The sequence below is a fragment of the Aquamicrobium zhengzhouense genome (assembly GCF_016124105.1).
Taxonomy (GTDB): Bacteria; Pseudomonadota; Alphaproteobacteria; order Rhizobiales; family Rhizobiaceae; genus Aerobium; species Aerobium zhengzhouense.
Genome location: NZ_JADGMQ010000012.1, coordinates 1 through 55,596, shown reverse-complemented (window position 1 = coordinate 55,596; position 55,596 = coordinate 1). Strand labels below are relative to the sequence as shown.

The 55,596-nt window shown below is 60.0% G+C and carries 60 protein-coding genes and 1 pseudogene (1 of these 61 only partly in view); 18 read left to right on the top strand and 43 right to left on the bottom strand.

Going from position 1 to position 55,596, the window contains the following annotated elements; genetic code table 11:
- A protein-coding gene (gene coxB, locus IOD40_RS15095; protein ID WP_198477587.1) for a cytochrome c oxidase subunit II crosses the window boundary here: on the bottom strand, positions 1-732 show its 5' portion. It extends 141 nt beyond the left edge of the window; only the first 732 of its 873 coding nucleotides appear in the window; it begins with the start codon at positions 730-732; its stop codon lies off the left edge, out of view.
- 343 nt (positions 733-1,075) lie between these two features.
- On the opposite strand from coxB, the gene IOD40_RS15090 reads away from it, so the two are divergent.
- The 3 genes from IOD40_RS15090 (at position 1,076) to IOD40_RS15080 (ending at position 3,790) form a co-directional block, all read left to right on the top strand.
- Positions 1,076-1,549, top strand: coding sequence for an invasion associated locus B family protein (locus IOD40_RS15090; protein WP_233714018.1), 474 nt, complete (start codon positions 1,076-1,078; stop codon positions 1,547-1,549).
- A gap of 97 nt (positions 1,550-1,646) precedes the next feature.
- On the top strand, positions 1,647-3,062 hold the full coding sequence (gene tldD / locus IOD40_RS15085; RefSeq protein ID WP_198477523.1) for a metalloprotease TldD: 1,416 nt from the start codon (positions 1,647-1,649) through the stop codon (positions 3,060-3,062).
- Between the two features lie 17 nt (positions 3,063-3,079).
- Positions 3,080-3,790 carry an NAD-dependent deacylase gene (locus IOD40_RS15080; RefSeq protein ID WP_198477522.1) on the top strand — a complete coding sequence of 237 codons (711 nt, stop codon included), beginning with the start codon at positions 3,080-3,082 and terminating at the stop codon, positions 3,788-3,790.
- On the opposite strand, the gene IOD40_RS15075 is transcribed toward IOD40_RS15080, so the two are convergent.
- From IOD40_RS15075 to aroC, 10 genes are all read right to left on the bottom strand, one after another.
- Entirely contained in the window at positions 3,754-4,782 is a 1,029-nt protein-coding gene (locus tag IOD40_RS15075) for a glycosyltransferase family 4 protein (protein ID WP_198477521.1), read from the bottom strand. The genes IOD40_RS15080 and IOD40_RS15075 overlap by 37 nt on opposite strands.
- Before the next feature lie 10 nt (positions 4,783-4,792).
- The gene (locus IOD40_RS15070) at positions 4,793-5,632 is read right to left on the bottom strand and encodes a UDP-2,3-diacylglucosamine diphosphatase (RefSeq protein ID WP_198477520.1); all 840 of its coding nucleotides are present in this window, start codon (positions 5,630-5,632) and stop codon (positions 4,793-4,795) included.
- An 86-nt stretch (positions 5,633-5,718) separates the two neighbouring features.
- A complete protein-coding gene (locus tag IOD40_RS15065; protein ID WP_198477519.1) occupies positions 5,719-6,963 on the bottom strand; it encodes a class I SAM-dependent RNA methyltransferase in 1,245 nt (414 codons plus the stop codon).
- On the bottom strand, positions 6,960-7,721 hold the full coding sequence (locus tag IOD40_RS15060) for a TlyA family RNA methyltransferase (protein WP_198477518.1): 762 nt from the start codon (positions 7,719-7,721) through the stop codon (positions 6,960-6,962). The genes IOD40_RS15065 and IOD40_RS15060 overlap by 4 nt, the downstream gene beginning before the upstream one ends.
- 12 nt (positions 7,722-7,733) lie before the next feature.
- Complete coding sequence (gene dxs, locus IOD40_RS15055) at positions 7,734-9,647, bottom strand: 1-deoxy-D-xylulose-5-phosphate synthase (RefSeq protein WP_198477517.1); 1,914 nt, start codon at positions 9,645-9,647, stop codon at positions 7,734-7,736.
- A 90-nt stretch (positions 9,648-9,737) separates the two neighbouring features.
- A complete protein-coding gene (locus IOD40_RS15050) occupies positions 9,738-10,658 on the bottom strand; it encodes a pirin family protein (RefSeq protein ID WP_198477516.1) in 921 nt (306 codons plus the stop codon).
- A 101-nt stretch (positions 10,659-10,759) separates the two neighbouring features.
- Positions 10,760-11,014, bottom strand: a complete 255-nt coding sequence (locus IOD40_RS15045; protein WP_198477515.1) for an exodeoxyribonuclease VII small subunit — start codon at positions 11,012-11,014, stop codon at positions 10,760-10,762.
- Positions 11,015-11,017: 3 nt separating this feature from the next.
- Complete coding sequence (locus IOD40_RS15040; RefSeq protein ID WP_198477514.1) at positions 11,018-11,944, bottom strand: histone deacetylase family protein; 927 nt, start codon at positions 11,942-11,944, stop codon at positions 11,018-11,020.
- 130 nt (positions 11,945-12,074) lie between these two features.
- Positions 12,075-13,181, bottom strand: coding sequence for a 3,4-dihydroxy-2-butanone-4-phosphate synthase (ribB, locus tag IOD40_RS15035; protein WP_198477513.1), 1,107 nt, complete (start codon positions 13,179-13,181; stop codon positions 12,075-12,077).
- A gap of 24 nt (positions 13,182-13,205) precedes the next feature.
- Entirely contained in the window at positions 13,206-14,303 is a 1,098-nt protein-coding gene (gene aroC, locus IOD40_RS15030; RefSeq protein WP_198477512.1) for a chorismate synthase, read from the bottom strand.
- A 190-nt stretch (positions 14,304-14,493) separates the two neighbouring features.
- Between aroC and IOD40_RS15025 the strand changes: the two genes are divergently transcribed.
- The gene (locus tag IOD40_RS15025) at positions 14,494-14,760 is read left to right on the top strand and encodes a DUF1344 domain-containing protein (RefSeq protein WP_233714013.1); all 267 of its coding nucleotides are present in this window, start codon (positions 14,494-14,496) and stop codon (positions 14,758-14,760) included.
- 1 nt (position 14,761) lies between these two features.
- Here IOD40_RS15025 and IOD40_RS15020 read toward each other — a convergent pair whose 3' ends face one another.
- The 4 genes from IOD40_RS15020 to IOD40_RS15005 form a co-directional block, all read right to left on the bottom strand.
- Positions 14,762-15,352 carry a histidine phosphatase family protein gene (locus IOD40_RS15020; protein WP_198477511.1) on the bottom strand — a complete coding sequence of 197 codons (591 nt, stop codon included), beginning with the start codon at positions 15,350-15,352 and terminating at the stop codon, positions 14,762-14,764.
- Entirely contained in the window at positions 15,349-16,167 is an 819-nt protein-coding gene (gene fabI, locus IOD40_RS15015) for an enoyl-ACP reductase FabI (RefSeq protein WP_198477510.1), read from the bottom strand. The genes IOD40_RS15020 and fabI overlap by 4 nt, the downstream gene beginning before the upstream one ends.
- A gap of 63 nt (positions 16,168-16,230) precedes the next feature.
- Positions 16,231-17,169 (bottom strand): DnaJ C-terminal domain-containing protein, encoded by a 939-nt coding sequence (locus IOD40_RS15010; RefSeq protein ID WP_198477509.1) that lies wholly within the window; start codon positions 17,167-17,169, stop codon positions 16,231-16,233.
- Positions 17,170-17,245: 76 nt separating this feature from the next.
- Positions 17,246-17,680 carry an RT0821/Lpp0805 family surface protein gene (locus tag IOD40_RS15005; RefSeq protein ID WP_233714012.1) on the bottom strand — a complete coding sequence of 145 codons (435 nt, stop codon included), beginning with the start codon at positions 17,678-17,680 and terminating at the stop codon, positions 17,246-17,248.
- Positions 17,681-17,722: 42 nt separating this feature from the next.
- On the opposite strand from IOD40_RS15005, the gene pdxH reads away from it, so the two are divergent.
- Positions 17,723-18,337: a pyridoxamine 5'-phosphate oxidase gene (gene pdxH, locus IOD40_RS15000; protein WP_198477507.1), complete on the top strand. Its 615-nt coding sequence runs from the start codon at positions 17,723-17,725 to the stop codon at positions 18,335-18,337.
- Positions 18,338-18,436: 99 nt separating this feature from the next.
- Positions 18,437-19,792, top strand: coding sequence for an esterase-like activity of phytase family protein (locus IOD40_RS14995; protein WP_198477506.1), 1,356 nt, complete (start codon positions 18,437-18,439; stop codon positions 19,790-19,792).
- A 47-nt stretch (positions 19,793-19,839) separates the two neighbouring features.
- Here the strand turns inward: IOD40_RS14995 and IOD40_RS14990 are convergent, their stop codons facing one another.
- From IOD40_RS14990 to purD, 3 genes are all read right to left on the bottom strand, one after another.
- Entirely contained in the window at positions 19,840-20,592 is a 753-nt protein-coding gene (locus IOD40_RS14990) for a crotonase/enoyl-CoA hydratase family protein (protein ID WP_198477505.1), read from the bottom strand.
- Positions 20,593-20,615: 23 nt separating this feature from the next.
- A complete protein-coding gene (locus IOD40_RS14985; RefSeq protein ID WP_198477504.1) occupies positions 20,616-22,391 on the bottom strand; it encodes an acyl-CoA dehydrogenase in 1,776 nt (591 codons plus the stop codon).
- Positions 22,392-22,641: 250 nt separating this feature from the next.
- Positions 22,642-23,919 carry a phosphoribosylamine--glycine ligase gene (gene purD / locus IOD40_RS14980; protein WP_198477503.1) on the bottom strand — a complete coding sequence of 426 codons (1,278 nt, stop codon included), beginning with the start codon at positions 23,917-23,919 and terminating at the stop codon, positions 22,642-22,644.
- Between the two features lie 115 nt (positions 23,920-24,034).
- Between purD and ubiA the strand changes: the two genes are divergently transcribed.
- Positions 24,035-25,018: a 4-hydroxybenzoate octaprenyltransferase gene (gene ubiA / locus IOD40_RS14975; RefSeq protein ID WP_198477585.1), complete on the top strand. Its 984-nt coding sequence runs from the start codon at positions 24,035-24,037 to the stop codon at positions 25,016-25,018.
- A 37-nt stretch (positions 25,019-25,055) separates the two neighbouring features.
- On the opposite strand, the gene IOD40_RS14970 is transcribed toward ubiA, so the two are convergent.
- The 3 genes from IOD40_RS14970 to IOD40_RS14960 form a co-directional block, all read right to left on the bottom strand.
- Positions 25,056-25,622, bottom strand: coding sequence for a DUF6101 family protein (locus tag IOD40_RS14970; protein WP_325099749.1), 567 nt, complete (start codon positions 25,620-25,622; stop codon positions 25,056-25,058).
- A gap of 201 nt (positions 25,623-25,823) precedes the next feature.
- Positions 25,824-27,233: an FAD-binding oxidoreductase gene (locus IOD40_RS14965; RefSeq protein ID WP_198477501.1), complete on the bottom strand. Its 1,410-nt coding sequence runs from the start codon at positions 27,231-27,233 to the stop codon at positions 25,824-25,826.
- A complete protein-coding gene (locus IOD40_RS14960) occupies positions 27,233-28,210 on the bottom strand; it encodes an L-threonylcarbamoyladenylate synthase (RefSeq protein WP_198477500.1) in 978 nt (325 codons plus the stop codon). The genes IOD40_RS14965 and IOD40_RS14960 overlap by 1 nt, the downstream gene beginning before the upstream one ends.
- Before the next feature lie 123 nt (positions 28,211-28,333).
- On the opposite strand from IOD40_RS14960, the gene IOD40_RS14955 reads away from it, so the two are divergent.
- Positions 28,334-28,705, top strand: a complete 372-nt coding sequence (locus IOD40_RS14955; RefSeq protein ID WP_198477499.1) for a hypothetical protein — start codon at positions 28,334-28,336, stop codon at positions 28,703-28,705.
- Positions 28,706-28,771: 66 nt separating this feature from the next.
- A complete protein-coding gene (locus IOD40_RS14950) occupies positions 28,772-29,194 on the top strand; it encodes a hypothetical protein (protein WP_198477498.1) in 423 nt (140 codons plus the stop codon).
- 456 nt (positions 29,195-29,650) lie between these two features.
- Here the strand turns inward: IOD40_RS14950 and glyS are convergent, their stop codons facing one another.
- From glyS to IOD40_RS14930, 4 genes are all read right to left on the bottom strand, one after another.
- Positions 29,651-31,879, bottom strand: a complete 2,229-nt coding sequence (gene glyS, locus IOD40_RS14945; RefSeq protein WP_198477497.1) for a glycine--tRNA ligase subunit beta — start codon at positions 31,877-31,879, stop codon at positions 29,651-29,653.
- Position 31,880: 1 nt separating this feature from the next.
- Positions 31,881-32,810, bottom strand: a complete 930-nt coding sequence (locus tag IOD40_RS14940) for a glycine--tRNA ligase subunit alpha (protein WP_210336935.1) — start codon at positions 32,808-32,810, stop codon at positions 31,881-31,883.
- 102 nt (positions 32,811-32,912) lie between these two features.
- Positions 32,913-34,922 (bottom strand): tetratricopeptide repeat protein, encoded by a 2,010-nt coding sequence (locus IOD40_RS14935; RefSeq protein ID WP_198477495.1) that lies wholly within the window; start codon positions 34,920-34,922, stop codon positions 32,913-32,915.
- Positions 34,923-35,050: 128 nt separating this feature from the next.
- A complete protein-coding gene (locus IOD40_RS14930; protein ID WP_198477584.1) occupies positions 35,051-36,067 on the bottom strand; it encodes a polyprenyl synthetase family protein in 1,017 nt (338 codons plus the stop codon).
- Between the two features lie 153 nt (positions 36,068-36,220).
- Between IOD40_RS14930 and IOD40_RS14925 the strand changes: the two genes are divergently transcribed.
- From IOD40_RS14925 to moaB, 6 genes are all read left to right on the top strand, one after another.
- Complete coding sequence (locus IOD40_RS14925) at positions 36,221-36,445, top strand: putative signal transducing protein (RefSeq protein ID WP_198477494.1); 225 nt, start codon at positions 36,221-36,223, stop codon at positions 36,443-36,445.
- Positions 36,442-37,245, top strand: a complete 804-nt coding sequence (locus tag IOD40_RS14920) for a tRNA1(Val) (adenine(37)-N6)-methyltransferase (RefSeq protein WP_198477493.1) — start codon at positions 36,442-36,444, stop codon at positions 37,243-37,245. The genes IOD40_RS14925 and IOD40_RS14920 overlap by 4 nt, the downstream gene beginning before the upstream one ends.
- A gap of 98 nt (positions 37,246-37,343) precedes the next feature.
- Positions 37,344-38,201 carry a S49 family peptidase gene (locus IOD40_RS14915; RefSeq protein WP_198477492.1) on the top strand — a complete coding sequence of 286 codons (858 nt, stop codon included), beginning with the start codon at positions 37,344-37,346 and terminating at the stop codon, positions 38,199-38,201.
- Between the two features lie 73 nt (positions 38,202-38,274).
- Positions 38,275-38,460 carry a hypothetical protein gene (locus IOD40_RS14910; protein WP_198477491.1) on the top strand — a complete coding sequence of 62 codons (186 nt, stop codon included), beginning with the start codon at positions 38,275-38,277 and terminating at the stop codon, positions 38,458-38,460.
- Between the two features lie 12 nt (positions 38,461-38,472).
- On the top strand, positions 38,473-39,357 hold the full coding sequence (locus tag IOD40_RS14905) for a 4-(cytidine 5'-diphospho)-2-C-methyl-D-erythritol kinase (protein ID WP_198477490.1): 885 nt from the start codon (positions 38,473-38,475) through the stop codon (positions 39,355-39,357).
- Complete coding sequence (moaB, locus tag IOD40_RS14900; protein WP_198477489.1) at positions 39,341-39,898, top strand: molybdenum cofactor biosynthesis protein B; 558 nt, start codon at positions 39,341-39,343, stop codon at positions 39,896-39,898. Before IOD40_RS14905 ends, moaB begins: the two co-directional genes overlap by 17 nt.
- Here moaB and IOD40_RS14895 read toward each other — a convergent pair.
- Positions 39,895-40,392 carry a glycosyltransferase gene (locus IOD40_RS14895; protein ID WP_407649210.1) on the bottom strand — a complete coding sequence of 166 codons (498 nt, stop codon included), beginning with the start codon at positions 40,390-40,392 and terminating at the stop codon, positions 39,895-39,897. The two genes, moaB and IOD40_RS14895, sit on opposite strands and share 4 nt — an antisense overlap.
- Before the next feature lie 127 nt (positions 40,393-40,519).
- Here IOD40_RS14895 and IOD40_RS14890 point away from each other — a divergent pair, with 127 nt between their 5' ends.
- The gene (locus IOD40_RS14890) at positions 40,520-41,674 is read left to right on the top strand and encodes a PA0069 family radical SAM protein (protein ID WP_198477487.1); all 1,155 of its coding nucleotides are present in this window, start codon (positions 40,520-40,522) and stop codon (positions 41,672-41,674) included.
- A gap of 146 nt (positions 41,675-41,820) precedes the next feature.
- The gene (locus IOD40_RS14885) at positions 41,821-42,495 is read left to right on the top strand and encodes a ribonuclease HII (protein WP_198477486.1); all 675 of its coding nucleotides are present in this window, start codon (positions 41,821-41,823) and stop codon (positions 42,493-42,495) included.
- A 205-nt stretch (positions 42,496-42,700) separates the two neighbouring features.
- On the opposite strand, the gene IOD40_RS20365 is transcribed toward IOD40_RS14885, so the two are convergent.
- The 14 genes and pseudogenes from IOD40_RS20365 to IOD40_RS14825 all read right to left on the bottom strand — a co-directional run bounded on the left by IOD40_RS20365 (position 42,701) and on the right by IOD40_RS14825 (position 52,342).
- A complete protein-coding gene (locus IOD40_RS20365; protein ID WP_407649209.1) occupies positions 42,701-42,889 on the bottom strand; it encodes a transposase in 189 nt (62 codons plus the stop codon).
- Positions 42,890-42,935: 46 nt separating this feature from the next.
- Positions 42,936-43,229 (bottom strand): annotated as a pseudogene (locus IOD40_RS20360) (transposase); the annotation flags it as partial.
- A gap of 135 nt (positions 43,230-43,364) precedes the next feature.
- The gene (locus IOD40_RS14875) at positions 43,365-43,844 is read right to left on the bottom strand and encodes a F0F1 ATP synthase subunit B (protein ID WP_198477485.1); all 480 of its coding nucleotides are present in this window, start codon (positions 43,842-43,844) and stop codon (positions 43,365-43,367) included.
- Between the two features lie 4 nt (positions 43,845-43,848).
- Positions 43,849-44,421: a F0F1 ATP synthase subunit B gene (locus IOD40_RS14870; RefSeq protein WP_198477484.1), complete on the bottom strand. Its 573-nt coding sequence runs from the start codon at positions 44,419-44,421 to the stop codon at positions 43,849-43,851.
- A 67-nt stretch (positions 44,422-44,488) separates the two neighbouring features.
- Complete coding sequence (locus IOD40_RS14865; protein WP_198477483.1) at positions 44,489-44,716, bottom strand: F0F1 ATP synthase subunit C; 228 nt, start codon at positions 44,714-44,716, stop codon at positions 44,489-44,491.
- A 67-nt stretch (positions 44,717-44,783) separates the two neighbouring features.
- Entirely contained in the window at positions 44,784-45,533 is a 750-nt protein-coding gene (locus tag IOD40_RS14860) for a F0F1 ATP synthase subunit A (RefSeq protein ID WP_198477482.1), read from the bottom strand.
- A 36-nt stretch (positions 45,534-45,569) separates the two neighbouring features.
- Complete coding sequence (locus IOD40_RS14855) at positions 45,570-45,971, bottom strand: AtpZ/AtpI family protein (protein WP_198477481.1); 402 nt, start codon at positions 45,969-45,971, stop codon at positions 45,570-45,572.
- A 203-nt stretch (positions 45,972-46,174) separates the two neighbouring features.
- Complete coding sequence (locus tag IOD40_RS14850) at positions 46,175-47,353, bottom strand: cell wall hydrolase (protein ID WP_325099748.1); 1,179 nt, start codon at positions 47,351-47,353, stop codon at positions 46,175-46,177.
- 214 nt (positions 47,354-47,567) lie between these two features.
- Entirely contained in the window at positions 47,568-49,004 is a 1,437-nt protein-coding gene (der, locus tag IOD40_RS14845) for a ribosome biogenesis GTPase Der (RefSeq protein ID WP_198477480.1), read from the bottom strand.
- Between the two features lie 20 nt (positions 49,005-49,024).
- Positions 49,025-49,690: a tetratricopeptide repeat protein gene (locus IOD40_RS14840; RefSeq protein ID WP_198477479.1), complete on the bottom strand. Its 666-nt coding sequence runs from the start codon at positions 49,688-49,690 to the stop codon at positions 49,025-49,027.
- A 116-nt stretch (positions 49,691-49,806) separates the two neighbouring features.
- Positions 49,807-50,718 (bottom strand): YbfB/YjiJ family MFS transporter, encoded by a 912-nt coding sequence (locus IOD40_RS14835; RefSeq protein ID WP_325099747.1) that lies wholly within the window; start codon positions 50,716-50,718, stop codon positions 49,807-49,809.
- A complete protein-coding gene (locus IOD40_RS20325; RefSeq protein ID WP_325099746.1) occupies positions 50,718-50,954 on the bottom strand; it encodes a YbfB/YjiJ family MFS transporter in 237 nt (78 codons plus the stop codon). Before IOD40_RS20325 ends, IOD40_RS14835 begins: the two co-directional genes overlap by 1 nt.
- A gap of 71 nt (positions 50,955-51,025) precedes the next feature.
- Complete coding sequence (locus tag IOD40_RS14830; protein ID WP_198477478.1) at positions 51,026-51,376, bottom strand: ArsC family reductase; 351 nt, start codon at positions 51,374-51,376, stop codon at positions 51,026-51,028.
- A 111-nt stretch (positions 51,377-51,487) separates the two neighbouring features.
- Entirely contained in the window at positions 51,488-52,342 is an 855-nt protein-coding gene (locus IOD40_RS14825) for a pirin family protein (protein WP_198477477.1), read from the bottom strand.
- Between the two features lie 101 nt (positions 52,343-52,443).
- On the opposite strand from IOD40_RS14825, the gene IOD40_RS14820 reads away from it, so the two are divergent.
- Entirely contained in the window at positions 52,444-53,346 is a 903-nt protein-coding gene (locus IOD40_RS14820) for a LysR substrate-binding domain-containing protein (protein ID WP_198477476.1), read from the top strand.
- 141 nt (positions 53,347-53,487) lie between these two features.
- On the opposite strand, the gene IOD40_RS14815 is transcribed toward IOD40_RS14820, so the two are convergent.
- The 3 genes from IOD40_RS14815 to intI1 all read right to left on the bottom strand — a co-directional run.
- Positions 53,488-53,712 (bottom strand): hypothetical protein, encoded by a 225-nt coding sequence (locus IOD40_RS14815; protein WP_000743213.1) that lies wholly within the window; start codon positions 53,710-53,712, stop codon positions 53,488-53,490.
- The gene (locus IOD40_RS14810) at positions 53,709-54,446 is read right to left on the bottom strand and encodes a recombinase family protein (protein ID WP_001366550.1); all 738 of its coding nucleotides are present in this window, start codon (positions 54,444-54,446) and stop codon (positions 53,709-53,711) included. Before IOD40_RS14810 ends, IOD40_RS14815 begins: the two co-directional genes overlap by 4 nt.
- 338 nt (positions 54,447-54,784) lie before the next feature.
- A partial coding sequence (gene intI1, locus IOD40_RS14805) for a class 1 integron integrase IntI1 (RefSeq protein WP_040221566.1) occupies positions 54,785-55,596 on the bottom strand: 812 nt, incomplete at its 5' end.

Sequence of the window (55,596 nt, the reverse complement as noted above, 5' to 3'; positions counted from 1 at the left end):
CATGAAGGCATGATCCTTGCCACAAAGCTCAGAGCACTGGCCGTAGAAGATGCCTTCGCGCTCAGCCTTGAACCAGGTCTCATTGAGACGACCCGGAACTGCATCGACCTTGATACCGAAGGACGGCACTGCAAAGGCGTGAATAACGTCGTTTGCCGTAACCAGAACGCGTACGGTGGTGTTCACCGGCACGACGACTTCATTGTCAACCGCGAGAAGACGCGGATACTCGGCGCGGTCTTCCTTACCAACGGCCGCGCGATCGCCATCATTCAGGAGAAACGAGGAGAAGGTCAGCGGATCTTCGTCCTGGTATTCGTACTCCCAGTACCACTGGACGCCAGTAGCCTTGATCGTCATCGCCGGCTCATCTTCCGGCGTGTACTGCGCGGTCAGCAACTGGAACGAAGGCACTGCAATAAAGATCAGCGCGATGACCGGCCCGAGGGTCCAGATCACTTCAATCACGGTATTGTGGCTCGTGCGCGATGGCGTCTTGTTGACGCTCTCGCGGTACCTGACAAGGCACCAGCCCAACAGAACCAGAACAAGGAGCGTGGTCGGCACAATGAACGCAAGCGTATATTGCTCGAACCAGGCAATCTCCTCCATGATCCGGGTCGCAGGCTCCTGGAAGCTCAACTGCCAGGGGGCCGGCTGCCCAGCGTAAGCGCCAGTAGCTGCCAGGACCGGCGATATGGCGCCCAGGCCCGCAAAGATCTTCTTCATCACCCTCTTCATCTCCCGGTCGATCCTCTCGACGAATTCTGTGCGCACCTGCCATCCTGAAAAGCCAGACGGTCGGCGGCTATCGCGCGTTCAAACCACACTCTTATATCAACCGCAAGAAACCCATGGGTGGATATGTGCGGCATTTTTGCGCGCGCTGTCCTAAGTTTTGCCTTCGCGCCTTGATTTCGCTCAACTCTTAACAAATCAGAACCGGTTAGTCGCGCATGCGGTCGATGTAGGTTGCGCGCAGGCTCGGGCAAGTTAAATTGGCGTGATTCGCTGAGACAGGATTGATCGAATGACGTTTCGCACGTTCGCGCACATTACTGCCGTAGCTGGTGCCATGATGCTGGCAATGCCGGCTTCGGCGCAGCAACAGCAGCAACAGCAAGGCGTCGTCCGTTCGACGCATGGCAGTTGGTCGATCATTTGCGACACTCCCGGCGGCGCGAGCTCCGAGCAGTGCGCCATGATGCAGAACGTCGTGGCCGAGGATCGTCCTGAGGTCGGGCTTTCGGTCGTCGTCCTGCGGACCGCAGACAAGAGCGCGGAGATCTTGCGCGTGCTTGCTCCCCTTGGCGTCCTCCTGCCAAACGGGCTCGGGCTGAACGTTGATGGCAAGGATATCGGCCGCGCCTACTTCGTTCGCTGCTTCCAGGACGGCTGCTATGCAGAGGTGATTCTTGAAGAACCACTTCTTGGCTTGCTCAAGACCGGTACTGCGGCGACATTCATTGTCTTCCAGACGCCTGAAGAGGGAATCGGCATTCCGGTCGACCTCGATGGCTTCTCTGCTGGCTTCGCCGCCCTACCCTAAGCAGCCGAGCGCGCTCTGGCAGAAATTCCCGACGTGCGGTTTGGCTCGTGGCTGACTATATAGCGGCCTAGAGCCTTTCAGAATTCGGAGCGATGCGGTGACAGCCAGACTTCTCGAACAATTTGATGTGTCAGAAGAGACCCTGCGTCGGATCGTGGCAGACACGGTCGCAGGAGCTGATGATGGCGAACTTTTCATCGAGCATCGCGAAGGCGAGTCTCTTGTCTTTGACAATGGCCGCCTGAAGACTGCCAACTTCAACACCGAACAGGGGTTTGGCCTTCGTGCGGTCGCCGGAGAAGCCGCTGGTTATGCGCATGCCGGCGAGTTGACCCAAGCCGCACTTCTGCGGGCCTCTTCGGCAGTTTCAGCAGTCAAGGACGGCTATTCGGGCACCCTTGCGGACGCCCCGGCGGGAACAAATGTAAAGCTCTACGGCGAAGAGAACCCTATCGTTCAGCCAGCCTTTAGCGACAAGGCGAAGCTTCTGCAGGACGTGGACGCGTATCTGCGCGACAAGGACCCGCGGGTTCGGCAGGTGACGGCGTCGTTGGCTGCCTCCTGGCAACACGTTGAAATTTTGCGGGCTGACGGACGCGTTGCTCGCGACATCCGTCCGCTCGTGCGCTTCAACGTTTCGGTTGTTGTCGGCGACGGAGACCGTCAGGAAACGGGATCCTATGGCATGGGCGGTCGAAAAGGTTTTGGCGATTTCCTCGCCGAAGGCTCATGGCAACACGCGTGCGAAGAAGCGCTCAGGCAAGCTCTCGTCAATCTCGATGCGGTTCCTGCGCCAGCCGGCACCTTCGACATTGTCTTGTCCTCGGGCTGGCCGGGCGTAATGCTGCACGAAGCTGTCGGTCATGGCCTTGAAGGTGACTTCAACCGTAAGAAGACGTCTGCCTTTGCGGATCTGCTGGGCCAACAGGTGGCTGCGAAAGGCGTGACGGTGGTGGATGACGGCACGATCACCGAACGCCGCGGCTCGCTCACCATCGATGACGAGGGAACGCCGACCAACCGCACGGTCCTGATCGAAGACGGAAAACTGGTCGGTTACATGCAAGACCGCCAGAACGCGCGGCTTATGGGCATGAAGGCAACCGGCAACGGTCGCCGCGAGTCCTACGCCCACGCTCCGATGCCACGGATGACCAACACCTACATGACCAGCGGCTCACACACGCCGGATGAGATCATCTCGTCGGTCAAGAATGGCATTTATGCTGTCTCCTTCGGCGGCGGTCAGGTGGACATCACCAGCGGCAAGTTCGTCTTCGGCTGCACCGAGGCGTACATGATCGAGAACGGCAAGGTGACCCATCCGATCAAGGGCGCCATGCTCATCGGCAACGGCCCTGATGCGATGCACCGCATCACCATGATCGGCAACGACATGAAACTCGACAACGGCATCGGCATGTGTGGCAAGGCCGGCCAGGGCGTTCCGGTCGGCGTCGGCCAGCCGCATCTGCGCATGAATGCCATGACGATCGGCGGCACTCGCACCTGATCTAAACGGGGGGCGACATGCAGCCGTCATCGATCGTCATCCTCACCGGAGCAGGCATCTCGGTTGAATCCGGGATCGCCAGCTTCCGGGACAGCGACGGCATCTGGGCCAGGCTCGATTGGCGCGACTATGCAACGCCGGACGCCTTCGCTGCGCACCCTGCCCGTGTCTACGGCTTCTACAACAAGCGCCGTCGCCAGCTCCATGACGTAGGACCAAATGCGGCCCACTATGCGCTGGCGCGGCTCGAGCGGGAGTGTGCGGGATCCGTCACGCTGATCACGCAGAACGTCGATGACCTGCACGAGAGCGCCGGCAGCCAGAACCTGATCCATATGCACGGCGAGTTGCGCTCCGCACTCTGCCGTTCCTGCCATTCAAGGAACCCGTGGCTGGGCGATATGAGCATCGACTCGCGCTGCCCTTCATGCGAAGCGGCAGGACGCCTGCGCCCCGACATCGTCTGGTTTGGCGAAATGCCTTACCACATGGACCGCATCTATCAGGCGCTTGCATCGGCAGATCTATTCATTGCCATCGGAACGTCTGGCGCAGTCTATCCCGCGGCAGACTTCGTCGAGGAAGCTCGACTGAATGGCGCGCACACCGTGATGCTCAATCTTGAAGCGCCGGAGAACTCTCACGCCTTCGATGAGATCATTCACGGCAATGCGACGGAGATTGTCCCGGCCTATGTCGACAAGCTGATTGGCTCAGTGCCTCTTTGAGGTAGAGCGAGCGCGTCGAGAAACTGGCGACCGCATTCATTCCAATCGAACATTTCCGCTTTCGCCCTCGCCTCGTGCCTGGAAACACCAAGGGCGGCCAAAGACGCTTCGCTAAGGTCGTGTGATACGAAGCCCCCGATTCCATCACCGATGATATCGACGGGTCCGGTAACGGGGAATGCCGCCACTGGCGTTCCTGAGGCGAGCGCCTCCAAGATCACATTGCCGAAAGTATCGGTGCGACTCGGAAACACGAAGACATCGGCTGAAGCATAGATTCGGGCGAGCTCTTCGCCACCCTTGGCTCCGAGAAAGTGAACATCCGGATAGCGATCCTTCAGCTTCACCAGTTCCGGACCGTCGCCGACAACTACCTTGCTTCCCGGCAGATTGATATCGAGAAACGCTTCGAGGTTCTTTTCGACCGCGACGCGGCCGACATTGAGGAAGATCGGCCCCGGCAATCCGAGGTCACGGCGCTTCGAGGGATGAAACAATTTGGAATCCACCCCGCGGGACCACATTCTGATGTTCTGGAAGCCCCGTTCCCGCAGCTCCGTAGCCAGCGATGAGGTCGCGACAAGCATTCCTGAACCGGCTTTGTGGAAGCGTCGCAGCCAGGCGTAGGTCCAGTTCGTTGGGAATGGCACGCGGGCCCGCACGAATTCAGGAAACCTCGTGTGGTAGCTGGTCGTAAACGGCAGTCCATGGCGCAGGCAGTAACGGCGTGCCTGGTGCCCCAGAATCCCTTCCGTGGCAATGTGGATCGCGTCCGGGCCGCTGCGCTCGATCCGCTCCGCGATCTGCGAGGCTGTAGCCAGCGCAAGCCTTATCTCTCGGTAGGTGGGCATCGGCAGGCTTGGAAACTGATCTGGCGTGAGAAACTCAACCTCATGTCCGCAATCTACGAGGACCTCGGCCACCTTTTCCAAAGTCCGGACGACGCCATTGATCTGGGGTTTCCATGCGTCGGATACGATCAGAACCTTCATCTGCCTCACCTCAGGCTGCTTCGTTCCTGCCCTGCAATACTGGTGTCACCGGTCGCCCTGCATTCAGTGCGCGGCTCTGCATCGACCAGTCGATGACCTCCATCGTCCCGTCGTCATGTTCGACGACAGCTGTGCAGCTTTCGACCCAATCACCGGTATTGATATAGATGCAGTCGCCAATCACCCGCTTGGCTGCATGGTGAATGTGGCCACAGATGACGCCATCGACGCCTCTGCGTTCCGCCTCGCTCGCAAGCGCCTCTTCGAAGCTACCGATGAAATTGACGGCGTTCTTGACCTTGAGTTTTGCCCAGGCTGACAGCGACCAATAGGTCAGCCCCATTTTGCGCCGGATCAGGTTGAGATAGGTCGAGATTCCCAGTGCGGTCACATATGCCCAGTCGCCAAGAAGCGCGAGCCACCTTGCGTGGCGGACCACGACGTCAAAAACGTCGCCGTGGATGACCAGATATTTCTTGCCGTCCGACGATTCGTGAATTGCCGTCTCACAGACCTCGATGCCGCCGAGATGGGTGCCATAGAAGTCGCGCAGGAATTCGTCGTGGTTCCCGGGAACATAGATTATTCGCGCGCCCTTGCGCCCCTTGCGCAGCAATTTCTGGACGACGTCATTGTGGCTTTGCGGCCAGTACCAGCCCTGTCGCAAACGCCAGCCGTCAACGATATCGCCGACGAGATAGATGATCTCGGCATCGTGAAACCGCAGAAACTCTATCAGCGCGTCTGCCTGAGCGCCTCTCGTTCCAAGGTGAACGTCTGAGAGGAACAGTGCTCTGTAACGGCGGGCCTTCGGTTCAGAACCAGTGTCGGTGTAGTAGCGCTGTTTCATGCCCGCGTTTGAGCAGGCGTGCGTTACAGTGGCATGACAGGTCTGATGCCAGCTCTACACCTTCACCAATCCAATTGGGCGAACAGTCAGCGCCGCTTTTTCGGCTTTTCCAGCAGTGCCACTGTCTCCAGATGCGATGACCAGAGGAACTGATCCACCGGAACGACCCGCTTCAGGACGTAACCGCCCTCGATGAGGATGCTGAGGTCACGCGCCAGGGTGATCGGATTGCAGGACACTGCCGCAACACGCTGAACCGTGCTGCGCGCGATTTGCCGGGCTTGATCTTCTGCCCCTGCCCGCGGCGGATCGAAGACAAGACCATCGAACTTCAGGTCGAGTTCCTTGTAAGTCAGTGGCCTGCGGAACAGGTCGCGTTTTTCGATCGTCACCCGTTTCAGCCCGTCGCCGTAGCGAAAACCACGATCAAGCGCGGCAAGTGCTGGAGCATCGCCCTCGGCGGCATGCACCTCACTTTGGCGTGCAAGGCGCAACGCAAACGTGCCGATGCCTGAAAACAGGTCCGCGACCCGCTTGGCTTTGCGCAGATGCTCCACGACCAGCTTTGCCATCACGTGCTCAGCATTCTCCACCGCCTGCAAAAACGCTCCCGGCGGTGGGATGACAGCCACGCCATCGATCATGATGACAGGCTTCTTTGGCTCGACGATGATTTCGCCATCGACGGAAAGGCGCGCGATGCCGTTGGCGATGCAATATTCGACGGCTGCCTGACGCGCGGGGCCTTCCAGGGCGCCGCTATCATCGGTCGCCACATCTAGACCAGAAGCCGACTGGGTGACCGCCATACGGAATGGCTCTTTCGTCTGCGCAACCAGAAGCCCAAGCCCGCGCAACATGTCGAGCTGTTCGACAATCGAAGGCAGCATCACCGGGCATTCTTCCAGATCCACAATCCGGTGTGACAATGCGGCGTTGAAGCCGAGGAGCAGCCCCTTCTCCGTCTTGCGCGCGGTCAGCGCCGCACGGCGGCGCGAGTGCGGCGGGCACTCCACCAGCGCATCCACCTCGATCTCAATACCGCGAGCGCGTAACGCATCGATGAGATTTTGGCGCTTCCAGTCGCGATAGGCTTGCTGCTCAAGGTGCTGGATCGAGCATCCCCCGCAGTCGCCGAAGTGACGGCAAGGTGGCGTGACGCGAAGCGGCGATGGATCCAGCAGCGCGACAATGTCCGCCTTCTTGCCGCTAACTGCGACATTGACCCTTTCGCCCGGAAGCGTGAACGGCACGAAAATCTGGCCGCCCGGTGCGTCGGCGATCCCGTCTGCCTGCGCGCCAAGGCGAGCGATTGTGACTATGCTGGTCATCTGTCCTTTAGCCCGCCAAGCAGGAATTCAATATTTCCATCACCGCCCTCGATCGGGGACGGTGTCGTGCCAATGCTGCGCCATCCGGGCTGTTGATCCAGCCACGCCGCCAAATCCGCAGCAATCACCGGGCCCGCAGCGGGATCCCGCAAAATACCGCCCTTCCCGATCGCTTCCCGGCCAGCTTCAAATTGTGGCTTCACCAGAAGCACGCAACGCGCGCCGACGGCGGCCAGTTGAAGGGCCGGCGGAAGTGCAAGTTTCAACGAGATGAAACTCACATCCGAAACGACGAGATCAGGTGTCGCCCCATCGACATGGCTGGCTTCCAGGTCTCGGGCGTTAAGCTTCTCAAGGTTCGTAACGCGTACATCCGCAGCAAGGCCCGGATCGATCTGGCCATGCCCGACATCAACCGCATAGACGTGTCGAGCGCCGCGCTCCAGCAAAACCTGCGTGAAGCCGCCTGTCGATGCGCCGATATCCAGTGCCACCGCATTGGACGGATCGACGCCGAATGCATCAAGCCCCGCGATCAGCTTCAGAGCAGCGCGCGAGACGTAGCCTCTTGCTGGATCGTCAACGACGATTTCCGCGTTGGCCTGTGTGGACTGTCCCGGCTTGCTTATAACCTCGCCGGCAACGGAAACCGCGCCACGTGTCACGGCATCCCTGGCTCGTGAGCGGCTGGCAAAGTAGCCTCGGCGGACGAGGAGTTCATCCAGTCGCAGTTTCCCGGGCAATGTGGGCGAGGTCATGCCCGCCCGCCGTCAGGCAGTAACCGCGCTGATCGAGCGGCCCAGCGCGGTGAAGACGGTGTGCACGATCCCTGTCGCATCTAGCCCGGCGCTGGCGTACATCTTTTCGGGCTTGCCGTGGTCGGTAAATTCGTCAGGCAAGACGAGCGGACGGACCTTCAAGCCGCTGTCGAGAAGGCCATCATGTGCCAGTTGATGCAGGATATGGCTGCCGAACCCGCCAATCGACCCCTCTTCGACCGTCACAAGCACTTCGTGCTCACGCGCAAGCCTGCGCAGCAGGTCGACGTCAAGCGGCTTGGCAAAACGAGCGTCAGCGACAGTGGTGGAGAGGCCGGCAGCGTCGAGTTCCTCGGCAGCGGCAAGGCAATCGGCCAGACGCGTTCCAAGTGACAGAAGCGCAACCTTGGTGCCTTCCTTGACGATCCGCCCCTTGCCGATCTCGAGGAACTGTCCGCGCTCCGGCATTTCAATGCCAACGCCATTTCCGCGGGGGTAGCGGAAAGAGATCGGGCCTTCATCATAATCGGCTGCCGTGCGCACCATGTGACGAAGTTCCGCCTCATCGGCTGCTGCCATCACTACGAAATCGGGAAGCGAGGCAAGGAATGCCACGTCGAAGGCGCCGCAATGAGTGGGACCATCGGCACCGACATAGCCCGCGCGATCAATCGGGAAGCGCACCGGCAGTTTCTGGATCGCTACGTCATGAACGACCTGGTCATAGGCGCGCTGCAGGAAGGTCGAGTAAATTGCCGCGAACGGCTTCAGCCCCTCCGTTGCAAGCCCGGCTGCGAAGGTCACCGCGTGTTGCTCAGCAATACCGACGTCAAAGGTCCGGCTCGGGAATGCTTCGCCGAACAGGTCAAGGCCAGTACCGCTCGGCATGGCGGCCGTGACAGCAACAATCCTGTCATCAAGCTTGGCCTCCTGAACCAGGCTCTCGGCGAACACCTTTGTGTAGGCAGGTGCGTTGGCGGGTGCCTTGGCCTGCGCGCCGCTGATGACGTCGAACTTGTTGACGCCGTGGTACTTGTCAGCAGCTGCCTCGGCAGGCGGATAGCCTTTGCCCTTCTGCGTCTTGACGTGGATGAGAACGGGGCCGGTATTGTTGTCGCGCACATTGCGCAGCACCGGCACCAGATGTTCAAGGTTGTGCCCGTCGATCGGCCCGATGTGGAAGAAACCCATTTCTTCAAACAGCGTGCCGCCGGTGACATAGCCGCGTGCGTGCTCAACGGCGCGGGTGACCGCGCGATCCACGCGCTCGCCGAGGTATGAGGTCAGCTTCTTGCCGATATCGCGGATGCCCTGGTAGGTCTTTCCCGATGCGAGACGTGCCAGATAGTGGCTCATCGCTCCGCTGGGCGGAGCAATCGACATGTCATTGTCGTTGAGGATGACGATCAGCCGGGCATCAAGGGCTCCGGCGTTGTTCAAAGCCTCATACGCCATGCCCGCCGACATCGCACCGTCACCAATTATCGCGATGACGTTGTTGTTGCCGCCTTTTAGATCGCGGCCCACAGCCATGCCGAGACCGGCCGAGATCGAGGTCGAAGAGTGTGCGGTTCCAAACGGATCGTATTCGCTCTCATCGCGCTTGGTGAAGCCGGAGAGCCCGCCTTCCTGCCGCAAGGTGCGAATGCGGTCACGCCGGCCCGTAAGAATCTTGTGCGGGTAAGCCTGGTGGCCAACGTCCCAGATGATCCGGTCATCGGGAGTGTTGAACACATAGTGCAGCGCGACGGTCAGTTCGACGACGCCAAGCCCTGCACCGAGATGACCGCCTGTCTGCGAGACTGCGTCGACGAGTTCGGTTCGCAATTCGCTCGCGAGTTGTGTCAGATCACCTTCCGGCAATGAGCGGAGATCAGCCGGAATCCGGACCTTGTCGAGGAGGGGTGTGCTGGGAGCTGACGACACGGGCTTCTTTACGACCGTTGGTGTTGAGTTAAGCCGGAGATAGGCTGTCGGACTAGGAAAGTAAATGCGCGCGGCATTTCAAAGGCAGTTTCACCCCTGTGGCAGGGGAATGAACTCCTCTTCATCACCCGGCACAATATCGAACCGGCCGGTGCGCCATTCTTCCTTCGCTTGCTCGATGCGCTCTTGCGAGGACGATACGAAGTTCCACCATATATAGCGTTTTGTGCCGAGAGATGCTCCGCCGAACAACATCAAATGCGCGCCTCTTTCGCTGGAGATCACGATTTCGTCGCCCGGGCGAAATGCCAGGAGCCGATCGGCCACGAAACGATCCGAAAGAACGTTGATCTCGCCCTCGAGAATATAGATCGCCCGCTCTTCCGCATCAGCCGGAATTTGCAAGGTCGCCCCCGGGGCGAGGCGCAGGTCGGCGTAAAGCGTTTCGGAAGCAGTCCGCACCGGTGATTTCCAGCCATGGAAAGAACCGATGATCACGCGTCCGGTAATGCCTTCGGCATCAATTTCAGGTAGATCGGTGCGCGCCGTATTTTCGAAAGCAGGCGCAATCTCCTCCTGCCCGTCTGGGAGCGCAAGCCAGGTCTGCAGCCCAGACATCGACATCGGATTGCCGCGCAGTTCTTCCGGCGACCGTTCTGAATGAACAATGCCTCGACCGGCGGTCATCAAATTGACGTCGCCGGGTTCGATTACCATTTCGGTCCCAAGCGAGTCGCGGTGCCGGATCTTGCCGTCGAAAAGGTAAGTGACCGTGGACAGTCCGATATGCGGATGCGGGCGTACGTCGAGCATCATGTCGCCGCGCAGGATCGCCGGCCCCATCCTGTCGAAGAAGATGAATGGCCCGACAAGCTTTCTTCGCGCTGTCGGCAGCGCGCGGCGCACCTCGAAACCGCCAATATCCTTTGCGTTCGGGATGATTAGCGTTTCAATCGCATCACATGCCAGGGCGTCGCCGGGCTGCGGGTCATTGCCTGGGAAAAAGCTCATCGTCAGACCTCCGCTACTGCAACGATGGAAGCACTCAGGGCGCAGCTCCTAGTCGGGACCGCGGCCCCGATGGCGTCACCGGCCCGAAATATCCGAGCGCCCTATTCGCTGTCGAGCGGCTCTGTACCCATCGGTTTGCCTTCACGCGACAGTCGAATTTTCTCGACCTTGTCTTCCGCCGCCTTCAGGAGCTTCTCGCAATGGACCTTCAACGCCTCGCCGCGCTCGTAGATTCGGATCGACTGATCGAGCGGCACATCACCGCGCTCCAGATCATCGACGATGCGCTCCAACGCAGCAAGTGCCTGCTCGAAGCTCATCGCGGCAATGTCGTCGTTGGTCGCAATCTCGGTCATCTCTCATCCCTTCATCAGGCGTCGTACGTGAGCGGCAGTGGAAAACGCCAGCCCATGCAGGTCGTATCCGCCTTCCAGAAGACTGACCAGCCGTCCATTCGACCAGCGGTCAGCTTTCCCCATCAACTCTGCAGTCGCCCAGTCAAAGTCGTCCTCGATGAGATTGAGTTCTGCTAGCGGATCCCGATGATGTGCATCAAATCCAGCCGAGATGATGATGAGGTCCGGCTGAAAATTGTCGAGCGCCGGCAGGATCCTGCTCCGGAACGCTTCCTTGAACGTCTCGCCATCCGCTCCGGCCGACAGCGGCGCGTTGACGATGTTGCCGGCACCAGTCTCGGCCTTCGCTCCCGTGCCTGGAAAAAGCGGCATCTGGTGGGTCGAGCAGTACATTACTGACGGATCGTCCCAGAAGATGTCTTGCGTTCCGTTGCCGTGATGGACGTCCCAATCCACCACCGCGACCCGTTCCACACCATGAACGCGCTGAGCGTGACGCGCCGCGATCGCGGCGTTGTTGAAAAGGCAAAAGCCCATCGCCGTCGTCTTTTCGGCGTGATGGCCCGGCGGGCGGGAAGCGACGAACACATTGTCCGCAGTACCCGAAAAAACATCGTCGACGGCAGCCAGCGCACCCCCGATACCTGCAAGCGCAGCCTGCCAGCTCTTGGGACTCACCGTCGTGTCGGAATCAATCCGGACAATCCCCTCATGCGGGATGCGCAGTCTGATCCTGTCATAATATTCTTCAGGATGAGCGAGAAGGATGGACCCCTCCTCCGCCATCGGCGCTTCCTTGCGGTCAAGATCATCGAAGTCAGACTCTTCAAGGATCTTGCCTATCGCGCGGAGACGATCTGGCCGTTCAGGATGTCCGGCAGGGGTCAGGTGCTCAAGATAAATCGGATGCGTGTAAAGCCGCGTGGTCATACTATCCGTATAGGCGCAGGCACCTCGTTTGGCCACGCCCTTACGTAAGCCGAATCTATTTTCCGCCCTAGAAATGCAAATGGCGCTGCCTCAACCAGAGAGACAGCGCCACCAAATCACGTTGCGATGTTTAGAGGATTTCGGTCGACGAGATCGCGATACCGAAACCTTCCAGTCCGACGTAATGCTTCTCTCGCGACGCGTAGAGCTGGATCGAGGAGATGCCAAGGTCGCGCAGAATCTGAGCGCCCAGACCGATTTCGCGCCACTCCGTCTCGCGACGAAGCGCTTCATCATGAGCTTCAGCCTCATCGCCGATCGCCGGACGGTTCCGCCCCACATCCTGACCCACGCCGACCGACCCTTCACGCAGGTAGACGACAACGCCGCGCTCGGCCTCAGCCATCTTCTTCATCACGCCTTCAAGGCGATTGGTTGGGCCAAAAACGTCAGAGACCGCGTTTTCCGCATGCAGTCGCACAGGCACGTCGACGCCGTCGCGAATGTCGCCGAAGACGACCGCAAGGTGCTGCATCGCATCCCACGGCAGGCGATAGGTGTAAGCCTTGGCGGGACCGGCAACAGTTTCGATGTCGAAACTTGTGACACGCTCAATCAGCGTCTCCTGACGCTGGCGGTAAGCAATCAGGTCTGCCACCGACACCTGCTTGAGACCGTTCTTCTCGGCAAATGCCTGAACCTGCGGGCCGCGCATGACTGTGCCGTCGTCATTGACCAGTTCGCAGATAACTCCGACAGGAGGCAGGCCGGCGAGCTTGCAAAGGTCAACCGCAGCCTCGGTATGGCCCGAGCGCATCAGCACCCCGCCCTCGCGGGCAACCAGCGGGAAGATGTGGCCGGGCCGGACAAAGTCCGCTGGGCCGACATTGCCGTTCGCAAGGTTACGGACCGTTAGCGTGCGGTCTTCAGCCGAGATGCCTGTGGTGGTTCCGTGCTTGAAGTCGATCGACACCGTGAACGCGGTCGAGTGCGGTGCATCATTCTCCGCAACCATCGGCTGCAGATTGAGGCGGCGCGCATCTTCCCGTGTCATCGGCGTGCAAACGATACCTGAGGTATGGCGCACGATGAACGCCATCTTTTCAGGCGTGCAATGAACTGCAGCGACGATCAGGTCGCCTTCGTTCTCACGACCGTCATCGTCCATGACGACAACGATCTCACCACGCTCAAAGGCGCGCAGCGCTTCGACAATCTTCTTCTGATCGTATGCCATCGTGAGGATCCGTTACTGAATGTGTCAGGCGATGCGGCCGGTCTGGCCGCGATGTCTCAGATAGTGATCGGCAATCGCGCAGGCGACCATTGCCTCACCGATCGGCACCGCGCGGATACCGACGCATGGGTCGTGGCGACCCTTTGTGCGAACGTCCACGTTGTTGCCGTCCTTGTCGATCGACTGGCGCGGGGTCAGGATCGAAGATGTCGGCTTGACCGCAAAGCGGGCGATGACCGGTTGGCCCGTCGAGATGCCTCCGAGGATGCCGCCAGCATGGTTAGACAGGAACACCGGGTTCCCGTCATTGCCGATCCGCATTTCGTCGGCATTTTCCTCGCCCGTCATACGCGCGGTCTCGAAGCCGTCGCCGATCTCTACGCCCTTCACGGCGTTGATCGACATCAGGTTCGAACAGATATCCTGATCGAGCTTGGCGTAAACCGGTGCGCCGAGGCCGGCAGGCACCCCCTCGGCAACAATTTCGATCAGCGCTCCCACCGACGAGCCATCCTTCCGGATCCCGTCCAGATATTCCGTAAAGGTAGCTACTGATTCAGGATCTGGCGTAAAGAACGGGTTTTCCGCGTCTTCAACGAAGTTCCAATTCCAGTTTGCGCGATTGATCGACTTTGTGCCCATCCCGACCAGCGCGCCGCGCACCACAAGACCCGGCACGACCTTGCGTGCCAGGGCTCCTGCTGCCACTCGCGCCGCCGTCTCGCGTGCGGAAGAGCGGCCGCCGCCACGATAGTCACGAATGCCATATTTCACGTCATAGGCATAATCCGCATGCCCGGGACGATATTGGCGGGCAATCTCGCCATAATCTTTGGAACGCTGATCCACATTCTCGATCATCATCGAGACAGGCGTACCCGTGGTTACCAGCTCATCGCCATCTTCGAGAACGCCAGACAAGATTCTGACCTGATCCGGCTCACGGCGCTGGGTAACGAAACGGGACTGGCCCGGACGCCGCCGATCCAGCTCCGCCTGAATGTCGCCAAGCTTGAACCGGACTCCCGGCGGGCACCCGTCTACAACGCAGCCCAGTGCCGGGCCGTGGCTTTCGCCCCACGTGGTAACGCGGAAGAGGTGTCCGAATGTGTTATGCGACATAAATTGGCCTGCCGGTAGTTTTGCTGACGCTTCTATTGGCGTTTTCCCGTAGCGTCAAACTCACGTGAACCACAGGCTTGCCGCGGGCGCGCAAAATTTTTGACACACTCACCCTGTCTCTGCTTTCGTAAGTAAAGCTGCGCTGCCAAAAGCGAGAGGCGTGCATCAAACTTCATGAAGGAAAGCCGTCATGCAAATGTTCAAGCGGATTTTCATCGCTGCCGCGATTGCCGTTCCGATGGCTCTCGTGGGTGGTGCTGCACATGCTGCAGAAGATGAGGGCAAGATAGCGCGTGTCGACGTGGCGAATCTGACCATCACGCTCGACAACGGCAACACGTACAAACTATCTGGTGAGTTCGACGTCGAGGCCTTGGTGGTAGGAACCGAGGTTGTTCTCGCCTACGACACCATCGAAGGCGAAAAGACCGTCACCGATCTCGTCACCTACGAATAGGTCAGAGCCAGGTCAAAGCACCGTTCTGAAAACGAAGCACCTGGTCCTGAGGAATTGGAAGCGAGGCGCACTCTTCTCCTGAAAAGGCATCCGCCAACCTAAATATTGAACGAATCACGCCGCCGTGCGTGACGCAGACTGTCTCCCGCGTCACTTCATCAAGCCAGGAGCCTATGCGCGCGGCCAGCATTTCATAGCTTTCCGCTTTCAACCCCGGCGGAAGGAAATTCCACTTGTCGGCGCTGCGGCGCATTGAACATCCAGGGTCGCTCGCCTCAAGTTCCGGATAAGTCCGCCCTTGCCAGTCCCCGAAATGTAGCTCGACCAGCCGCTCGTCCGTGCGATATCCGCCAGGATCAAGTCCCATCGACGCGCGCAGAATCTCCATCGTCTCGCGAGTCCGACTGAGAGGGCTCGCGACGAAGTCGAACGAGATCACGTCAGAAGCCCGTTCGACCAGCTTCCGCCCGTTACCGGCCGCCTGTTCGCGGCCGATATCGTTGAGGGGGATGTCAGCCTGCCCTTGCAGGCGATCCTCGGCGTTCCAGTCCGTCTGCCCGTGCCTGACGAAATAGATCGTGGGGCGGGTCATTCCTTGACGGTGGAGATATCCGGGGCGTCCACGGCCTTCATGCCGACGACGTGGTAGCCAGCGTCAACGTGATGAATCTCGCCGGTCACACCCTTGGAAAGGTCGGACAGGAGGTAAAGTGCCGAGTTTCCAACTTCGTCGATAGACACCGTCTTCTTCAGCGGCGCGTTGTACTCGTTCCACTTCAGAATGTAGCGGAAGTCGCCGATGCCAGATGCCGCGAGCGTCTTGATCGGACCAGCGGACACCGCGTTTACGCGAATGCCCTTGCCGCCGAGATCAACCGCCAGATACCGGACACTGGCCTCAAGGCCAGCCTTCGCAACGCCCATGACGTTGTAGTGCGGCATCACCTTTTCGGCTCCGTAATAGGTCAGCGTCAGAAGCGAACCACCATCCGTCATCAGCTTCTCGGCGCGCTTCGCCACAGCCGTGAACGAATAGATGGAAATGTCCATCGTACGCTGGAAGTTACCGCGTGTCGTGTCGACATAGCGGCCGTCGAGCTCTTCCTTGTCCGAGAAAGCGATGGCATGCACGAGGAAGTCGATCTTGCCCCACTTCTTCTCGAGATTCTCGAAGACAGCGTCGATGCTCTCTTCGACAGTGACATCGCAATCGCCAGCAATGTACGCGCCAAGTTCGGCTGCCAATGGCTCGACGCGCTTGCGGAACGCTTCACCCTGATAGGTCAGTGCAAGTTCCGCGCCCTGATCGGTCAATGCCTTGGCGATGCCCCACGCGATCGACCTGTTGTTCGCAACCCCCATGATGAGGCCGCGTTTTCCTGCCATCAGGCCGTTACCTGCCGCCATGAGACGTTCTCCGCATAGGTTAAGATTGGGTGCCGTATCGCACAGCCGCGTTCTCGCATCAAGCTATGCGGTGCGGGCTTCACCTTCCCGCAGTCGTTGGGCGTAAGCCTCCAGTTCAGCATCTCCTTCCGGAAGCATGATCTGGACATGGGCGTAAAGATCGCCTTGGCCGCCATTCTTCAGGGGCAGGCCCTTGCCTTTCAGGCGCAGCTTCCTGTCCGAGCTTGACCATGCGGGGACCGCGACCGCGAACCGCCCATGCGGCGTCTCCACCGGCACTTTGCCACCAAGGACCGCATCTGCCAGAGCCACAGGGACATCGACGTGCAGGTCGCGCCCCTCGACCCGGTAGACCGGGTGAGGCCGCAAGCGGACCTTGACGAGAGCGTCGCCTGGTTGCCCCCCCAGAGGCGAGCCCTCACCCTGTCCCTTGAGGCGGATCGTCTGGCCATCCTCAACGAATGCCGGCAGCTTGATCCCGACCTTTCGCCCGTCGGGGAACATCGCCGTCACCTTCGCCGCCGTCGCGATTTCCTCGATGGTTACGTCAAGCGTCACGTTGATGTCGCCGCCGGAAGACGCTCCGGCACGACGCTGCGCCCCGCCGCTCGCGCCGCGAGAGAACCCTCCACCGAAGAGGTCGGAGAAAATGTCGGAAGCATCGAAGCCCCCGCCAGGTCCTGAGGTGCGAAACTCGAAGTGCGAGCCGGGCCCGCCAGCCCCGCTTCGCCGAAAGCCGCCAAATGGATCGCCACCAGGGCCAAAATCCGCAAAGCGCGGCTTGCCCGCCGCATCAATCTCACCGCGGTCGAACTGGCCGCGTTTGGTCTCGTCGCCAAGCACCTCATAGGCCTGATTCACCTCGGCAAAGCTGTCTTTTGCCTTCGGATTGTCGGGGTTCTGGTCTGGATGATATTTCTTCGCCAGGCGCCGAAACGCCGACTTGATATCTTTCGCAGAGGCGTTCTTCGCAACGCCCAAAACGTCATAGGGATCGCGCATGGTGTCCTATCTGCCGGGGAATTCTAATTCGACTGTAATATGAGATCGATTGGGAAGAGATTCCAGTATCTTCGCCCTACTCGACCCGTTCAAAGCGGTTCATCGACCAAAGATTGGCGGAGGCCATGCAAGCCTGTCCTTCATAGAGGAACACGCCCTCATAGCTCTCGCGGGTTGCTGAAAAATCCCGGCACAGCACGCCGCCGGCGCGGCTTTCGCGAATATTGCGGATCGTACCGCTCGAACCTGAAACGACATTCGCCCAACCTATCCCCTTCTCGCCGCCCTCACTGACCAATGCCGACGAGACGACATTGCGAATCGTCCACTCATCCGAATCAGGAGTTATCCCGGCAGGAACCGAGCCGGTGGTGACCGACATGTCGGGGACTGCATCCTCCAGCGAAAAGCCCTTGCTGCCACAGCCTGCAAGGGAAGCGGCCAGACCAAGACCGACCAGAAGGAAAAGCCGGCTGCGCCAGTTACGGGAGCCTTGCGTCGGGCGCGCCAATAGGCAATCTCCCCTCATGACAATCGCTTTCAGGGTGCTACCATGGCCGGATCAAGCTTAACAGAGGGTGACTTCACCGAAAGCCCCGAACCCTACAGGCTGTTTGCGGAATGGCTTGAGGACGCGACGGCGTCCGAGTTGAATGATCCGAATGCGCTGGCACTGGCGACCGTGGATCCTGACGGGTTGCCAAATGTGCGAATGGTGCTTCTCAAGGGCTTCGACGAGCACGGCTTCGTCTTCTACACCAATTATGAGAGCAACAAGGGGCGCGAGATCCTTTCGTCGATGAAGGCTGCGATGTGCTTCCACTGGAAGAGCTTGCGCCGCCAGGTCCGGGTGCGTGGAACCATCGAGAAGGTGAGCGACGAAGAGGCCGACACATATTACGCGTCGCGCGCCCGTGGCAGCCGCATCGGCGCCTGGGCATCCAGACAGTCCCGCCCGCTTGAAGGCCGCTTCGCGCTGGAGAAAGCTGTGGCGGAATATACCGCGAAATTCGCGATCGGCTCGATTCCGAGGCCGCCATACTGGTCAGGCTTTCGGCTGGTTCCCAGCTCGATCGAGTTCTGGCACGACCGGCAGTTCCGCCTGCACGACCGCGTCGTTTTCGAGCCGGATGGCGATGAATGGAAGAAGACGAGGCTTTACCCGTAAATCGCAGCTCTCGCAAAACTGTCATTGCTACGTCAGGGCGCTGTCATTTGGACGATCTACTCCAATCGGGTCATTGAACCCTTCAGGGAGGATACCCGAATGATCAGACACCTTCTCGCCACGACCGCGCTGCTGGTTGCCGCGTCAACCGCAGCACAAGCCGAAGAAGCCTTTCAGGCCAAACTGGCGGGCCACGCCCACCTCCCTGCTTTTACACTGATCGCTCCACCGGCCGATGCGCCTCGGGACGCGTGGATTTCGGGCAAATTCACGGGTCAAACGCGCAACGAGAAACCCATGTCGGTGATGGGCGATGTCGGCGCGGCCTATGGCCAGCATCCGACCGGCATTTCGCTTCCGTTTCTTGGCCAGCCCGTCCAAGGCTTGTCCGGCTTCGCGATGAACCGCGCCGACGACGGCAGCATCTTCACCCTCACCGACAACGGTTTCGGCTCCAAGATCAACAGCCCCGATGCGCTCCTCTTCTTCCACCGTATGAAGCCCGATTTTGAAACCGGCTCGATCGATCGGCTGCAATCGGTCTTTTTGCGTGATCCGGACCACAAGGTTCCGTTCCGCATTGCCTATGAAGGCAGCGAGGAACGCTATCTAACGGGGGCCGACTTCGACCCGGAGAGCATCCAGTATCTCAACGGCGAGATCTGGATTGGTGACGAGTTCGGCCCATACATCATCCGCGCCACTGAAGATGGCCGGGTTCTGTCTGTCCACGAAACCATGCTTGACGGCGCGCCGCTGCGCGGCCCCGACACGCCCGGTGTCATCGTGCCTGCCGTCGCCGGCAAGGACTTCAAGGTCCAGCGTTCCGGTGGCTACGAGGGTATGGCGCTGCAACCCGGCTCCGACCTTCTGTGGGGCATGCTCGAAAAGCCGCTGCTCGATGAGGATGGCACACCGGAAGGCTCGTTCCTGCGGGTCCTCACCTTCGACACGCTAAATGGAGACTGGACTGGCGACAGCTACAAGTTCCAACTTGTGGAAGGCGCAACAGCCATTGGCGATTTCAACTTCATCGACGATACCCGCGCACTGATTATCGAGCGCGATAACGGCGAAGGCGATATCAGCCTTGAATGCAAGACCGACGACAGGAGCGCCTGTTATCCGGTACCGGCCAAGGTAAAGAACGTCGTTCTCGTCGATACGGCGCAGGTCGACAACGACGGTTTCATCAAACGGATCGCGTCGATCGACCTGCTCGACATCGCTGATCCGGATGGCAAGGCAAGGCTGTCCACGCAGGCCGACGGTGACCCCTCGGGCAAATTCACCTTCCCGTTCTTCACAATCGAAAACGTCATGCGCGTTGACGATACGCACATTCTGGTCGCGAACGACAACAACCTGCCGTTTTCGGGCGGTCTCGAAATCGGTACTGCAGCGAACAATGAATTCATCCTGCTTAACGTCGCTGACTTCCTGGCCGCGAAGTAATATCGCCAAAACGAGCGCCGCAGATTCCAGTTTTCTGCGGCCTCTCCCTACCCCCTCTTCCGGTTCATGAACGCCGCGAAAGCGTTGCGGGCTTCGGAGGACTTCAGGCGTTCGCGGAAATGCTCGCCTTCTTCCCTGATGCGGGTGACCAGCAATTCGCGATCGCCCAGCATCAGGTGGCGCGCGATCTTCATCGCCTGAGGCGGTTTTTGCGCAATGCGCTCGGCAGCGGCCATTGCTGCTGCCTCGAGCTCATCCTCGGCAACGATTTCGTAGATCAGGCCGGCCGCCTTGGCCCGTTCAGCCGGCAAGGGTTCTCCCAAAGCCAGCAGGGCAAACGCTCCCTGCCTTCCCAGAACTGCGGGCGCGATGAGGCTGGAGCCCGCTTCCGGCACCAGGCCCAAATCAACGAAAGGCGTGCGAAACTCGGTACGGGCCGTTGCGAAGGTCAGATCGCAGTGCAGGTTGATCGTGGTGCCGATGCCAACCGCAATGCCATCGACGCCAGAGACCAGCGGCTTTTCCAGCCGTGCCAGCGCGATCAGGAAGCTGAAAGCATTCAGCGGACCGTCATTACCCATCGCAACTGACATGAAGTCGGTGACGTCGTTTCCCGAAGAGAATATGCCGGGTACGCCGAAAATCAGATGTACGCGGACCTCATCGTCTGCATCAGCATCCACCAGCGCCTTTGTCATGGCAGCGTACATAGCGCTGGTGATCGCGTTTTTCTTGTCCGCTCGGTTCATGCGAATGATCTGAACCGCCCCGCGTCGTTCAACGATAATATGCTCGCTCACGTCCTCTCCCTCCGTTTGAAGTGTCAGGCGTGCAGAGACGCTCCTGCTTCTGCAAGGCTCTCTGCGCCTTCGATCACGCGGCTTTTGAGCGCGGATGTTTCCTGAATGAGATTCTCGGCGAAGAAGCGAGCAAGCGCGACGCGCGATGGCGAGCGGTCGGCCAGCGCTCCGCGCACCAGATAGGCGCCGCCGGCTGCCAGCGCGAACAGGCGCAGATACGGCGTCGCGCCCGCCAGCGCGGCTTCCGAGCGGCCTGCGGCCTGGGTTTCAAGCAAGAAATTGGTCGCCTCTTCCAATTCGGTGAGTGCGTTGGCGCAATTATCAGCGGTGCGACCAAAGCCTTTGGCATTCGAGGCACGTAGCGCCTCTATATCGTTGCGAAGTTCGGCAATGTAGGTGTGAACCTGCTCGCCGCCCGACAGCGGCAATTTGCGCGCGACGAGGTCAATCGCCTGGATGCCGTTGGTGCCTTCATAGATCGGCGCAATGCGGGCATCGCGGAGGAGTGCCGCAGCGCCGGTCTCTTCAATATAGCCCATCCCGCCGTGGACCTGCACGCCAAGCGAGGCGACATCCACGCCGATATCGGTGGCGAAAGCCTTCGACACCGGCGTCAACAGCCCGGCCCGCTCCTGCCAGTGCCGTGCGTCTTCTGCCTCACCGATGCGCGACATGTCGATGGCGTGCGCACACGAGTAGGAGATGGCGCGAGCCGCGTGCGTCAGCGCTTTCATGGTCAGCAGATTTCGCTGTACATCCGGGTGGTGGATGATCGGAGCCATCCCCTCGCCCTGATAGGTAGAAGCCTTGCCCTGACGGCGCTCCTGCGCGTAGGCCAGCGCCTTCTGATACGCCGCTTCGGCAACAGCAACACCCTGCATGCCCACGGCAAGGCGGGCATTGTTCATCATGGTGAACATGCAGGCGAGGCCCTTGTTCTCCTCGCCGATCAGCCAGCCAATCGCCCCCGGCTCCGCTGCCTCCGCATAGCCATCGCCAAAGATCATCGTGCAGGTGGGCGATCCGTGAATACCCAGCTTATGCTCGACAGAGGCGCAGAAAACATCATTGCGCTGGCCGAGCGAGCCGTCCTCATTCACCAGGAACTTTGGAACGAGGAAAAGCGAGATACCACGCGTCCCGGCGGGCGCATCTGGCAGGCGCGCCAGGACGAGATGGACGATGTTGTCGGTAAAATCCTGCTCGCCATAGGTAATGAAAATCTTCTGGCCGAAGATCCGGTACGTGCCGTCGCGTGCTGGCTCCGCGCGGGCCCGCAACGCCGCGAGATCAGAACCCGCCTGCGGCTCCGTCAGGTTCATGGTGCCCATCCACTCGCCGGAAACGAGCTTTTCAAGATAAGTCGCGCGCAGCTCTTCAGACGCGTGCTTTTCGAGCGCCTCGATCGCGCCCATGGTCAAGGTCGGTCCGATGGCAAAGCCGAGCGAACCTGAATTCCACATCTCCAGCGCCGCGACCGACAGCATGGTTGGCAAACCCTGCCCGCCATATTCCTCAGGCGCTGCAAGTGCATTCCATCCGCCCTCAATCCAGCGATGATAGAGCTCTTTCCAACCCGGTGGCGTCGTCACCGCACCGTCCTTCAGGACAGCGCCGTGCGTGTCACCTGACTCACGCAGGGGGAAAATCTCATCATTCGCGAACCTGCCGGCTTCGGAGAGAATCGCATCGACGAGATCTTCCGTCAGTTCGCCGAATTTTTCTGCCTCGATCGCAGCCTTGAGGCCGGCGATGTGGTTGAGCGTGTGGGCGATTTCTTCAACCGGCGCACGGTACATTCACAGCTTCCTTTCGAGAGGTAGAGGACAGGAACCACAGCGGCGTCCCGCTTTACAAGACTAACGCGCTCGAGCTTTCATTCAACGAAACTGCTAATTTCTTTTTACGTAAACGTCAAACAAAACACATCCGAATTGGGTGACGCAGGGTAGGCCCGAAAGGGATCAATCCGGCTCGTCGCAAGGTCATTCATAAAGAAAAAGCCCCGCCGGTGCTCGGCAGGGCTATGATCATATTTTCCGAAGGCCGTCAGGCCGTTTCACGTTCAATGGCCCGCCAGCCAATGTCGCGGCGGCAAAAACCACCGCTCCAGTCGATCGCATCCACTGCCTCATAGGCGCGCTGAGCCGCCTCGGAGACCGTTGCGCCCGTCGCGGTGACGCTAAGGACGCGCCCACCATTGGCGATGAGGTCGCCTTGTTCATTGCGAGCAGTCCCCGCATGAAACACCTGCACCTCATCGCTCTCGGCCGCTTCAACGCCGGAAATGACTGTGCCCTTCCTCGGAGAGGCTGGATAACCCTCCGCGGCCATGACAACTGTGAGCGCTGCCTGATCGTGCCAGCGTACGGACAAGTGCGAAAGCTGACCGTCCACGGCCGCGTTCATGATCGTCAGTACGTCGTCCTTAAGCCGCGTCATCAAAACCTGGCACTCGGGATCACCGAAGCGGGTGTTGTATTCGATGAGTTTCGGACCGTCCTCGCCAATCATCAAGCCTGCAAAGAGCATGCCCTTGAAGGGAGCACCAAGCTCGATCATCCCGCGCATGGTCGGCTCGATGATCTCGCGCATCACGCGCGCTTCCATTTCGGGCGTCATCACCGGAGCCGGTGAATAAGCGCCCATTCCTCCGGTATTCGGGCCAGTGTCCCCTTCACCAACGCGTTTGTGATCCTGTGCCGAACCGAACGGCAGGGCCGTGGTCCCATCACAGATGCAGAAGAAGCTGGCCTCTTCGCCTTCCAGGAACTCTTCAACAACGACCTCGGCACCCGCCGCACCGAAAGCGCCTTCGAAGCAGGCGTCGATGGCATCGAGCGCCTCATCCAGCTCCATCGCGACCGTCACCCCCTTGCCGGCAGCAAGACCGTCGGCCTTGATGACGATTGGTGCACCGACCTGTCTTGCATAGGCCTTGGCCTTGGGCGCGTTGTTGAAGCGACCATACGCTGCCGTTGGAATACCAAACCGGGCACACAGATCCTTGGTGAAGCCCTTGGAGCCCTCAAGCTGAGCAGCCTTTTGCGATGGCCCGAAGACGCGGATGCCGGCTGCCTCCAGTTCGTCTGCCAGACCTGCAACCAATGGCGCTTCAGGACCGACGACTACAAGGTCGATTCCTCTATCCTTGGCGAAAGCCAGGATCGCCGCATGATCATCGATCGAAAGCGATACGCACTCCGCTTCCTGCGCAATTCCCGGATTGCCGGGGGCTGCATAAAGCTTCGCCAGCAGCGGCGAGGCCGCGAGCTTCCATGCCAAAGCGTGCTCACGCCCGCCAGAGCCGATCAGCAAAACGTTCATCGCGGCGATTCCTCATCACTGTTGGTTCGCGGCTTTCCGGTAGGGCTGCGCGCCGCTATGGTCAAGCTTGCACCTTACACTTGACGATCGGTTGGAGCGCTGCCACTCCCCCGCTATGGAAAACGTTCAGTCAAAAGAAACGCAAGGTCGCGTCGCTGACGCACCTTCTGGCCACTGGGTTTACCGTCTGCTGCCACGGGGCCTTTGGCCGTATGCGCAGCTGGCCCGCTGGGATCGCCCGATCGGCTGGTGGCTTCTCATGTGGCCGTGCTGGTGGTCCACTGCCATGGCTGCTGCAGCTTACGCCAAGCCCGGAGCAGACCTTTTGGATGTCTTGCCCTCACCGTGGCATTTGTTCCTGTTCATGGCCGGTTCAATCCTGATGCGCGGCGCAGGCTGCACCTATAACGACATCGTTGATCAGGACATTGACGAGAAGGTCGCCCGCACGCGCTCGCGTCCACTTCCTGCCGGTCAGGTGAGCAAAAAGCAGGCGTGGGGCTTTCTGGCGCTGCAGTGCCTGCTCGGCTTGGTTATCCTGCTGCAGTTCAACTGGTTCGCAGTCGTGGTCGGCATCGCCTCCCTGTTGACCGTGGCGGTCTATCCGTTTGCCAAGCGCTTCACTGATTGGCCGCAGCTTTTCCTCGGCTTTGCGTTCTCGTGGGGCGCGCTTATGGGCTGGGCAGCCCATTTCGGTTCCCTCGAGCTTGCACCCGTGCTGCTTTATTTCGGCTCGATCCTGTGGGTGATTGGCTACGACACGCTTTATGCGCACCAGGACAAGGAGGATGACGCCCTCGTCGGCGTTCGCTCCACCGCCCGTCTGTTCGGTGACAAGACCAAGCAGTGGCTGGTCGCACTTTACAGCATGGCACTGCTGTTCTTCATCGTGGCTTTTGCCAATGCCGAGGTCCCGATGCCGGCACTTGCAGGTCTTGTTGCCGCAGCCGCGCACATGATCCGTCAGATCCGGGTTCTCGACATCGACAATCCCGATCAATGCCTGAAGCTCTTCAAGTCGAACTCCACCGTTGGCTGGCTGATTTTCCTCGGCCTCGTTGTCGGCGGAGTCTGGCCAGTCATCAGCCAGAACTTCTAAGTTCCGGCTGATGACATCTTTCCATCGCGCGCCTCAATTAAGTGCGCGCGATGATCTCCTCTCCGTCGACGATCAGGCGCACTCCGAGTTCACCAGTCTTGCGGCGGGCGAGAAAACGCGGGCGGCGCTGCAGGGAGACGCGTCCCTTGCGTCGCTCGGTCGGCGGCGCCTTCTTCACCAGACCGAATGTGTCATCCAGTGAACGCGCCACTCCGTCAGCTTCCACCAGCAGCATGGGCAGTTTGAACGCCTCGGACCATGCCCGCCAATCCGCCGCAACGTTCTCCAGATCGTGAGCGACCATCAGCGGAACCGACAGCATCGGGTCGGAATGCATCAGTTCCAGCGTGACCGTTACGTTGCCATTGCCATCTTCGATGGCGCGAGCGGCCACGCCTTTAAATGCGCGAGGAGGCAGGGCGACAGCAACCGGCAGGCCGCTGCTTTCAAGCGTCCGGCGGATCGTCGCGCCCCGGTTGCTGACAGTGAACGTCACGTCTCCGTGAGCGTCCTGCGTTGCAAAGGATGCCGCGAGCGGCATCCGGAATGGGTCAAGCCGAAAATCTGCATCGGCCCAATCGGGCTTGAGCTGTGTGTGTGACACTGTTTTGCCTTCCTGTCTCATCCTGAGAGCCGGTTTTCCGGTCTTCTCGCGGGTGGTTTTTCCCACCTCGTTATGGGTGTGAGACTAGGCGCTGGCCGTGTCAGACGGCTTAAAAATCACGGTTAAGGTTTAGTGGCCTTTGGCGATGGTTATCGCTTTGCAACCAGGTGTAAGAACTGGGAAACCTATGTAAATGTTAAATTAAATTACCTTGTTTGGGTTCATGATACCCGCAGGATCAAAGGCTTTCTTGACCCGACGCATCAAGTCGGTGGCGACTGCTGGCGCAGTTGCAATCAGCTCATCCCGCTTCATGCGACCAATGCCGTGCTCAGCCGAGATCGACCCGTTATACGCCCGAACGATTTCGTGCACCGCATCGTTAATCTCACGATAGCGAGCAAGGAAATCTGCGAGCTGAGTCTCTACCGGCTGGGAGATGTTGTAGTGGAGATTTCCGTCGCCCATATGGCCGAAGCACACGAGGCGAGCCTCGGGCTCAAGCCGCTTTACCGCTTCCCAGGCCTCATCAATGAATTGCGGGATCAGCGCCACCGGCACCGAAACGTCGTGCTTGATCGATGCGCCTTCCGGCTTTTGGGCTTCCGACATGTGTTCGCGAAGGTTCCAGAGTGCCGCAGCCTGTGTCAGGCTTTCCGCAAGCACACCATCGGCAACCAGCTCGTCTTCAAACCCTTCTTCCAGAATCTCCTCGATCAGCTTGCGCGCGTCATCGGCGGAGCGGCCGGATGATATCTCCATCAAGACATACCACGGGTACGGCTCAGAAAGCGGATGGGCCGTATCTGGGACATGCCGCAGGACAAATTCCAGTGAGTCGTGGATCATCAACTCAAAACCGGTGAGGCTCTGCCCTGCCCGGTCGCTCGCCTTGCCGAAGAGCTTGAGCGCGTCTGCGGGGCTCCGCACTCCCAGCCAAGCGATTTCGCGGCCGCGCGGCTGTGGATAAAGCTTCATGACCGCGGCCGTGATAACGCCGAGGGTCCCTTCAGCGCCGACGAAGAGATTCTTCAAATCGTAGCCGGTATTGTCCTTCTTGAGCTTGCGAAGATCGTCCAGCACCTCGCCCGTCGGCAGCACCACCTCGACACCGAGGCAAAGGTCACGCGTGTTCCCATAGGCAAGGACGCCAGTGCCACCGGCGTTGGATGACAAATTGCCACCAATCTGAGCAGTGCCCTGAGAGGCGAGCGACAACGGAAACAGTTTTCCTGCCTCTTCCGCCGCATCGCGAAGGCGCTGCAAAGTCACACCGGCTTCAACCGTAATCGTGTTCGACTGAAGGTCGAGGTCGCGGATCTTGTCAAAGCGCGAGAGAGACAAGACGACTTCATCGCCACTTTGGTCAGGCATCTGCCCGCCAACCAGACCGGTATTGCCGCCCTGCGGCACGATCGGCGTCCCGGTCTCCGTCGCCAGCTTGAGGATTTCACTGACCTCGTCGACCGTGCCCGGCCGCAAGACGAGCAGCGTCTTCCCTGCCCATAAGCCCCGGCGTTCGGTAACGTAGGGCGCAATGTCCGCTTCTTCGCGAAGCGCATATCTCTCACCCACGATTGCTACGAAACGCTCGATCAGGCTGGCATCCATTATTGCTGGCTCCCGGACTCGTTTCCCCGTGGCGCTGCTGCGCGGCGCAGACGGTCATTGATCGCCTCGCCAAGCCCTTCCTGGGGCAATGGTTCGACGGCAATCACCGACGCGCCTGAGCGGTCAAGCGCCTGGAGATGGCTGTAGAGGTTGGCTGCTGCTTCGCGCAGCGAGCCATGTTCAGAAAGATTGAGCATAGCGAGCGCCGTACCGGCACCTGCGATGCGGCTGGGGCCAAAGGCAAGGAGCGCCTCACCCTCACGCAACTCCGTCGCATCAAGGCGCACACGTGCATCCGGCGCATAGTGCGACAACATCATACCCGGTGCCTCAATGCCCTTCGTCCCGCCGCGGAGCACTGCGAGCCCCGTTAAAGCCTCGAGATCACCCGCCGTCACGCTGCCCGGGCGAAGGATACGCACACCCTCAGGCGTCACCTTGGCAATCGTGGATTCGACGCCGACATCGGCAGGGCCGCCATCAACGACGAGCTTGATCTTGCCACCAAGATCCGCGTTGACGGCCTGCGCCGTCGTCCCGCTGATCTTGCCCGACGAGTTCGCGGACGGCGCCGCAAGTGGCCTTCCTAGCCGCTGGATCAGCTGGCTTGCGAAGCCACGCGGCATGCGAAGCGCCACGGTCTCGAGGCCGGCAGACACCAGGCCATGTACGCCATGGCCTTCGCGCAACGGCAAAACCAATGTCAGCGGGCCTGGCCAGAATTTTTGCGCTAGCGTCAGCGATATCTCGTCGAAGACAGCAATCCGATGCGCCATCTCCATGTCAGCAACATGGACAATCAGAGGGTTGAAGCGTGGACGGCCTTTGACCTCGAAGATACGCGCGACTGCTTCCCCGTTGGTTGCGTCAGCGGCCAGGCCGTAAACGGTTTCCGTCGGGATGGCGACCGGCTCACCGGATCGCAAGATGTCGAGGGCGTCTTCTAAAGCCTGTTCAGGCGGGAGGATCTTGGCCAATTCCAGCTCCGTGCGGTCGGCCTCTGCCTATCGCGCACGCCCTTATGCCGCAAGTGCCCGAACGTCACCGATTTATTAATCCGAGGGTGGCAAGGTGGCCTCTGGATCATCTGTGTGCGTGTCATGTACCGAGTTTTCAGCGCCATCTTGCCTGCACTTGTCGCGAGTGTCGGATCAGCTGCAGCGTCGTCTTCGATTATCAGCCTGCCGGCCGCAGATGCCGGCGCTTCGCCTTCGGTAATCGCACGCGGCATCGTGGCCGCCCCGCGCATGGAAGCCGAGCCAGTTGCTGCAGTTGAGAGCAACCCCGGGCTGTTCGGGATCACCGACTCCGTCCCGGCGGTTGGCGCTGACGCCATTCCCCCAAACGAAAAGCCTGTTGCATCGATTGTGACAAACCCCGAAGCGCTGCTCGCTCCTTGGCTGAGCTCCGACGCACCGCTCATCATTCGCGGGAGCGCGCACGAAACGATCGCTGCGTCCCGGGAAGAATAGCCTTACGCGCTTGACGACCTGAGCGGGCCCCGCCACGATCACCCGCTAATTTAGGGGTGCTATTACGTGCTTGAACTGACGATCAATTTTGTCCTCAAATTCTTCCATATATTCGGCCTGATGCTGGGCGCTGCCTCGGGCTTCGGCTCGATGGTGGTCGCGCGCCAGATGCGCCGCGCGCCCTCGCCAGAAATTGCCAAGCTGCGACCATTCTTCATCAAGCTTGCACTCGCCGGCATCATCCTCCTCTGGATCACCGGCCTTGGCCTCTGGGTGATGCGCTATGACATGGCTCAGCTTGGCCGTCTCTACGACATCAAGATGCTGGTCGCGGCGATCCTTCTGGTCATCGTCATCTTCATGAACATGACGCTCCGCCGCGCCGCCAAAGCCGGCACCCCACCCCCCGCATGGCTCCCCAAACTCGGCATGTCGACGCCCTTCCTGACGCTAATTGCGATGGGTCTGGGCGTCTGGGTGTTTATCTAAGGGTTTTGTCGGGGGTCGCACAAAGCACCCCCACCCTTACCCTCCCCGCAAGGGGGAGGGAGACGTAAGCGGAACACATGTTTTTTCAACGCAGCGCCAAGCCTCCATGGCTGGCACCAATTCCCCTCCCCCTTGTGGGGAGGGGTTAGGGGTGGGGGTAAACACCCTCACCACGAGCGCTGACCATACGCTAGCCAATCACTAAAGCCGCGCTTCCGACACCCCTACCCTGACCCTCCCCTCAGGGGGGAGGGAGACGTGAGCGGCGTGCGCGTTCTTGCACGCAACACCAAGCTGCCGCGGGTGAAAACACTCGCGGCGACTTAGGCTCAAGTTATTCAGAAAACCTTTGCGCCAGGCCTCAATGGCCGGCACCAATTCCCCTCCCCCTTGTGGGGAGGGGTTAAGGGTGGGGGTATCTTACGCAGACGCCAGCAACCAGCGTCTGCCCTACCCTCAGCCTGCAATCTTGGAGAAGTCGGCGACCTGGCCGGTGGCGCTGCGGATACGGGACAGCAGCGCAAGACGGTTGGCGCGAACGGCCGCGTCCTCGTCATTCACGAGCACGGCCTCGAAAAACGCGTCGACCGGGGCACGCAGCACCGACAGCGCCTGCATGGCGCCAGCAAAATCCTGCAGCGCGACAGCCTTGGCAGCTTCGCTCTCAGCCGAGTTGATCGCCGTGAACAGCTCCCGCTCTGCGTCCTCGCGGAACAGCTCCGGATTGGCTTCAGACGCAACAACCGTGCCCTTCTTCTCCTCGGCGGCCAGAATGTTGGCCGCGCGCTTGGTTCCGGCGAGCAAGTTCTTGCCATCGTCGGAATCAAGGAAGATACCGAGGGCAGCGACGCGGCTGACGACGAGCAAAAGATCATCAGCTTCCGGTGAGATCACCGCGTCGATCAGATCATGCCGCGCACCCTTGTCGCGCAGATAAACCTTCAGCCGGTCGTGGAGGAAGGACAGGAGATCTACAGTGCGATCGTAGTCGCCAACCGTAGCGTGAGCGCTCATAGATGCTCCACCCTCTCGCCGCATTTCGCGAACGGTTGCGTCGAGAATATCTGCGTCGACTAGCTGGAAGTGCGACTCGACTACTTGCGCCAAGCCCACTCTCACACCGTTCTCTACGATGATGCGGATGACGCCAAGCGCTGCACGACGCAGCGCATATGGGTCTTTCGAGCCCGTCGGCTTTTCGTCGATGGCCCAGAAGCCGGTCAGCGTGTCGAGCTTGTCGGCGAGCGCAACGGCGACCGAAACCGGGTCAGTAGGAACGACGTCGGACGGACCCTGCGGGCGATAGTGCTCTTCAAGCGCAGCAGCAACGGAAGCATCTTCGCCCTGAAGCAGCGCGTATTTTCGGCCCATCGCACCCTGAAGTTCAGGGAACTCGCCGACGACTTCGGTCTGAAGGTCTGCCTTGGCAAGAACGGCGGCGCGGCGGGCCAGTGCCTGGTCAGCGCCAACAACCTCGGCCAGCTCTTCAGCGAGCTTGGCGATACGCGCAACGCGCTGCCCTTGCGTGCCTAGCTTGGCGTGGAAGGTGACGCCGAGCCTGTCGAGACGCGCCATACGCTGGTCGAGCGGCTTCTTCAAATCGAGGCCGAACTTTTCAGCCGAGTCCGCCAGAAGATCGAGATCCGGCAGGTCGGCCTGGTCGGTCTTCCAGAAATGCACGGCGTCGGAGAGGCGTGCGCGCACGACTTTGCCGTTGCCGTAAGCGATTTCCTTGCCGCCATCCTTGGCCTCGATATTCGAAGTCAGGAGGAAATGGTTCGACAGCGTGTCGGTCGCGCCTTGCGGGCGGGTGACAAAGCACTTCTGGTTGGCGCGGATGGTGAGGCGGATGACTTCCGCCGGAATTTCGAGGAAGGCTTCCTCGAACTCGCCCATCAGAACGACCGGCCATTCGACGAGGCCCGAGACCTCCTCGAGCAGGCCCTCGTCCTCGACCAGTTCGAGACCAGCCGCGAAGGCAAGGTTCTTGGCGTCGTCGAGGATGATGCGCTTGCGGCGCTCGGCGTCGAGCACGACCTTGGCGGCTTCGAGCTTGGTGACGTAGTCGTCAAAGCGGCGAACCTCGATGGAATCAGGTGCATGGAAGCGATGGCCGTAGGTCACGTTGCCCGAGCGGATGCCGTCGACCTCAAAATCGACCACGACCGGCTCGGAGCTTTCCGGGCCGAACATGCAAACGATCGACTGCAGCGGGCGAACCCAACGCATCGAGCCCGGCTTTGCCGAAGCTGCGCCCCAGCGCATCGACTTCGGCCACGGGAAGTTGCGGATGACCGTCGGGATCAGTTCCGCGATGATTTCTTCAGCAGCGCGGCCCGTCTTGACGATGTGGGCGACATAGAAATCGCCCTTCTTCGGATCGGTGTGCACATGCGCGTCAGCGATCGACGCGATGCCGGCCTTGCGCAGGAAGCCCTGCACGGCCTGTTCAGGCGCCGAGGTCGACGGGCCCTTGATCTCGTCGCGCACATCCTTGGAGCGCGCGGTCAGGCCACGGATGTCGAGCGTCAGACGGCGCGGCGTCCAGTATTCGCTCGCGGCCTCATAGGTCAGGCCAGCCTCAACGAGGCCATCCATGACCGCCTTCTTGAGATCGCCCGCAGCCTTGCGCTGCATGCGGGCCGGGATTTCCTCGGAGCGAATTTCTAGCAGAAGATCAGGCATCTTACGCAGCCTCTGTCGTCGGTTTGAAGCCGCCGGCTTCGGTCTCAAGGAATGCTTCGCCACAGGCCTTGGCGAGGTTGCGGACGCGCAGGATGTAGCTCTGGCGCTCGGTGACCGAGATCACCCCGCGTGCGTCCAGCAGGTTAAAGGCGTGCGAAGCCTTGATGCACTGGTCGTAGGCCGGCAGCACCATCTGGTGCGACTTGCCTTCCGGGCGCTCAGCGCCGGCCGCCAAAAGCGCGCGGCACTCGTTCTCGGCATCGATGAAATGCTGGAACAGCGTCTCGGTGTTGGCGTGCTCAAAATTGTGACGCGAATATTCTTGCTCTGCCTGCAGGAAAACGTCGCCGTACGTGACCTTTTCATCACCTTCGCGACCGTTGAAGTTAAGGTCGTAGACGTTGTCGACGCCCTGAACATACATAGCAAGGCGCTCGAGGCCGTAGGTCAGTTCGCCAGCAACCGGCGAGCACTCGATGCCGCAAACCTGCTGGAAGTAGGTGAACTGCGACACTTCCATGCCGTCACACCAGCATTCCCAACCAAGGCCCCATGCGCCGAGCGTCGGGCTTTCCCAGTCGTCTTCGACGAAGCGGATATCGTGAACCAGCGGGTCGATGCCAATCGCGTTCAGCGAGCCGAGATAGAGTTCCTGCAGGTTCGACGGGTTCGGCTTCAGGATGACTTGATACTGGTAATAGTGCTGCAGACGGTTCGGGTTCTCACCGTAACGACCATCCTTCGGGCGGCGCGACGGCTGCACATAGGCAGCGTTCCAGCGCTTGGGGCCGAGAGCACGAAGCGTCGTCGCCGGATGGAATGTACCTGCACCGACCTCCATGTCGTATGGCTGCAGAACCACGCAGCCATAATCGGCCCAGTAATTGTGCAACGTAAGGATCAGCCCCTGAAATGAGCGGCTGGGGTGCATATGGTCGGGCAAAATAGCGTTCACTGAACTTCCTCGCGGCCGTGAGCGGGACGGGCCTCGTCCTAGATCGGCAGCAAGAGAGCGTCAAGAAGCGCGGAGAAGTCAGCGTGTCGCGTCGGGCAGTGTCAGACGCTGGCCGGGCACGATGACATCGGGCTTTCCGTTCAATGACGGGTTGAGCTGAATGATCTCACGAAAGCGCTCGCCATTGCCGAGACGTTCAACGGCGATGTCCCAAAGGCTCTGTCCGGGCTGAACAATATGGAAATTCGCTTCGGCCTCCTGCGGCTCGCTCGCTGGCGCAGCGGCGACTTCTTCTTCACGCGGCGCTGCGGCATCGCTCAGCACCTCATTGGTTCCGCCGGGACCTTCCGCAACCATCACACTCTGATCCGATGTTTCTTTCGAAACTTCCAAACCTTCGCGCAGCTTGCGCTCTGCATCAGCCTTGACCTTGTCGTCAGGCTCCATGGTCAGCGCGTGCCGCCATTGGAAAGTCGCCTCGCGCTTGCGCCCGACCTGCCAGTACGCGTCGCCCAGGTGGTCGTTGAGCACCGGATCATTCGGCATGAGACCGACCGCGCGCTCGAGTTCGCGGACAGCATCTTCGTAACGCCCCAGACGGTAATAAGCCCAGCCGAGCGAATCGACGATGTAGCCATCGCTAGGGCGCAAATCGGCGGCGCGTTGAATAAGCTTGAGCCCTTCCTCAAGGTTGATGTTCATATCAACCCAGGAATACCCCAGATAATTGAGCACCTGCGGCTGATCGGGGAAGAGTTCGAGTGCCTTCTTGAAGTTCGGCTCGGCCTTGTCCCATTCCTTCAGCCGCTCATAGGCGATGCCGCGCTGATAGTAGATGCTGAAATCGGCGCGCTGCGGTTCGTCGATTCGTGCGACCGCCTCCTCGTAGAGGTCAGCAGCATCGCGGTAGTTTTCCTGCCGCGCATAAACTCCGCCGAGCGCGAGATAGGCGCGCATGTCATCCTGATTCTTTTCGAGCGACAGCTTCAGGTGGTCTTCAGCTTCTTTGAAGCGCTCGAGGTCCGCAAGGTTGAGACCAAGCTGCAACTCGGCAATCGCCTTCATCGGCGAATCATCAGGGATCTTCTCGTAGTGCGAGATCGCCGTGAGCGCATCGTTCTGCTGCTCGGCGATGCCTGCAAGCTGAATCTGGATCGCATCACTGTCCGGACGCAGCGCCGCAGCGTACTGCAGATAAAGCCGCACAAACGATTCGCCGCCACTGCGGTTCAGCGCGGTTGCCAAGTTCAGTAGCACCTCGGCAGACCCGGCCTTCGCGTCCGGCACCATCATCGTCGGCATTTCGCCCGCTTCGATCGTCTCTCGCAGCGCATCAATTGTCACGCGGCCCGGGGCAAAACTGTCAGCAACCCCTAGCGCGGCCAAAGCGCCTTCCTTGTCGCCCTGTCGCGCCAGGAAGCCGGCCTGCGCTTCGATGGCGCGCAAATATGCTTCAGGTGCCGCGCTGCCCGCTGCCGCATCGTTGCCGACCTCGGAGAAGATTTTACGGGCGAGTTCGATGTCACCAGCCTGCTCGGCAATCAGTGCTCGGTGATATCCGACAAACAGATCGTACCAGTCAGGGCCCGACATTGCCTTGATATGGGCGAGCGCGTCGGAACCATCACCTGCGCCAAGCTTTGCCCAACCGGTCATCAATCCGGTGATAAGCCGGTCGAGGTCAGAAGCGAGCGCAAGCTTCAGCCAGTTCTGGACCTCGCCGTATTTTTCCTTACGCAGTGCATCGACGGCAAGGGCAAGCCGGGAAAAACGCTCGACTTCAGGGGTCTCTTTCAGGCTGCGCGCGAAAGGCAAAGCCTCATCGAACTTACCCTGGGAGATAAGCCCGAGAAGCAAGCTCTGCTGGATGGTCTGGTCGTCGGGGTCGAATGCGTGCGCGCGCTGATAATAGGCGATTGCAGCATCAAGATCGTTGTCGCTCTCGGCAATGCGCGCGGCAAGATAGGCACCTGTCAGCGTATTGACCGAAACGGCCTCCGGCTGGTTGGCCCGCACAGGCACCGAGCCCAGCGTGAGACTCGCGGCGATTGCTCCCGCTGCGATCAGGCTTCCAGTCTTGAGCCGCATTGATTCCCTTCCCGCTTGCTTGCGCATCCAGCCAATGCCGGCGGACACAACTGACGGCAAAGCATGGCCTTTTTACGAACGACGTTCAATCGGCTCGTTCACGTTAAGGCGACGAGAAGCTGTGTCCATCAGGTGACGCGGCTGATGCAGAAGTCGATGACATCCAGAAGCGCCTGCTTCTGTGGCGTGTCCTTGAGAGGTGCCAGCGCATCACGTGCAATGCCGCCGAAGTGGCGTGCGCGTCCGATCGTATCGGCGATCGAGTTGTGCTTCTTCATCAGCTTGAGAGCGAATTCGAGCTGCTCGTCGTCGGTCTGGTCTTTCTCGATTGCCGACTTCCAGAACTCGCGCTCTTCCTCAGATCCCCGGCGGAAGCTGAGGATGACAGGCAAAGTTACCTTACCTTCGCGGAAGTCGTCACCGACATTCTTGCCGAGGCTCGACGTATCGCCCGCGTAATCGAGCGCATCATCGATAAGCTGGAAGGCAAGTCCAAGATTGGTGCCGTAAGAGCGCAGCGCTGCCCGATCCGCCTTGGTGGCATCCGCTACAACTGGGCCTACTTCGGCTGCCGCCGAAAAGAGCGCAGCGGTCTTGGCCTTAATGACGGAGAGATATTCGTCCTCGGTGGTCTCGAGGTTCTTGGCAACGCTGAGCTGCAGCACTTCGCCTTCAGCAATCACCGAAGCCGCTGCCGATAGGATGTCGAGAGCTTCAAGCGATCCAACATCGACCATCATGCGGAAAGCCTGGCCGAGCAGGAAATCGCCGACGAGAACGCTCGCCTGGTTGCCCCAGATCATGCGAGCGGTGCGCTTTCCGCGGCGCATGTCGCTTTCGTCCACGACATCGTCATGCAGCAGGGTCGCTGTGTGCATGAATTCGACGCTGGTAGCCAGCTTGACGTGGCCGTCGCCCTCATAGCCGAACATCTGGGCAGCAGCCAGCGTCAGCATCGGGCGCAGCCGCTTGCCTCCGGATGAAATGAGGTGATTTGCCACCTCCGGAATCATGGTTACGTCAGAGCCCGCCTTGGACAGGATCAGTTCATTGACGCGGCCCATATCCTGTCTGGTGAGCGCGATCAGGTCCTCGATCGAAGCGCTCGTTCGCTTGCCATCATCAATGTTCACTACTACGCCCACCATCGGGTCTCCCGCAAAAACGGCCGCTGTTACCGCCATTTAGTCGCGGGACTCTATGGAGGCAAGCTCTTTGCAGCAAGTGACTAATTGGCGCGGACGCAAGGGAATGCGTTATGGATTTACAATAATTGCATCTCCTGAGAGGGTCTGCAGATGATTGAGCTTATGCGAACCAACGATGCTGTGATGCTCTCTTTTGTTGAGACATTGCTGCGCGATTCTGGCCTCTCCTTTTTTATCGCGGATCAGAATATGAGCGTGATTGAAGGCTCGCTGGGCATTTTGCCCCGTCGTATCATGATCAGCGAGGACCATTTGGAAGAGGCACGAATGCTTCTTAAAGACGCCGGAATCGATGGAGAGCTAAAAGGCGTATGAGGTTACAGCCTGCGACGAAGGACAGTTCGCCCGCACTCGAGGAACGAACGATCGATGCGTTCCATCGGGGTGACTTTTATTTGATCCAGCCGCGACGCGGGCACCGGGCAGGCACGGATGCCATGATGCTGGCTGCTGCAGTCCCGTCATCGTTTTCCGGTCGGCTGGTGGATCTGGGCGCTGGCGCTGGCGCAGCCGGACTTGCCGTTGCCTCTCGCTGCCGCAGTTCGCGGGTTGTGCTCGTCGAGCGCGAGGCCGAGACGGCCAATTGCGCCAGGGCTACCCTCGCATACCCGGAAAATTCGCGAATTGCGGGTCGAGGAGCGGTTATCGAGACGGACGTCACCCTGACCGGCAAGGCACGTATTGCTGCAGGGCTCGAAGATTCGAGCTTCGACTTCGCGATCATGAACCCGCCCTTCAACCTCCGTACCGATCGCCCCTCTCCGGACGACCTTCGACGCGGCGCCCATGTCATGGATGACGGCCTCTTCGAAAGCTGGCTGCGCACTGCCGCCGCCATTGTGCGCCCGAAGGGTGGCTTTGCCCTGATTGCCCGCCCCCGATCACTGACCGAAATTCTCGCGGCCATGGACGGTCGTTTCGGTGCTGCCCAGATCGTCCCGATCCTGCCCCGAGCTGATGAGCCGGCCATCCGCATCGTCATTCGCGCGATCCGGGCTTCGCGCGCGCCGCTGTCGCTGATGCCACCACTGATCATCCATGACGCAGCGGGTGATCATTTCAGCATCCGCGCTGATAATGTGAACAACGGTCGCGCATCTCTGTTCGGGGATTAAAACCCGCCACGGTCAGTGATCACAAGGATTTGCACCAAAGATATTGCGCGCCGACGTGAAGATCCTACATGCGAAGCGACATATCGGAGAGACCACTCTTGAAACGACTGTTCAGCCGCTTCCTTCCCGCCTCCATGCGCAACACGGGCACGACCATCCCGGTCATTCGACTGCAAGGTCCAATCATGGCTGGCGGAAATCAGTTTCGCCCCAGCCTTTCGCTGGCATCGACAGCTGGCCTCATTGAAAAGGCGTTTGCGTTCAAGGAGGCCCCTGCGGTTGCGATTTCGCTGAATTCGCCAGGCGGTTCACCGGTTCAGTCACGCCTGATCTTCAAGCGCATCCGCGATCTCGCCGAGGAAAAGAACAAGCGTGTTCTGGTTTTCGTCGAAGACGTTGCGGCTTCCGGCGGCTACATGATCGCGCTCGCGGGCGACGAAATCATCGCTGACGAATCATCAATCGTCGGATCGATTGGCGTCGTTTCGGCGGGCTTTGGTTTTCCGGAACTTCTGAAGAAGATCGGTGTGGAACGCCGGGTACATACTGCTGGTCAGAACAAGGCGATCCTTGATCCCTTTCAGCCTGAAAAGCCAGAGGACGTCGAGCGTCTCAAGGAGCTACAACTTGAGATCCACGACACATTCATCGACATGGTCAAAGAACGGCGCGGGGCGAAGCTTGCTCAAAACCCAGACCTGTTCACCGGGATGTTCTGGACCGCGAAAAAGGGCCTCGACATTGGGTTGATTGATGGCCTCGGCGACATGCGCTCGTTCATTCGCCGCCGTTATGGTGACAAGGCCCGGCTGCAGTTGATTTCGCCCTCGCGCGGGCTTTTTGGTCGCAAGCTCGGCGTATTTGGCAGCGAGGCGCCAGAACTTGGCTCAGGAATTGCTCACGGGATCGTTGATGCGGCAGAAGAGCGTGCAATGTGGGCCCGCTTCGGACTTTGAAGGCAGGCCGAGACGCGATACAATCATCCTCGCAGGGACAGCCACGAGGCGATAGCAGGAAGGATCAAGGTGAATGCCCCAGCTCGTTTTCTTCGCCGTCGTCGGCGTTGTCGCCTATGTCGGATACCGTGCTTTCGTACGTGAGGCAGAACGGATTACGGCCCGCGCCCGCCGCGCCGAGGCCGAGCAGCGCATCGGCTCGCATGGAACGCTGATCAAGGATCCGGTCACCGGCGAATACCATCTCACCAGGGACTGATATCTTCTAACCATGGCCGAAGCGATCGCCGAACACGCCCCGGCCAAGGTCAACCTTGCGCTGCACATTACCGGCCAGCGGGCCGATGGCTACCATCTTCTCGAATCGATCGTCGTCTTCACGGAAGAAGGCGACCGCGTTTTCGTTGAAGCGTCAGATGAAGACCGCTTCACGATCAGCGGACCCTTTTCCGATGGACTGGATGCTGGGCAGGACAACCTCGTCACCCGCGCGCGCGATCATCTGCGTGCGCTGGTGGGCAGCACCGCGGCGGTTGCAATTCACCTTGAAAAGAATTTACCTGTCGCATCAGGCATCGGTGGCGGATCGAGCGATGCCGCAGCGACCCTTCGCGCGCTGTGCCGGTTATGGCTGATTTCGCCGTCTGGCGAAGCGCTTTCAGCGCTCGCGCTACAGCTTGGCGCAGACGTTCCTATGTGCCTTGAGGCGCGAAGCCTGATTGCGCGTGGCATCGGCGAAAAGGTGGTTCCGGTCTCAATGCCCGATCTGCCTTTGGTGCTGGTAAATCCCGGCGTTGCCGTGTCGACCCCGTCTGCTTTCCGTGCCCTTGCGCGCAAGGACAACCCGATCCTTCCCTCGCTGCCCGATGGCCTTGATAGTGCAGGTATTGTCACGTGGCTTTCCAACTCCAGCCGCAACGACCTTGAAGCTCCCGCGCGGCTTCTGGCACCCGAGGTGGCAGAAGTCATCGGAGCCCTCGGACACACAGGCTCCTCCCTGAGCCGCATGTCCGGCTCAGGGGCGACATGTTTCGGCATATTCCCCAGCTTCGAGGAAGCTTGCGCCGCCGCGACCAAGCTCGCGGCGGCTCACCCATCGTGGTACGTCAGGGCGACAAGAACGATCCAGGAGCGTCACCATGGCAAACATCGATGAAAGCCGCCCCTTTATTCCGGTTGGCATCGCCGTTCTGACCGTCTCAGACACCCGCTCGCTGGATGAAGACCGATCGGGTTCCACGCTTGCTCAGCGCATCGAGGAGGCCGGGCATCGCCTTGCCTCGCGCGACATCGTCACAGATGACATCGAAGCAATCCGCGAGAAGGTCACAGCGTGGTCGAACGATCCGGCAATCGACGTCATCATCACCACCGGTGGAACCGGCTTTACCGGGCGCGACGTCACTCCAGAGGCGCTTGAGCCCATGTTTGATAAGAAGATGGACGGCTTTTCAGCCATCTTCCATCGCATCTCGTACGAGAAAATTGGAACGTCGACGATCCAGTCACGTGCGACAGGAGGCTTGCTCAACGCAACCTTCGTTTTCGTCCTGCCTGGCTCGCCGGGTGCCTGTCGTGACGCGTGGGACCAGATCCTGGCAACCCAGCTCGACTATCGTCACATGCCCTGCAACTTCGTGGAAATCATGCCAAGGCTTGATGAACACCTGAAGCGCAGTGGTGGAAAATACGCCTAGTTTTGCGGGCTCGAAGGGACAATCCGAGCTCCAAGCCTGCGTAGGCCACCCTTTCCTCGGAATGCCTCGGCATCGCAGTTGCTTGAGACGAAATCCGCCTTTGGCATCAGAAGGCCTTCCTCCAGCGGCCTCCTCGCCCGCAAGCGTTGAAGAAACGTCAGCCTCGCCTCTTCAGCGCGTGTGAAGGTGGCTGCGCCGCCTCGGCTAACAACATGTGTGACGACCGGCTCAATCCAGTCCGGCAGCAGCCTCGCACCCGGCTCCAGAAACAACAGCCAGGCACTTCGCGCCAGCTGAACCCCGTCTACCCACCTTGCGTTCGCCAGAAAAACGCAGCCGGCATGATCCGCAACAAGCTCAGTCCCGTCATCGGATCCAGCGTCGCAGACGATCACTTCCCGTACTACGCCCTCTACTGCTGCAGATACCAGGGCAGCCAGCGTACCCGCCAGGCCCTCCTCGTCGTTTTGGGTCGCAATCAGCACTGAAATCATAGTTCAGCAGATAGACCAAACGAGGAGCATGCGCCATCACCTGGCCATAAAGTTCTTGCTTTGTTCTCCTCCTTAAATTAGGAATCTTTTCATCAAGACGAGTCGTTGTGCGACACGGGAGCCTCTCATGGAACCAATCCGACAGGCAGATGCAGCCGCCTTCTCACAGGGCGGCGCCGCTGCGGCCAACTCCGTGATCGACGACAGTGGCCTTCGTGTCGGCTTCGAACGCAGGCGCGGCCGTGCAGCCGGGGTGAACCCTTCAGGCCGCTATGAGCCCGTCACCCGGCACGTATTCGACGATGGCTGGAACACTTTGGAAGACCTGCCGCCTTTCAAGACGACGGTACAGGTTGAACGCCCGCGCACCATCATTACCCGCAACGATTCGCTGGACATTTCCTTCGATCGCTCGATCAATCCATATCGCGGCTGCGAACATGGCTGTGTCTACTGCTTCGCGCGTCCGACCCACGCCTATATGGGCATGTCACCCGGTCTCGATTTCGAATCAAAGCTTTTTGCCAAGCCGGATGCCGCGCGCCTGCTGGAACGCGAATTGTCCAAAAAAGGCTATGAGCCGAAGACCATCGCGATTGGCACCAACACGGATCCCTACCAGCCGATAGAGCGCCAGTGGCGCATCATGCGCGAGGTCCTGGAGGTCCTCGAAGCGCACAATCATCCCGTCGGCATCGTCACCAAATCTGCGCTCGTTACCCGCGACATCGATATCCTCTCCCGCATGGCCGAAAAGGGCCTCGCAAAGGTGGCCCTGTCCGTCACCAGCGTTGACCGCAAGCTGGCGCGTGTCATGGAGCCGCGCGCATCAACGCCCCCCAAGCGCCTGGAGGCGATACGAACGCTTCATGAGGCAGGCATTCCGGTGTCGGTGATGATCGGGCCGGTGATCCCCGCGCTCAATGATCAGGAGATCGAGAGGATCCTCGAATCAGCCCACCAGGCAGGTGCCCGCGAAGCTGGTTACATCATCTTGCGCCTCCCACTTGAGGTGGCACCGGTTTTCAAGGACTGGCTGCTGCGCAACTATCCGGATCGCTATCGCCACGTCATGTCGCTGGTGCGTTCGATGCGCGACGGCAAGGACTACGATGCCGAGTGGGGCAAGCGCATGAAGGGTGCGGGGCCATATGCCTGGCAAATTGGCCGTCGTTTTGAAATCGCAGCCAAGCGGCTGGGTCTCAATTCCGAGCGCCTCCGCCTGCGTACCGATCTTTTCAAGGCTCCGAGCGGTCCCGGCGAGCAACTCATGCTGTTTTGATTCGACGCTTTTGATCGCCGTAGCGTCCTGATTTCCGCTGGTGGCCGCCGCGCCGTCCTCGTTCCAGCGGATAACCTTCCGCTCCCACCCCTGGAAAACGGAAGGACTTGCGGAGAATCGGAGCGGATGCAAGACATTGCCGCACAATGTCACGATCAGCTTCCGATTCTCCGACCCTTTTCGACCTGCCTGTGAGGCCGGATTTTTCCCTTGAGAACTCCGCTCGTCGCGAGGGGCTATGGCCTGTCGCTGGAACCGACGAAGCCGGGCGAGGGCCGCTTGCAGGCCCGGTAGTCGCCGCCGCGGTTATTCTCGATCCCGACAACATTCCGGACGGGCTGGATGATTCGAAGCGGATGGACAGCGCAGCACGCAACGCCGTGTTTGACGAGATCCTTGCGCGCGCCGTGTCCGTCTCCTTCTCATCCGTGTGTGCGCACTCAATCGACTGCGGCGATATCCGCAAGGCAAGCCTGGAAGCAATGCGGAGGTCCGTCGCGAACCTGTGTACCCCACCCAAGATGGTGCTGGCGGATGGACGCGATGTGCCGCCAGCCCTCCCCTGCCTTGGCCGTGCGGTCGTCAAGGGTGACCAGCGTTCCCAATCGATCGCCGCAGCATCGATTGTCGCCAAGGTCATCCGCGACCGCATGATGTGTCGGGTTGGCGATCACGACCCGCGCTATGGATTTGAAGTTCACATGGGCTATGCAACCGCGCGCCATCGCGCGGCAATCGACAGTTCCGGCCCGATGGTACGGCTCCACCGCCTGTCGTTTGCGCCGTTCCGGCTGCGTGAACTCGAGCCCACCGGGACCTGAGCCGGACCAAATCCGCTCAAATTATCACGTGTCAACTTCCGACCGCGCACCGTCTGTTTTCCCGAAACGCAGAGCAACAAAAAAGGCCGCCCATGGCGGCCTCAGACCACTGACAAACCCCGTCCTTTTCGGCGGGGTTTTGTTTTTGGGCTGATATGTTTGACGGGAATGTCTCGCTACTTTTGGTCGGCAGAGGGGTTGGGCCTCAGGCGAGGCCGGGTTTTGGTGCTTTGGTGAGCGCCAGGGCGATCTTTTTGATGTTTTGGGCGGCGGCTGCCAGCAGGCACTGGCATGCGACGCGGGTCAGACTTCGGAACCGGGCATGGCGGTGTCCGTGAAACTGTTTGGCATCGGCAAAGGAGCGCTCGACCGTTTCCTTGCGCATGGCGGCCATCAACCGTGCGGTGATCGAGGTAGAAAAAGCCCTTTGGCTTGCCCTCGCGCACCTGCGACAGGGTCGAGGCGTCAAACACCCGATCTGTCAGCTTCATGCGCAAAAACCAGCGATAGGCGACATTGACCTCGATCTCGCGCATCAACTGGCGCTCGGAGCGGATGCCAAGCAGGTAGCCGATGAACAGCGCCTTGAACATCAAGGTTGGGTCAAGCGCTGGCCGGCCATTGTCGGCGCAATAGAGCCCCTCGACCCGATCGTGAATGAAGGAAAAATCGATCACCGCATCGATCTTGCGAAGCAGGTGATCCTTCGGAACCAGACCATCGAGCGTCACCATCTCGAGCGCGGTCTGTTCAGGGCTGGGTTACTTCAACATGCCCCAGTGAATCAAAAACCCCTAGCTTACGCCAGGGGTCTGTCAGCAGTCTGAAGGCCGCTCAGAGGCGGCCTTCTTCATGTCTTGGATCGATGATCAGTTCAAGCGCGCCTTGACGTCAGACAAGGCTGCCTTGAACAGGGCGTCGTCAGCCTTGCTATCGACGGTGTCAGCAAGGAGCTTCCCAGCCGCAGCAACCGCAATCTCAACTGCGCTGGTGCGAACTTCGGCGACAGCATCGCGCTCAGCCTGAGCGATCTTTTGCTCGGCAAGTGCGGTACGTCGCGTCACGTACTCCTCGGTGCGAGCCTTGGCTTCTGTAACCAGGGACTCGGCCTCGTGCTTGGCCGCGGAAACGATCTCAGCAGCTTCCTGCTCGGCTTCCTTACGCTTCTGCTGGTAGTGAGCCAGCAGCTTCGTGGCTTCTTCACGGAGCTTGCGTGCCTCTTCCAGCTCATTGCGGATCTTCTCCGCACGGCTGTCGAGTGCCTTGTTGACCATCGCGGGCAGGCCCGCGAAGATCACAAGCGCAAGGAACAGGACGAGACCAACTGTAGCCCAGAATGTTGCGTCCATGATCTTAGCTCCTCACAGCCTTGACGGCGGCAGCGACGGCAGATTGATCTGCTTCCGCACCAACCAGCTGCTGAACGATCGCAGACGCTGCGCCCTCGGCGATCTGACCGACGTCGCGCATGGCTTCATCCTTGATCAGAGCAATACGAGCTTCAGCGCCAGCAAGCTTCGCTTCAAGCTCCGCCTCGACCTTCTTGCGCTCGACTTCGGCGTCCGCCTTGGCGGCGTCGCGGGCCTGCTGGCCAATCGCGTTCGCCTTGGCCTTGGCATCGGCAAGTTCCTGCTCGTAAGCAGCAACGGCAGCATCCGCTTCAGCTTTCATGCGCGAAGCTTGTTCAAGATCCTGCGCAATCTGGCCATTACGGTTTTCGATGATCCCGCCGATACGCGGAACCACTACCTTCTTCAGGAAGAGGTAGAACAGACCAAACGTGATCGCCAGCCACACGATCTGTGAGGCGAAGTGTGTGGAATCAAACGGAGGAAATACACCTTCCTCGTGAGTCTCGACTGCCAGCTCGGTCTGCAGCTGGTTGTCGCTACCCGATTCCTGCGCAAATGCAGGCGCCACAAACATGGGCTTCCCCTGTCAGAATTTAGTCGGCCACGCAGTATTACGTAGCCGACCGTTTCGGCTTCTTGTCTTAGACGGCGAAGAGCAGGAGCAGAGCAATCAGCAGCGAGAAGATGCCGAGAGCTTCAGTCACCGCGAAGCCGAAAATCAGGCGGCCGAACTGGCCGTCAGCAGCTGCCGGGTTGCGCAGAGCGCCCGAGAGGTAGCTACCGAAGATGTTGCCGAGGCCGAGTGCCGTACCAGCCATGCCAAAGCAAGCAAGACCTGCGCCGATGTAACGTGCTGCTTCCGCTTCCATGTCAAACTCCTGTTGATTTCCAGATTGCGGTTTCTGCGGGCGGCGGGGCCGCCGGTGAAAGGTATGATCAGTGGTTCGGGTGAACCGCGTCGTTCAGGTACATGCAGGTGAGGATTGCAAACACATATGCCTGAATGAACGAGATGAGGAACTCCAGACCCGTAAGCGCAACCGTCATCAGGAGCGGCAGCACAGCGGTAGCAATACCCAGAGGTCCAAGTGCGCCCAGCGACACGATGAAGCCTGCGAAGACCTTCAGCGTGATGTGGCCGGCGAGCATACTGGCGAACAGACGAACCGAGAGGCTCACCGGACGCGACAGGAACGAGATGACTTCGATCGCAACAACCAGCGGCACAAGTGCGCCCGGCACCCCACTCGGCACGAAAAGACCGAGGAATTTGAGGCCATGCTTATAGAAGCCATAGAGAACGACAGTCCCGATCACCACCAGCGCAAGCGAGAAGGTGACGATGATCTGGCTGGTGACCGTGAAGAAGTAAGGGAACATTCCCAGCATGTTTGCGAACAAGACAAACATGAACAGGGAGAACACCAGCGGGAAGAAGCGCATTCCGGCGGTCCCGGCTGAATCGCGCAACATATTTGCGACGAATTCGTAGGACATCTCAGCCATTGACTGCGCGCGGCCCGGAACCAGGCTGCGGCTGGTGGTCGTGAAATAGAGGAACGCTGCAGCGGATGCCACGGTGGCAACCATGAAGAGCGACGAGTTGGTGAACGAGAGATCGATCCCGCCAACCTCAATCGGAATCAATTTCGAGATGTGAAACTGGTGGATCGGATCGTTGGCCAATGTCGAGCCCCTCGATTACGTCATGCGCCAGCGGCGCTATTCATTTTCCTTGCGGCCTAGCACACCCTGCTTCGGCTCTGCAATCTTGCCAGCCGCGCGAAGTACGTTCAGCACACCTGCACAGAAACCGAGCAGTAGGAATACGATCAAACCCCACGGCGATGTCCCCGCGATCTGATCGATCAGCCAACCTATCCCGGCTCCGACTACCACCCCCGCGATAAATTCGCTGGATAGCTTCATTGCCTGGCCGAAACCCACCATATCGCGGGAACCTGCCGATACCTTTACCTTTGCTTCGTCAGCCGCACGGCGTGCTGCGAGCGCAGCTTCCAGATCGCGACCACGACGCTCGAGGTCCTCATCACGAACAGCCGGATTTCCCGCCGTGTCAGGATGGGCTTTGCCCTTGTCTTCAGGCCTGTCGAAACCGGCCATCGCAACCTCCTGCCCGGACAGATCGTCTCCGTCTCTCCGCTTTTAAAGTCGCGCGCAACATAGTTAGGGCCTACACCCCAGTCAAGCCGGGGTCAGGTCCATACATGCCACATATTCACCTAATAAAATCAGCCGATTAGGCATCTGCGACAATGCGTCAAGGCTGGGAATGGCTCGGAATCACCAGAATCCTCGCCAGAACGTCAGCTCCAGCCGCCGCCATAGGTGCGATAGAAGATGTGCAGGCCGATCTTCTTCATCTTTTCCATCGTGCCTGCCCAGCCCGGTTTGACATAGGTGGCGTGATAATGGGTCGCAGAGCCGACCTCCGGCAGGAAGATCTTTCCAGCAGTGACAGCCATCGCGACTTCCTGTGCCATCTTATAATGGCGGCGATCGTTGATCTTCAGCTTCCGCCCCTCGCACGCGAAGGAGAACTGGCAGCGGTTGCGCCAGTCTTTATTCTGGTAAACCACTCCGCAGATCGTCGCTGGATAGGCAGGATTTCGCACGCGATTGAGAATCACCTGACCTACTGCGGCCTGCCCGATCGCATCCTCACCACGCGACTCGAAGTAGATGCCTTCGGCAAGGCATTTTTGCTCGCTGTCGGAGAACACAGTCGCCGGCAGCGGATGTTTCATCCAGTCGTGGTCGCCCTCCCTTACCGGCGGCACATAGCGCCCCGCGTAGGGATCTTCCTCTTCCTTGAGCAGGCTCGCGAACGGCGATGCATTCGCATAGTTGGGTCCACTTGGCGCATAAGCGGTCGCCAGGATGTCCGGCCTGTCATTGTTGACGAGGTCGGCAAGGAAGGACGGAACGCCGGGGGCTGCTGTCTCGTCTTCACGAACGTGGAAAGCAGCCGCGATCTGGATTTCCTTACCTGCAATCTCGGGAACGACAAATGTCATTGCCAGCTGTGGCTCCTGCGTCGGCTTCAGGAGCGAGCTGGTTCGCTCGAAGATGGAACCGGCACTGAAAGGTTTTGGCGGAGCGACCGGCGCGACATGCACCACTCGTCCACGTTTGTCATTCCGTGTGACACGATCTTCGTCCGGAATGTCGCTGACAACATTCTTGGCGCGAAATGCAACCGTGCCGACGCCCGGGGCCTTCAGGCCCGCACCAGATATCGACGCGGTGACTGTGGAATCTACAAATTGCATTTCGGCGGCGTGAACCGACCCGGCAGCTGCCGCTTCGACATAACCATTCCAGCGCGCGCCCGCATTTTCGAGCCCAGCGACATAACTCGCCATATCCTGATAGGAAAGATTGGTAGGTGACGCGATCCAGATCCCGAGGCCCACCAATAGCGGGGTGGCAAAGGCTCGCGTTTCGGTACGCGGACGTCCGCGCCTAGCCTGTCTACGCAACACCGACACTCTCCAAATACGCAACAGCAACTCGTGAAAAATAAGTGCCGCATTAACCTTGATGGTTGGTTAATGGGCGAAGCTATTGCACGGATTGGCATGGTTACTTGGGGTCAGCCGTCGTGATCCTCTTGGGCGCGTTCCATTGAAGAAGCACGAAAAACGAAAGGCCCGATCAAAGCCGGGCCTTTGGTCAATATTATCTCAGCTGGCGCGATCAGCGCTTCTTGGCTCGTCCCGCGAACGGGTTGTCTGGCGCTCGAAGTGCCATGCGGATCGGCACACCCGGCATCTCGAATGTGTCACGCAACCCGTTGGTCAGGTAGCGGATGTATGATTGCGGCATAGCATCCGGACGCGAGCATGACAGGACGAACCCCGGAGGGCGCGTCTTTACCTGGGTGATGTATTTGATCTTCAGGCGCCGGCCAGCAACAGCCGGAGGCGGATGGTGCGTGAGAACCCCCTCGAGCCAGCGGTTGAGCTTGCCCGTGGAGACGCGACGGTTCCAGACACGGTGCGTCTTCTCGATCGCCTCCATCAGCTTGTCGAGACCTTTGCCCGTCTCGGCTGAAATCGTCACCGCCTGAATACCGCGGACCTGCGGCAACAGGCGCTGAGTCTTTTCGCGCAGTTCCGCAAGCAGTTCCTGCCGGTTGTCGATCAGGTCCCACTTGTTGAAGGCGATGACCGGCGCGCGTCCTTCACGAATGATCAGGTCAGCGATCTGCAAATCCTGCTTTTCGAACGGGATCGTCGCATCAAGAACGATGACAACGACCTCAGCAAAGCGAATCGCGCGCAGTCCGTCAGCAACCGAAAGCTTTTCGAGCTTTTCCTGAACCCGCGACTTGCGACGCATGCCTGCCGTATCGAACAACTTTATTCGACGGCCACGCCAGTCCCAATCCACCGAGATTGAGTCGCGCGTGATACCGGCTTCCGGTCCCGTCAGCAGACGCTCTTCGCCCAGGAAGGCATTGATAAGCGTAGACTTGCCAGCGTTGGGCCGCCCGACCATCGCGATGCGCAGCGGCTTCGTGGCGTCATATTCCGGAATGACTTCGCTGTCCGGATCGGCGATGTCCTCACCGACCAGTGGTTCCGCCACAGCTAGGCTGACTGCTTCATCTTCTTCTTCGGCAGCGAAGACACGTTCCGCGCCCAACGCCTCGACAATGGCCTCACGCAGGTCGACCATGCCTTCTCCGTGCTCCGCAGAGATCGGAATAGGCTCGCCGAGACCGAGTTCCCAGGCCTCCAGCATTCCGCCCTGAGAGCTGCGCGACTCAGCTTTGTTGGCAACAAGAACAATCGGCTTGGATGTGCGGCGGGCAATGTCCGAGAAGGTGCGGTCGTCCGGAACGACACCTGCCCGCGCGTCTACGACGAACAGGATCAGGTCCGCTTCGTCCATCGCCGTTTCGGTCTGCGCGCGCATGCGACCCGCCAGCGAGGCCGCATCGGCATCTTCAAAACCAGCCGTGTCGATCACATCAAATTCGAGATCGTAAAGACGAGCCGGATGCACGCGTCGGTCGCGTGTAACGCCCGGCGTGTCATCGACGAGCGCAAGCTTGCGCCCGACGAGGCGATTGAAAAGGGTAGACTTGCCGACGTTGGGTCGGCCGATAATTGCAACCGTGAAGCTCATGTGAGGCCCCTCCGGGGCGGTCAGGACGCCGATCCCGAACCGCGGATCAGTTCGGACATCAGTTCAGCGCGACGACGCAGGTTCAGCGGCGTTGCTTCGTCTTCGGTAATTTGGGTGAAAAGAGTCGCTGCGTCGGCGAACCTGCCCTCGCCCCAGGCGGACAAGGCAAGCGCTTCGCGTGCAGAATGGCGCAGCGTGTTGGTATCAGAGGTCAACGTCTCGACCCGCTGGGCAACGTCCGCATACGAGCCGTGATCGACAAGAACGAGCGCGGCACGCAAGCGAGCCATCTCGCGAATGGACAGAGGAACAGACGTATCTGCTGCCACCGAATCGAAGCCGGCAATAGCGCCTGCATAGTCTCCGGACTGCGCAAGAAGCGTTGCAGCGCGCATACGGGCCAGCACCGGATATGCACCGTAACCATCGGCCTCGAGCTGTGCGAGGGAGGCCTTAGCTTCCTCAGTCTGCCCTTCGCGCGCCTGCGAAAGTGCCTGTAGATAAATGTCGCCCGAAACGTTGGCGCGGTTGGTGGACCAGTGATCCCAGGCAACATAGGCAGCAGTGGCAATCACAATAGCGGCTGCGCCACCGATCATGATCGGGCCAAAGCGCTTCCACAGATCCTTCGCCTTGTCCTGGCGAAGTTCGCTGCTTACTTCACGGAAAAAACTGTCGTCGGACATTGCTCACCGGCGGCGTTGGAGATTGTTGTGTCGGAAATAATGTTCCCGACAGCTATTCGCATGCGTTTTAGCTGAAAATTGGTCGCATGGAAGGCCTGTTGGCAAAAAGGCCTGATTCAGCCGCGCTTGCGGGCAATGAACGCACTCAAAATAAGAGCGACAGCCGCCATGATCGATGGAGCGGTGAACGTTCCTGTCCTGTCCGCGATAAGGCCCGCAACGACGGGTCCGATGATCTGGCCAAGGCCAAAGGCCGCTGTCATCAGTGACAAGGCTCTACGCGGCGCTTCAACAGCGATGTCCCGCGCGATCTGTAGCCCGACCGCCGTCACCGCGATGAAAGTGCCTCCCAGAAGAACGCCGCCAATCAACGGACCTACATGGCTGCCGAGTGTGACGCTTGCCAGCACCCCTATAGCTTCCACCATGCAAGCTGCAGCGAACGCGTTGGTACGGCCCCATCGCTGCGCCGCCTTGTTCCACAGCCAGACTAACGGAATTCCGGCTAGGCCCGTTACCAACCAGACGACCGCCTCGAACAGCGGCCCCGCCTCGCCCTGGCGCACTATCGCAACGAGGAAAGTGGCCGTGACGATGTAGCCAAACCCAAAGAGGCCATAGGCGAGGATGATGCGCGCCATTGCCGGTGCGCGGGGAAGCATTCCTTCCGCGACGGGACGCCGCATCTGCGTTGGGCCTCGATCCACAAGTAGCAACACCGCCAGCAGCCCCACAGCGGACAATCCGCCTGACCAGAGCCATCCGGCACGCCAGGATGATTCGAGCAGGGTCAAAGCTCCGATCAGAAGCGATGACGCTGCGATCCCAACTCCGACACCGCCGAAGTGAACGGCGTGAAGTTGTGACCTTCCCGCTTGTGCGAGCCTTTCAAAGACGATCGTTGCCATGAAGACCAGCACAAACGCGCTGGCTATTCCCGCGAAAAAACGCACGACAAGGAAGAAGATCAGATTATCCGAAAACGCCATGATGGCGGAGAGGACGGCGGTGGCGAGAAGCGCGCCCATCACTGCCAGATATTCACGCCCCTGCCCCCAATTTCGCCAGCAAGGACGGCGCCGAGCAGATAGCCGATATAATTCGCCGAGGCGATGAGCCCGGCATCCGACGCGCTGATGCCAAGCGCATCCATCATGCCCGGCAGGATCGGCGTATAGACGAAACGCCCGATCCCCATGGCAACCGCCATGGCGATCATCCCTGCGATGGCATAGGTCAATGGTGGACGGGCGGTATGGCTCATGCGCCGGAAGGTCGGGCCAGATCGTGCTTCCGGCAAGAGAAATATCTACGCTGGCCCAACCCTATTCGCACTCAGCGTTCGAAGACGGTGGCGTAGAGTTCTGGCTTGAAGCCAATCTCGATCTTGCCGTCAGCATCCAGAATCGGGCGCTTGATCATCGATGGCTGCTCGAGCATCAGCTCGATTGCCTTCTCCTCAGTCAGATCAGCCTTCTTGTCGTCGGGCAGCTTCCTGAAGGTCGTTCCAGCCTTGTTGAGGACCTTCTCCCAGCCTGCAGCGTTGCTCCAACGCTCCAGCTGTGCGCGTTCAACGCCCTTCGACTTGTAGTCATGGAAGGCGTAGTCGACGCCGTTGTCCTGCAACCAGGTGAAGGCCTTCTTCATCGTGTCGCAGTTTTTGATGCCGTAGATGGTGACGCTCATCGCAAAACTCCTCGTCGTCCTGTCCCCCCGGTCTTAACCTCTCAATCGCGGTCATGCCACCGCACACAGAAAATGCCGCCCCCGATGACGGGAGCGGCATTCTTTTTTCGCTTAGAACCTACCAGCGCGAAAGTCGGCATAGGCCTGATGCAACTCGGCCTCGGTGTTCATCACGAAGGGTCCACCCATGGCGAGCGGTTCGCGGATGGGCTCGCCGGTGAGGACGAGATAATGCGCGTCCGCCGAAGCCTCGAGGTTGATGAGGCCTGCATCCGTGGTGAACAGCACCGTTTCCGGCCCTTCCAGCTCCTGTTCGCGGTTCAGCGTCAGCTTCCCGGTCAAAAGCAAGAGCGAGACGGTTTCGCCTTCCGGCACATCCACGACATGCTGGCAGCCTTGCGGCAAATAAGCATCCCAGACATTGAGCGGCGTTGCCGTTTCAGTCGGACCTTCGACACCGTCGTAAGCCCCGGCGATCACCCGCAGCTTGCCGCCCTTGCCGATCTCAACCTCCGGGATCGTGTCGGCGAGGATCGTCTGGTAGTGCGGGTCGTCCATCTTTCGCGCAGCCGGCAGGTTCACCCAAAGCTGAAGCATTTCGAGCGCGCCGCCATGGGCATTGACGAGGTCCGAGTGGAACTCTTCATGCTGGACGCCGCGCGCTGCCGTCATCCACTGCACGTCGCCGGGACCAATCGCGCCGCGATTGCCCATCGTGTCGCCGTGCTCGACGCCGCCCTGATAGACGATCGTTACCGTCTCAAAGCCGCGATGCGGATGCATGCCGACACCCTTCGGCTTGTTGGTCGCCTCAAACCACATTTCGGGGTTGTAGCCAGCGATCAGGAACGGGCTCGTGTCATGCGCATGCTGCTGGTAGGGCAGCATCGTTTGGGTCAGGAACCCGTCGCCGACCCAGTGCAGGCCGGGTTTCTTGAAGGTGGTGAGGACTGGTCTGTTATTCATGGTCACTCTCCTCATGCAGAATTGCTGTTGCACGAGACGTAGTGTCCATAAATGATACCTGAAGATCGCCACATGGAGCGCAGCATCTCATTTCTGGAACGATGAGCCACGACCTCAACGATATGCGCCTGTTTGTGCAAGTGGCCGAAGCCGGCGGCTTTGCCAAGGCGAGCCGGCAGACCGGCGTGCCACGCGCTACACTCAGCCGCCGCATCGCAGCGCTGGAAGAGGCGATGGGCCTTCGCCTGATCGAGCGAAGCAGCCGAACCTTTCGCCTCACCGGCGCGGGCGATGCATTTTTCACACGCGCCAAGCCGGCGGTTGATCTTGCAGACGACGCCTTCGCTTGCGGCAGTGATGTGCTTGGCGAACCCGTCGGCACCGTGCGCTTCGCCGCGCCGCAATCGCTGTTGCAACTGGGCCTTGGCAAAATGGTTCAGCGCTACCTTGCCGATCACCCGCGCGTCTCGATCCAGATCGAAGCAACAAACCGCCGGGTCGACCTCTTGCGTGAAGGTTTTGACTTCGCGATTCGCGCCCGCGAATCCTCATCCGCCCCGCTGGATCAGGTCATTGTGCCCTTCGTCGAGGTCGAGCATGTGCTTGCCGTTGCGCCCTCATGGAGAAAAGAGGCCGGAACAACAGTCGCCAGCCTCATCGAAAACGTACCCGTCCTCGCATGGGCTGCGGCGGGCGAACCCGCGATGTGGCGACTGGAAAATGGCGACGGAAACCTGCAGCGCATCGTTTTAAAACCGCGCCTCACCGTCGAAGACATGGCGCTCTTGAAAGATGCCGCCATCGCCGGCCTCGGCGTTGCCCTCCTGCCGCGCATCATGGTCAAAAACGAACTCGCCGCAGGCACGCTCGTCGAACTCAAGCTCGACCTCAAAGTACCGAGAGGCCGGCTCCACGCCATCCACCTCGGCAGAAAAGGCATGCGCCCCGCCGTCTCCCACCTCCTCACCTGGCTCAAACAGGAATATCGCTGGAGGTTTGGCTAACAAAAAAGCCGGCAATTTCCGCTGCCGGCTTTTTCAAAATGCTTATTCCCACTCGATTGTAAACAAGCACACAAAACCCTTTAGTGACAACAATTTGCAAGAACTATCAGGCTCAGTGCCATGAAAAATACCATGACCAGATCATGAGGTTGAACACGGCTTGCGCCGGCAGCGTTCACGCTCCTGGTCGGCGATCTCGCCCGGCTGCAATGCTAGCTCAGCATCGGTCATGCGCTCCAGCACGTCGCGTAGGCGGATGGTGCAAGGAATGGGCGGCAGCTCGAACTCATAGCCGCCGGCGATCATTTCGGCCGCAATCTCCTCGGTGATGAAAAACGGCTCGTCGTCTTGGTTCGGCTTCTTCATGCCCTTTCCTCCTGGCGCTCATCCTGGCCGACAGCGGCCAGGGCATCGGCTTCCGTCAATGCGTCCTCCACGAACGCGCCGTGCTGCTTCGCTTCGGCCTGGCTGACCTCGGCCCATATCCGTTTCACCTGGGCCGCACTGTACCCGGCCAGCTCGGCGGTCTTGTTGATGCTGTAGCCGGACTTGCGCAGCGCGACAACTTGGGCGCGGCGCTTCGGATCAGCACGGCGGCCCTTGTACCGCCCGGCCTGGCGGGCCAACTCAATGCCTTGGCGCTGGCGTTCGCGCCTGTCCTCGTAGTCGTCGCGGGCCATCTGCAAGGCCAGGCGAAAAAGCATGATCTGCACGGCTTCCAGCACGATCTTGGCGACGCCCTGGGCCTCGGCCGCCAGGTCGGATAGATCGACCACGCCAGGGACGGCCAGGCGTGCGCCTTTGGCCTGTATCGAGGCCACCAGGCGCTCGGCCTCGGGCAAAGGTAGGCGGCTGATGCGGTCGATCTTCTCGGCAATGACCACCTCGCCGGGCTGTAGGTCGCCGATCATGCGCAGCAGCTCAGGCCGGTCGGCGCGTGCGCCGGATGCCTTCTCACGGTAGATGCCGGCGACGTAGTAGCCGGCGGCCTTCGCGGCCGTAGTGATCGCCTCTTGGCGTTCCAAGTCCTGCGCGTCGGTGCTGACGCGCAGATAGACCCGCGCCACCATCGGCGCGGCTACTGGCTTCGTCCTGCGCATACTTGCGGGCTCCTTTGGGCATACTCAAATGCACCCATCTTAAACTGGCAGGCCAATTTATCACATATCGATCTAAATGCGCCTAGCTCATTTTTACAGCTTAAATGAGCTATTGAGCACACTCCATATTTCGACTTGTCGTTTTCAGAAGACGGCTGCACTGAACGTCAGAAGCCGACTGCACTATAGCAGCGGAGGGGTTGGATCCATCAGGCAACGACGGGCTGCTGCCGGCCATCAGCGGACGCAGGGAGGACTTTCCGCAACCGGCCGTTCGATGCGGCACCGATGGCCTTCGCGCAGGGGTAGTGAATCCGCCAGGATTGACTTGCGCTGCCCTACCTCTCACTAGTGAGGGGCGGCAGCGCATCAAGCGGTGAGCGCACTCCGGCACCGCCAACTTTCAGCACATGCGTGTAAATCATCGTCGTAGAGACGTCGGAATGGCCGAGCAGATCCTGCACGGTTCGAATGTCGTAACCGCTGCGGAGCAAGGCCGTCGCGAACGAGTGGCGGAGGGTGTGCGGTGTGGCGGGCTTCGTGATGCCTGCTTGTTCTACGGCACGTTTGAAGGCGCGCTGAAAGGTCTGGTCATACATGTGATGGCGACGCACGACACCGCTCCGTGGATCGGTCGAATGCGTGTGCTGCGCAAAAACCCAGAACCACGGCCAGGAATGCCCGGCGCGCGGATACTTCCGCTCAAGGGCGTCGGGAAGCGCAACGCCGCTGCGGCCCTCGGCCTGGTCCTTCAGCCACCATGCCCGTGCACGCGACAGCTGCTCGCGCAGGCTGGGTGCCAAGCTCTCGGGTAACATCAAGGCCCGATCCTTGGAGCCCTTGCCCTCCCGCACGATGATCGTGCCGTGATCGAAATCCAGATCCTTGACCCGCAGTTGCAAACCCTCACTGATCCGCATGCCCGTTCCATACAGAAGCTGGGCGAACAAACGATGCTCGCCTTCCAGAAAACCGAGGATGCGAACCACTTCATCCGGGGTCAGCACCACCGGCAAGCGCCGCGACGGCCGAGGTCTTCCGATCTCCTGAAGCCAGGGCAGATCCGTGCACAGCACCTTGCCGTAGAAGAACAGCAAGGCCGCCAATGCCTGACGATGCGTGGAGACCGAAACCTTGCGCTCGTTCGCCA

Coding starts and splice junctions, on each gene's coding strand:
- IOD40_RS14820 (WP_198477476.1), top strand. CDS start 52,444: ATGAGCCACGACCTCAACGATATGCGCCTGTTTGTGCAAGTGGCCGAA.
- IOD40_RS15070 (WP_198477520.1), bottom strand. CDS start 5,632: ATGAAACAGCGCTACTACACCGACACTGGTTCTGAACCGAAGGCCCGC.
- IOD40_RS15045 (WP_198477515.1), bottom strand. CDS start 11,014: ATGACCGAGATTGCGACCAACGACGACATTGCCGCGATGAGCTTCGAG.
- IOD40_RS15080 (WP_198477522.1), top strand. CDS start 3,080: ATGCAGCCGTCATCGATCGTCATCCTCACCGGAGCAGGCATCTCGGTT.
- ribB (WP_198477513.1), bottom strand. CDS start 13,181: ATGGCATACGATCAGAAGAAGATTGTCGAAGCGCTGCGCGCCTTTGAG.
- IOD40_RS14810 (WP_001366550.1), bottom strand. CDS start 54,446: ATGCGCAGGACGAAGCCAGTAGCCGCGCCGATGGTGGCGCGGGTCTAT.
- fabI (WP_198477510.1), bottom strand. CDS start 16,167: ATGGCGGCAGGTAACGGCCTGATGGCAGGAAAACGCGGCCTCATCATG.
- IOD40_RS14825 (WP_198477477.1), bottom strand. CDS start 52,342: ATGAATAACAGACCAGTCCTCACCACCTTCAAGAAACCCGGCCTGCAC.
- IOD40_RS15025 (WP_233714013.1), top strand. CDS start 14,494: ATGCAAATGTTCAAGCGGATTTTCATCGCTGCCGCGATTGCCGTTCCG.
- IOD40_RS14875 (WP_198477485.1), bottom strand. CDS start 43,844: ATGGACGCAACATTCTGGGCTACAGTTGGTCTCGTCCTGTTCCTTGCG.
- purD (WP_198477503.1), bottom strand. CDS start 23,919: ATGAACGTTTTGCTGATCGGCTCTGGCGGGCGTGAGCACGCTTTGGCA.
- IOD40_RS14830 (WP_198477478.1), bottom strand. CDS start 51,376: ATGAGCGTCACCATCTACGGCATCAAAAACTGCGACACGATGAAGAAG.
- IOD40_RS14905 (WP_198477490.1), top strand. CDS start 38,473: ATGGCCGAAGCGATCGCCGAACACGCCCCGGCCAAGGTCAACCTTGCG.
- IOD40_RS14890 (WP_198477487.1), top strand. CDS start 40,520: ATGGAACCAATCCGACAGGCAGATGCAGCCGCCTTCTCACAGGGCGGC.
- aroC (WP_198477512.1), bottom strand. CDS start 14,303: ATGTCGCATAACACATTCGGACACCTCTTCCGCGTTACCACGTGGGGC.
- pdxH (WP_198477507.1), top strand. CDS start 17,723: ATGGCCGGATCAAGCTTAACAGAGGGTGACTTCACCGAAAGCCCCGAA.
- IOD40_RS14940 (WP_210336935.1), bottom strand. CDS start 32,810: ATGCACCCCAGCCGCTCATTTCAGGGGCTGATCCTTACGTTGCACAAT.
- IOD40_RS15020 (WP_198477511.1), bottom strand. CDS start 15,352: ATGACCCGCCCCACGATCTATTTCGTCAGGCACGGGCAGACGGACTGG.
- IOD40_RS15090 (WP_233714018.1), top strand. CDS start 1,076: ATGATGCTGGCAATGCCGGCTTCGGCGCAGCAACAGCAGCAACAGCAA.
- IOD40_RS14965 (WP_198477501.1), bottom strand. CDS start 27,233: ATGGATGCCAGCCTGATCGAGCGTTTCGTAGCAATCGTGGGTGAGAGA.
- glyS (WP_198477497.1), bottom strand. CDS start 31,879: ATGCCTGATCTTCTGCTAGAAATTCGCTCCGAGGAAATCCCGGCCCGC.
- moaB (WP_198477489.1), top strand. CDS start 39,341: ATGGCAAACATCGATGAAAGCCGCCCCTTTATTCCGGTTGGCATCGCC.
- IOD40_RS15010 (WP_198477509.1), bottom strand. CDS start 17,169: ATGCGCGATCCCTATGACGTTTTGGGCGTTGCGAAGAACGCCTCTGCG.
- IOD40_RS15060 (WP_198477518.1), bottom strand. CDS start 7,721: ATGACCTCGCCCACATTGCCCGGGAAACTGCGACTGGATGAACTCCTC.
- IOD40_RS14865 (WP_198477483.1), bottom strand. CDS start 44,716: ATGGAAGCGGAAGCAGCACGTTACATCGGCGCAGGTCTTGCTTGCTTT.
- IOD40_RS20325 (WP_325099746.1), bottom strand. CDS start 50,954: ATGAGCCATACCGCCCGTCCACCATTGACCTATGCCATCGCAGGGATG.
- IOD40_RS15065 (WP_198477519.1), bottom strand. CDS start 6,963: ATGACCAGCATAGTCACAATCGCTCGCCTTGGCGCGCAGGCAGACGGG.
- IOD40_RS14910 (WP_198477491.1), top strand. CDS start 38,275: ATGCCCCAGCTCGTTTTCTTCGCCGTCGTCGGCGTTGTCGCCTATGTC.
- der (WP_198477480.1), bottom strand. CDS start 49,004: ATGAGCTTCACGGTTGCAATTATCGGCCGACCCAACGTCGGCAAGTCT.
- IOD40_RS14925 (WP_198477494.1), top strand. CDS start 36,221: ATGATTGAGCTTATGCGAACCAACGATGCTGTGATGCTCTCTTTTGTT.
- IOD40_RS14955 (WP_198477499.1), top strand. CDS start 28,334: ATGTACCGAGTTTTCAGCGCCATCTTGCCTGCACTTGTCGCGAGTGTC.
- IOD40_RS15040 (WP_198477514.1), bottom strand. CDS start 11,944: ATGACCACGCGGCTTTACACGCATCCGATTTATCTTGAGCACCTGACC.
- IOD40_RS15050 (WP_198477516.1), bottom strand. CDS start 10,658: ATGAGCTTTTTCCCAGGCAATGACCCGCAGCCCGGCGACGCCCTGGCA.
- IOD40_RS14995 (WP_198477506.1), top strand. CDS start 18,437: ATGATCAGACACCTTCTCGCCACGACCGCGCTGCTGGTTGCCGCGTCA.
- IOD40_RS15075 (WP_198477521.1), bottom strand. CDS start 4,782: ATGAAGGTTCTGATCGTATCCGACGCATGGAAACCCCAGATCAATGGC.
- IOD40_RS14985 (WP_198477504.1), bottom strand. CDS start 22,391: ATGTACCGTGCGCCGGTTGAAGAAATCGCCCACACGCTCAACCACATC.
- IOD40_RS14935 (WP_198477495.1), bottom strand. CDS start 34,922: ATGCGGCTCAAGACTGGAAGCCTGATCGCAGCGGGAGCAATCGCCGCG.
- IOD40_RS14870 (WP_198477484.1), bottom strand. CDS start 44,421: ATGTTTGTGGCGCCTGCATTTGCGCAGGAATCGGGTAGCGACAACCAG.
- IOD40_RS14815 (WP_000743213.1), bottom strand. CDS start 53,712: ATGAAGAAGCCGAACCAAGACGACGAGCCGTTTTTCATCACCGAGGAG.
- IOD40_RS14895 (WP_407649210.1), bottom strand. CDS start 40,392: ATGATTTCAGTGCTGATTGCGACCCAAAACGACGAGGAGGGCCTGGCG.
- IOD40_RS14835 (WP_325099747.1), bottom strand. CDS start 50,718: ATGGGCGCGCTTCTCGCCACCGCCGTCCTCTCCGCCATCATGGCGTTT.
- IOD40_RS14885 (WP_198477486.1), top strand. CDS start 41,821: ATGTCACGATCAGCTTCCGATTCTCCGACCCTTTTCGACCTGCCTGTG.
- IOD40_RS20365 (WP_407649209.1), bottom strand. CDS start 42,889: ATGGCCGCCATGCGCAAGGAAACGGTCGAGCGCTCCTTTGCCGATGCC.
- IOD40_RS14920 (WP_198477493.1), top strand. CDS start 36,442: ATGAGGTTACAGCCTGCGACGAAGGACAGTTCGCCCGCACTCGAGGAA.
- IOD40_RS14840 (WP_198477479.1), bottom strand. CDS start 49,690: ATGTCCGACGACAGTTTTTTCCGTGAAGTAAGCAGCGAACTTCGCCAG.
- ubiA (WP_198477585.1), top strand. CDS start 24,035: ATGGAAAACGTTCAGTCAAAAGAAACGCAAGGTCGCGTCGCTGACGCA.
- IOD40_RS14855 (WP_198477481.1), bottom strand. CDS start 45,971: ATGGCCGGTTTCGACAGGCCTGAAGACAAGGGCAAAGCCCATCCTGAC.